At 59.3% G+C, this 57,671-nt stretch carries 46 protein-coding genes and 1 tRNA gene; 32 read left to right on the top strand and 15 right to left on the bottom strand.

All coding sequences use genetic code 11. The features are described from left to right. The coding region (locus tag BGC09_RS14330) for a BadF/BadG/BcrA/BcrD ATPase family protein (RefSeq protein ID WP_069804674.1) at positions 1-982 on the top strand (982 nt) is incomplete at its 5' end. Between the two features lie 18 nt (positions 983-1,000). Next, complete coding sequence (nagZ, locus tag BGC09_RS14335; protein ID WP_084658887.1) at positions 1,001-2,677, top strand: beta-N-acetylhexosaminidase; 1,677 nt, start codon at positions 1,001-1,003, stop codon at positions 2,675-2,677. Positions 2,678-2,881: 204 nt separating this feature from the next. Here nagZ and BGC09_RS14340 read toward each other — a convergent pair whose 3' ends face one another. From BGC09_RS14340 to BGC09_RS14350, 3 genes are all read right to left on the bottom strand, one after another. After that, entirely contained in the window at positions 2,882-3,787 is a 906-nt protein-coding gene (locus tag BGC09_RS14340; RefSeq protein WP_141727797.1) for a carbohydrate ABC transporter permease, read from the bottom strand. 65 nt (positions 3,788-3,852) lie between these two features. Further along, a complete protein-coding gene (locus BGC09_RS14345; protein WP_084658893.1) occupies positions 3,853-4,773 on the bottom strand; it encodes a carbohydrate ABC transporter permease in 921 nt (306 codons plus the stop codon). 503 nt (positions 4,774-5,276) lie between these two features. Further along, positions 5,277-6,671: an ABC transporter substrate-binding protein gene (locus tag BGC09_RS14350; RefSeq protein ID WP_084658895.1), complete on the bottom strand. Its 1,395-nt coding sequence runs from the start codon at positions 6,669-6,671 to the stop codon at positions 5,277-5,279. Between the two features lie 157 nt (positions 6,672-6,828). On the opposite strand from BGC09_RS14350, the gene BGC09_RS14355 reads away from it, so the two are divergent. The 8 genes from BGC09_RS14355 (at position 6,829) to BGC09_RS14390 (ending at position 15,264) form a co-directional block, all read left to right on the top strand. Then, positions 6,829-7,053 (top strand): hypothetical protein, encoded by a 225-nt coding sequence (locus BGC09_RS14355; RefSeq protein WP_069804675.1) that lies wholly within the window; start codon positions 6,829-6,831, stop codon positions 7,051-7,053. 99 nt (positions 7,054-7,152) lie between these two features. Further along, a complete protein-coding gene (locus BGC09_RS14360) occupies positions 7,153-8,733 on the top strand; it encodes a helix-turn-helix domain-containing protein (protein WP_141727794.1) in 1,581 nt (526 codons plus the stop codon). A gap of 148 nt (positions 8,734-8,881) precedes the next feature. Next, positions 8,882-9,505: an RNA polymerase sigma factor gene (locus tag BGC09_RS14365; protein ID WP_069804677.1), complete on the top strand. Its 624-nt coding sequence runs from the start codon at positions 8,882-8,884 to the stop codon at positions 9,503-9,505. Beyond that, on the top strand, positions 9,502-10,836 hold the full coding sequence (locus BGC09_RS14370) for a WD40 domain-containing protein (protein ID WP_069804678.1): 1,335 nt from the start codon (positions 9,502-9,504) through the stop codon (positions 10,834-10,836). The genes BGC09_RS14365 and BGC09_RS14370 overlap by 4 nt, the downstream gene beginning before the upstream one ends. A gap of 368 nt (positions 10,837-11,204) precedes the next feature. After that, positions 11,205-12,635 (top strand): ABC transporter substrate-binding protein, encoded by a 1,431-nt coding sequence (locus tag BGC09_RS14375; protein WP_084658898.1) that lies wholly within the window; start codon positions 11,205-11,207, stop codon positions 12,633-12,635. Positions 12,636-13,007: 372 nt separating this feature from the next. After that, positions 13,008-13,544 carry a hypothetical protein gene (locus BGC09_RS14380; RefSeq protein WP_069804679.1) on the top strand — a complete coding sequence of 179 codons (537 nt, stop codon included), beginning with the start codon at positions 13,008-13,010 and terminating at the stop codon, positions 13,542-13,544. Positions 13,545-13,673: 129 nt separating this feature from the next. Next, positions 13,674-14,096: a PleD family two-component system response regulator gene (locus tag BGC09_RS14385; RefSeq protein ID WP_069804680.1), complete on the top strand. Its 423-nt coding sequence runs from the start codon at positions 13,674-13,676 to the stop codon at positions 14,094-14,096. A gap of 535 nt (positions 14,097-14,631) precedes the next feature. Next, positions 14,632-15,264 (top strand): helix-hairpin-helix domain-containing protein, encoded by a 633-nt coding sequence (locus BGC09_RS14390; protein ID WP_176728931.1) that lies wholly within the window; start codon positions 14,632-14,634, stop codon positions 15,262-15,264. A 51-nt stretch (positions 15,265-15,315) separates the two neighbouring features. On the opposite strand, the gene BGC09_RS14395 is transcribed toward BGC09_RS14390, so the two are convergent. Both BGC09_RS14395 and BGC09_RS14400 read right to left on the bottom strand, forming a co-directional pair. After that, on the bottom strand, positions 15,316-16,158 hold the full coding sequence (locus BGC09_RS14395; protein WP_069804681.1) for an aminotransferase class IV: 843 nt from the start codon (positions 16,156-16,158) through the stop codon (positions 15,316-15,318). A 5-nt stretch (positions 16,159-16,163) separates the two neighbouring features. Beyond that, complete coding sequence (locus BGC09_RS14400) at positions 16,164-16,589, bottom strand: EVE domain-containing protein (RefSeq protein ID WP_069804682.1); 426 nt, start codon at positions 16,587-16,589, stop codon at positions 16,164-16,166. Positions 16,590-17,220: 631 nt separating this feature from the next. On the opposite strand from BGC09_RS14400, the gene BGC09_RS14405 reads away from it, so the two are divergent. The 5 genes from BGC09_RS14405 to BGC09_RS14425 all read left to right on the top strand — a co-directional run bounded on the left by BGC09_RS14405 (position 17,221) and on the right by BGC09_RS14425 (position 24,528). Further along, positions 17,221-18,711 (top strand): APC family permease, encoded by a 1,491-nt coding sequence (locus BGC09_RS14405; protein WP_069804683.1) that lies wholly within the window; start codon positions 17,221-17,223, stop codon positions 18,709-18,711. A 115-nt stretch (positions 18,712-18,826) separates the two neighbouring features. After that, positions 18,827-19,738: an alpha/beta hydrolase gene (locus BGC09_RS14410; protein WP_069804684.1), complete on the top strand. Its 912-nt coding sequence runs from the start codon at positions 18,827-18,829 to the stop codon at positions 19,736-19,738. Positions 19,739-20,057: 319 nt separating this feature from the next. Then, on the top strand, positions 20,058-21,536 hold the full coding sequence (locus BGC09_RS14415) for an APC family permease (protein WP_069804685.1): 1,479 nt from the start codon (positions 20,058-20,060) through the stop codon (positions 21,534-21,536). Positions 21,537-21,728: 192 nt separating this feature from the next. Continuing rightward, positions 21,729-22,577, top strand: a complete 849-nt coding sequence (locus tag BGC09_RS14420; RefSeq protein ID WP_069804686.1) for a RibD family protein — start codon at positions 21,729-21,731, stop codon at positions 22,575-22,577. Between the two features lie 367 nt (positions 22,578-22,944). Then, positions 22,945-24,528 carry a chitinase gene (locus BGC09_RS14425; protein ID WP_069804687.1) on the top strand — a complete coding sequence of 528 codons (1,584 nt, stop codon included), beginning with the start codon at positions 22,945-22,947 and terminating at the stop codon, positions 24,526-24,528. 623 nt (positions 24,529-25,151) lie between these two features. Here the strand turns inward: BGC09_RS14425 and BGC09_RS14430 are convergent. The 3 genes from BGC09_RS14430 to lexA form a co-directional block, all read right to left on the bottom strand. Then, complete coding sequence (locus tag BGC09_RS14430; protein WP_069804688.1) at positions 25,152-26,114, bottom strand: DedA family protein; 963 nt, start codon at positions 26,112-26,114, stop codon at positions 25,152-25,154. Between the two features lie 191 nt (positions 26,115-26,305). Beyond that, a complete protein-coding gene (locus BGC09_RS14435; protein ID WP_069804689.1) occupies positions 26,306-27,595 on the bottom strand; it encodes a hypothetical protein in 1,290 nt (429 codons plus the stop codon). 533 nt (positions 27,596-28,128) lie between these two features. Then, positions 28,129-28,767 carry a transcriptional repressor LexA gene (lexA, locus tag BGC09_RS14440; RefSeq protein WP_069804690.1) on the bottom strand — a complete coding sequence of 213 codons (639 nt, stop codon included), beginning with the start codon at positions 28,765-28,767 and terminating at the stop codon, positions 28,129-28,131. Positions 28,768-29,161: 394 nt separating this feature from the next. On the opposite strand from lexA, the gene BGC09_RS14445 reads away from it, so the two are divergent. The 12 genes from BGC09_RS14445 to BGC09_RS14500 all read left to right on the top strand — a co-directional run bounded on the left by BGC09_RS14445 (position 29,162) and on the right by BGC09_RS14500 (position 42,416). After that, the gene (locus BGC09_RS14445; protein WP_052888665.1) at positions 29,162-29,683 is read left to right on the top strand and encodes a bifunctional nuclease family protein; all 522 of its coding nucleotides are present in this window, start codon (positions 29,162-29,164) and stop codon (positions 29,681-29,683) included. 804 nt (positions 29,684-30,487) lie between these two features. Then, the gene (gltX, locus tag BGC09_RS14450; RefSeq protein WP_069804725.1) at positions 30,488-31,993 is read left to right on the top strand and encodes a glutamate--tRNA ligase; all 1,506 of its coding nucleotides are present in this window, start codon (positions 30,488-30,490) and stop codon (positions 31,991-31,993) included. Positions 31,994-32,145: 152 nt separating this feature from the next. Then, complete coding sequence (locus tag BGC09_RS14455) at positions 32,146-32,832, top strand: DUF6483 family protein (protein ID WP_069804691.1); 687 nt, start codon at positions 32,146-32,148, stop codon at positions 32,830-32,832. An 83-nt stretch (positions 32,833-32,915) separates the two neighbouring features. Further along, positions 32,916-33,590, top strand: coding sequence for a CPBP family intramembrane glutamic endopeptidase (locus tag BGC09_RS14460; RefSeq protein WP_069804692.1), 675 nt, complete (start codon positions 32,916-32,918; stop codon positions 33,588-33,590). A 369-nt stretch (positions 33,591-33,959) separates the two neighbouring features. Then, complete coding sequence (locus BGC09_RS14465; RefSeq protein ID WP_069804693.1) at positions 33,960-34,910, top strand: UDP-glucuronic acid decarboxylase family protein; 951 nt, start codon at positions 33,960-33,962, stop codon at positions 34,908-34,910. Between the two features lie 71 nt (positions 34,911-34,981). Further along, a complete protein-coding gene (locus tag BGC09_RS14470; RefSeq protein WP_176728933.1) occupies positions 34,982-36,610 on the top strand; it encodes an O-antigen ligase family protein in 1,629 nt (542 codons plus the stop codon). 470 nt (positions 36,611-37,080) lie between these two features. Beyond that, positions 37,081-38,244 carry a lysylphosphatidylglycerol synthase transmembrane domain-containing protein gene (locus BGC09_RS14480; RefSeq protein ID WP_069804696.1) on the top strand — a complete coding sequence of 388 codons (1,164 nt, stop codon included), beginning with the start codon at positions 37,081-37,083 and terminating at the stop codon, positions 38,242-38,244. A gap of 224 nt (positions 38,245-38,468) precedes the next feature. Then, the gene (gene rpsU / locus BGC09_RS22255) at positions 38,469-38,654 is read left to right on the top strand and encodes a 30S ribosomal protein S21 (protein ID WP_081839175.1); all 186 of its coding nucleotides are present in this window, start codon (positions 38,469-38,471) and stop codon (positions 38,652-38,654) included. A 382-nt stretch (positions 38,655-39,036) separates the two neighbouring features. After that, the gene (gene ybeY / locus BGC09_RS14485; protein WP_069804697.1) at positions 39,037-39,627 is read left to right on the top strand and encodes an rRNA maturation RNase YbeY; all 591 of its coding nucleotides are present in this window, start codon (positions 39,037-39,039) and stop codon (positions 39,625-39,627) included. After that, the gene (locus BGC09_RS14490) at positions 39,624-40,037 is read left to right on the top strand and encodes a diacylglycerol kinase family protein (RefSeq protein WP_084658905.1); all 414 of its coding nucleotides are present in this window, start codon (positions 39,624-39,626) and stop codon (positions 40,035-40,037) included. Before ybeY ends, BGC09_RS14490 begins: the two co-directional genes overlap by 4 nt. A gap of 235 nt (positions 40,038-40,272) precedes the next feature. After that, a tRNA-Arg gene (locus tag BGC09_RS14495) sits at positions 40,273-40,346 on the top strand. Between the two features lie 510 nt (positions 40,347-40,856). Beyond that, positions 40,857-42,416, top strand: a complete 1,560-nt coding sequence (locus BGC09_RS14500) for a peptide ABC transporter substrate-binding protein (RefSeq protein WP_069804698.1) — start codon at positions 40,857-40,859, stop codon at positions 42,414-42,416. 208 nt (positions 42,417-42,624) lie between these two features. Here the strand turns inward: BGC09_RS14500 and thiO are convergent, their stop codons facing one another. Continuing rightward, entirely contained in the window at positions 42,625-43,764 is a 1,140-nt protein-coding gene (thiO, locus tag BGC09_RS14505; RefSeq protein WP_069804699.1) for a glycine oxidase ThiO, read from the bottom strand. A gap of 302 nt (positions 43,765-44,066) precedes the next feature. Between thiO and BGC09_RS14510 the strand changes: the two genes are divergently transcribed. Next, complete coding sequence (locus BGC09_RS14510) at positions 44,067-44,954, top strand: manganese catalase family protein (protein WP_069804700.1); 888 nt, start codon at positions 44,067-44,069, stop codon at positions 44,952-44,954. Between the two features lie 223 nt (positions 44,955-45,177). On the opposite strand, the gene BGC09_RS14515 is transcribed toward BGC09_RS14510, so the two are convergent. From BGC09_RS14515 to BGC09_RS14535, 5 genes are all read right to left on the bottom strand, one after another. Further along, complete coding sequence (locus BGC09_RS14515; RefSeq protein WP_069804701.1) at positions 45,178-46,110, bottom strand: DnaJ C-terminal domain-containing protein; 933 nt, start codon at positions 46,108-46,110, stop codon at positions 45,178-45,180. 625 nt (positions 46,111-46,735) lie between these two features. Beyond that, positions 46,736-48,637: a molecular chaperone DnaK gene (gene dnaK, locus BGC09_RS14520; RefSeq protein WP_069804702.1), complete on the bottom strand. Its 1,902-nt coding sequence runs from the start codon at positions 48,635-48,637 to the stop codon at positions 46,736-46,738. Positions 48,638-48,886: 249 nt separating this feature from the next. Beyond that, a complete protein-coding gene (locus tag BGC09_RS14525; protein WP_069804703.1) occupies positions 48,887-49,456 on the bottom strand; it encodes a nucleotide exchange factor GrpE in 570 nt (189 codons plus the stop codon). 379 nt (positions 49,457-49,835) lie between these two features. Beyond that, complete coding sequence (locus BGC09_RS14530) at positions 49,836-50,456, bottom strand: MerR family transcriptional regulator (RefSeq protein WP_084658909.1); 621 nt, start codon at positions 50,454-50,456, stop codon at positions 49,836-49,838. Between the two features lie 256 nt (positions 50,457-50,712). Continuing rightward, on the bottom strand, positions 50,713-51,513 hold the full coding sequence (locus tag BGC09_RS14535) for a hypothetical protein (protein WP_069804705.1): 801 nt from the start codon (positions 51,511-51,513) through the stop codon (positions 50,713-50,715). 339 nt (positions 51,514-51,852) lie between these two features. Here BGC09_RS14535 and BGC09_RS14545 point away from each other — a divergent pair, with 339 nt between their 5' ends. The 4 genes from BGC09_RS14545 (at position 51,853) to BGC09_RS14560 (ending at position 56,283) form a co-directional block, all read left to right on the top strand. Beyond that, the gene (locus BGC09_RS14545) at positions 51,853-52,356 is read left to right on the top strand and encodes a MerR family transcriptional regulator (protein WP_176728934.1); all 504 of its coding nucleotides are present in this window, start codon (positions 51,853-51,855) and stop codon (positions 52,354-52,356) included. A gap of 487 nt (positions 52,357-52,843) precedes the next feature. Then, the gene (locus tag BGC09_RS14550) at positions 52,844-54,211 is read left to right on the top strand and encodes an MFS transporter (RefSeq protein WP_084658913.1); all 1,368 of its coding nucleotides are present in this window, start codon (positions 52,844-52,846) and stop codon (positions 54,209-54,211) included. 363 nt (positions 54,212-54,574) lie between these two features. Further along, positions 54,575-55,366 (top strand): lipoyl protein ligase domain-containing protein, encoded by a 792-nt coding sequence (locus BGC09_RS14555; protein WP_069804707.1) that lies wholly within the window; start codon positions 54,575-54,577, stop codon positions 55,364-55,366. A gap of 65 nt (positions 55,367-55,431) precedes the next feature. Then, positions 55,432-56,283 (top strand): PIG-L deacetylase family protein, encoded by an 852-nt coding sequence (locus tag BGC09_RS14560; protein WP_084658915.1) that lies wholly within the window; start codon positions 55,432-55,434, stop codon positions 56,281-56,283. Between the two features lie 96 nt (positions 56,284-56,379). Here BGC09_RS14560 and BGC09_RS14565 read toward each other — a convergent pair whose 3' ends face one another. Then, positions 56,380-57,321, bottom strand: a complete 942-nt coding sequence (locus BGC09_RS14565; RefSeq protein ID WP_069804709.1) for a C39 family peptidase — start codon at positions 57,319-57,321, stop codon at positions 56,380-56,382. Positions 57,322-57,671 lie beyond the last annotated feature (350 nt).

The following is a 57,671-nucleotide window of genomic DNA, read 5'->3' on the forward strand; positions in this document are numbered from 1 at the left end:
ACAGCAGCACGCAGCCATGCGTGATGAGGAGTTCTATCTTGGGATCGATGGCGGGGGAAGCAAGACACTAGCCATTGTTGTCGACCGCCACGGACGTGAGCGGGGACGCGCTCTAGCAGGAAGCGCAAACTATGCTTCCGTGGGGCAGGAAGAGGCTGTCCGTCAAGTATGGCTGGCTGCCGAGCGCGCTTTGCAAGCCGCCGGCGCCCAGTGTCGGCCTCGGGCTGCCTGGATTGGTCTGGCTGGTCTGGACCGTCCAGCCGATCACGCCGTTCTTTACCCTCCCCTGGCAACCCTGGCCGACCAGGTCCATGTGACCAATGACGCCGAGCTTCCTCTGGCAGCGCTGGAGCAGGCCGTTGGCGTCGTGCTTATCGCCGGCACCGGCTCCATTGCCCTGGGACGAGATGCCTGCGGCTGCCTGCGTCGCGCCGGCGGCTGGGGCTATTTGCTGGGTGACGAGGGAAGCGGTTATGACATCGGGCGCCAGGCCCTTCAGGCCGCCACCCGCGCCGCCGATGGACGTGGCCCCCACACCAGTCTTCTCCCTCGCATTCTGGCTAATTGGGGGTTAGAGCGCGCAGAGGACCTGATTGGCGCCGTCTACCACGGCCTGGAGACTGCCGCTGTCGCTCGTCTGGCAACATGCGTCTTCGCGGCGGCTCGCGAGGGCGACCTGGTAGCGCGCCGTATCGTCGGCAACGCGGCCACCGAGCTGGCGCTGGCCGCTCTGGTAGTCAGCAACCAGCTGGAGTTTCCTGATAACGTGGTGCCACTGGCTCTGGCAGGCAGCCTGCTGGTACGAGAGGCGCCTTTCCGCGCTCAGATTCTGCGGCGGCTGCGTGCGCGACGGCGCCTCGGCCAGGTGGTCATCGTCGAAGAGCCGGCGCTGAGCGCCGCCAAAGCAGCGATCCACCTGGAGTCGGTGCGCCCTCCACAGAAGGCCAGCAGCTCTTCGGTCCAGGCCCTATCGGAGCGCTGAAAGAAGGGAGAGACAGAGATGCCCTCTCATCATCATCCATCGCCTGATGGCTCAGTCGGGGGAGCCGCGCCGAGCGCTGCAGATCTCCGTGGCCAGCTTGGTCAGCTCCTGATGGCCGGCTTCGATGGGAGCGAACCCTCGCCCGCCATTCTCGACCTCATCGAGAATCACCAGCTGGGCGGGGTCATTCTCTTTTCGCGCAACATCGAGAGCGCAGAACAGGTCTATCACCTGACCAGCGCCTTGCAGGCCAAAGCCCGTGCAGCTGGCCACCGCTCGCCACTGCTGATCGCCATCGATCAAGAGAACGGCATGGTCCAGCGGCTAGGTGAGCACGTCACCCTCTTTCCAGGCAACATGGCCCTGGGGGCCAGCGATTCACCAGAGCTGGTGACCGCTGTCGCCCGCGCCACTGGGCGCGAGCTGCAAGCACTGGGCATCAACATGAACCTGGCACCAGTCCTGGATATCAACAACAATCCGGCCAATCCCGTCATCGGCGTCCGCTCCTTTGGCGAAGATCCCGAACAGGTCGCCCGCCTGGCCCTGGCAGCAGTACGGGGCTACCGCCAGGCTGGCATCATTAGCTGCCTGAAGCACTTTCCGGGACACGGCGACACGGCTACCGATTCTCATCTCGCCTTGCCGCTGATTCCCCACGATCTGGCCCGTCTGGAACGGCTGGAGCTGGTTCCTTTCTCCCGCGTGCTACAGGAAGAAGGGGCTGACTGCATCATGACAGCCCATATCGCTTTTCCAGCCCTGACCGCTGACCCACAACTGCCTGCCACGGTAGCCTCGCCGATCATCTCTGGCCTGCTCCGGCAGCGCCTGGGCTTCGATGGTGTGGCCATGAGCGATTGCCTGGAGATGGAGGCCACCGCCGCCACCTTGGGCATCGAGCAGGCCACGGTGCGAGCCATAGAGGCCGGTCTCGACCTGATCTTGATCTCGCATCGTTACGACCGCCAGCTGGCTGGACTGGCAGCTATGCGCTCCGCGCTCGACGAGGGGCGCCTCTCCCCGGCCCGCCTGCACCAGGCTCTGACACGCCTGCGACGTCTCAAAGCACGCTATCTCTCCTGGGAGCGACTGCCCCGGCCCGAAGGGCTGCGCTTGCTCAAACAAGCCGAGCACCTGGCTCTACAGCGACAGAGCTACGCTCAGGCCATCACTTTGCTACGCAACGACGCCGGGCTCCTGCCTTTACGGCTGACACCCGAGCAGCAGCTCCTGATCGTCCTTCCCCAGAAGGAAGGAGCCAGCCGCGTCGAAGATCAACGCTATCCAGTCGAAGCACTCGTCGCTGCAGTACGGAGCCATCACCCCAAGACAGTGGCGCAGCTTCTCTCGCTTCCTCTTTCCGAGTCCACACGCCAATCGCTGCGCCAGGCAGTAGCCCAGGCCCAGCTGGTGCTCCTGGTGACGGTCAATGCCTACCTGGACCACGCCCAGAGCGACTATATCAACTGGCTGGTGGCGGAAGCCCCCTGCCCTGTCGTCGCGCTTGCTGTCTATAATCCCTACGACCTTCTGGCCTGTCCCCAGCTCACCACCTACTTGCTCACCTATGAGTACACCCGACCTGCTATCGAAGCCGCCGTCGCCGTCCTCTTCGGAGACGCTCACCCCCAGGGCCGCCTGCCAGTGAGCCTGCCATCCCTGCATGCCCGCGGCGAGGGACTCAGCTGCTAGTCAGCGACGAAGGCGATCCCGCTCCCTCCCTCACACTGCCGAGAGACCGGGCGGGATCGCCCTTTTGCTGGGCTGGGCTGGGCTGGGCTGGCCTGGCCTGGTGACGGTAGGATCAGCCCGCGTTTCGACCTGCATTCGTGCATCCACCGCGCCGGATAAACAGGCAAGAGCCAGCCAGAGAGGCAGAAAGGCAGATAGACAAGATCAGCCTTTGACCGAGCCAGCCAGGATACCGCGCACAAAGTAGCGCTGCAAGGTAAAGAAGATCACCAAGGGCAAGGCCATCGAGATAAAGGCCGCCGCGGTCAGCACCTCCCAGTTTGAGCCATAGGAATTGACCAGATTGGCAATCGTCACCGTCATGGGAGCCCGATCGGGGTTCCCGCCCATAAAGACCAGGGCCACCAGCAGATCGTTCCAGACCCACATGAATTGGAAGATCACCAGCGAAGCCAGGGAGGGCACAGAGAGCGGTAGCAGGATACGGAAGAAGATGTTGATGTTGGAAGCGCCATCGATGCGGGCAGACTCAAAGAGATCGCTGGGCAGCCCAGCAAAGAAATTGCGCAGCAGGTAAACAGCGAAAGGGAGGCCGAGGGCGGTATGCATCAGCCAAATGCCGACGTAGTTACCGGTCAGCTGCAAGCCCGTCGCCTGAGCCAACATCGTATAGAGTCCCAGCACGGGAATCAAAGTCATCTGGACCGGAATGACCATCAGCGCCACAATGGTCAGAAAGATCCAATCGCGCCCGGGGAACTCCATCCAGGCAAAGGCATAGGCAGCAAAAGCCGCCACCAGGGTTGGAATAACCGTCCCCGGAATAGCGATAATCAGGCTATTGAGAAAAGCCTGGCCCAGACCCTGAGCATGGAGAACGTACTCATAGTTCTGGATGGTAAAGCTCCAGGGAGGAACAAGAGCCGTCCACCAGCCAGTAGAGTGGATCAGAGCCGGGAGACGCAAGGAGCTAATGAAGAGGCCCAGAGTAGGTACCGACCAAACGAGCGCCACCAGAATGACAATGACCGAGACCAGGCTATGGTTGACCAGGCTCAGGAGCCGCTGGCGCAGGGGCTGGCGCCCCACTCTGGCAGCAGCCCCCGCCATTGGGAAAGCTGGCGCCGCTTTCTGCGGAGCGACCAGGCTTGATTGAGCCTCTGGATTCATGGTACTCATCGTTGCGCCTCCTGCACGCGGAAACGACGAATATTGAAGTACATGATGGGAATGATCGCCAGCAAGAGCAAGACAGCCAGAGCACTGGCCACCCCAAAGTTGTTAAAGTTGAAGAGCTGCTGGTAGTACTCAACAGCAACGACATTTGTGCCGTAGTTGCCCCCTGTCATGACATAGACGATATCGAAGATCTTCAGGATGTTGATGATCATCGTTGTCGTCACTACGGCAATTGTCGGGCTGATCATCGGCACAATAATGCGGAAGAAGATGGTCACCTCGCCTGCTCCGTCACAGCGGGCAGCCTCCAGAATCTCGCTCGGAATCCCTTTAATGGCCGCCGAGAGGATCACCATGCAGAAGCCTGTCCACATCCAGACGTAGACCGCGATCAAGGCGAAGTTATTAAAGCGGCTATCGGTGATCCAGGCCTGCGGCTGACCACCGAGGGCGGTCAGCAGAGCATTCAACAGTCCGATCTGCGTCTGGCCGGGCGGCGCATATTCATAGACAAAGCGCCAGATGACGCCCGCAGCAACGAAGGAGAGGGCCATCGGCACAAAGATCGCCGCTTTCGCCGCGCTTTCAAAGCGCACGCGATCAACCAGCACGGCGATCAGCAGGCCCAGCGCCACCGTCGCCACTGTTGCCAGCACGAGCCAGAGCAGGTTATTGCGTAACACCTCCAGCAGTGCAGGATTCGTGAATATCAGGATATAGTTGCGCAGTCCAACAAACTGAGTGGAAGTGGCATTCAGGAAGCTGAGCCAGATCGTGAAGAACATCGGGTAGAGCAGAAAGATGATCACAAAGAGGACCGCCAGCCCGATCCAGAGCCAGGGGGTTAGGCTGAAGCGCTTTCTGCGCGCCGTTGTCTTCGTCGGAAGGCTCCGCTGCTCTTCGATGGCTTTGATCATAAGCACACATCCCCTGGGAACAATCGTGTTCATGACACAGTACGTAGCTGCAGGCTGTGTCTACAGCCTGTGCCTCTCGACCTGTGCCGACACACCTGACACCAGTACCACGTACAAGGGAGCGCAGAAGCTCCATCTATCCAGCCGGACCTGTTTGCCCTTGTGGGGGGTCAGAGTCGGGCCGGCACACCAAAGGAGTTCCACAAAGACCTATCAGGAGGGACGCCCATACCCTCTACCGCGGGTCATCCAGAGAATCGAGCTGGTCACGCAGGGTGCGCTCAGCTCGAAGGCGAGGCGGGGCTGGCCTTCTCTCCCCGCCTCTGGGACCTCAGCCCGCCAGCCTGTCCCTCAACCTCAGCAGTCCTGATCTTCCAGCGCCTACGTGGCGTCGATACGTGGCTCAGCCATCAGGCTCTGGTCAGGAAGAGGAAAGCCAGCGGGCCTACTGCCAGACAAACCAGCAAGAGATCTCAGACGAACGAGAGGCGCGCCACTTCCTATCAGGAAGCGTATGCCTGCTGAGCCGTTGACTCCAGCGAGCTCAGAATACTATCGAGCTTAGTCGGGTCCTTAATGAAATCCAGCATGGCCTTCCAGTAAGCTGTCTCCATCGCCGGTGGCATCAGGTCATCGGCCCCAAAGCGGAAGATCGTTGCACTGGTCAGCATCTGGGCCGAGGAGCGGGCCACGTCGTTGGGATAGGCCGACAAGGAGACCGCCTTGCTGGGTGAGGTAAAGCCACCGCGCTTGACCCAGATCTCTTGCGCCTGGGCTGTCTCCAGATACTTCACCAGCTCGCGCACACCATTGTTATCCTTCAGAGCCACAATCACATCAGCGCCCCCCGTCACCGCCCCCTGATATTGAGCAGTAATCGTCGGGAAGGGGAAGAAATTGAAGTCCTTGCCAGGCTGAGCGCTCTTGAACTGCGCCGTAATGAAGCCAGCCGTGAAATCGCCAAGGTAGTAGAGGTAAGCCTCGGGCGGATTCTTGAAGGGGGCGTAGCTGGCGTCCTGGAAATTGGTCGCCAGAATCGACTGCGGCGCTCCATTGATGTAGTGCTTGCCAGTGATGATCTGAGCGAAGGTCTGGAACGCCTGCTTGACGCTGCTGTGGGTCCAGGGGATCTTGTGATTGACCCACTGATCGTAGAGATCAGGCCCTGACTGCAGCAAGAAGATTTCATCAACCCAGTCGGCAGCTGGCCAGCCGCTGGCCGAGCCGCTCTCGACACCCATCGACCAGGGATACTTTCCCTTGCCAGCAATCATATCAGAGAGCTTGATCAGGTCATCCCAGGTCTTGGGGGTCGTACCGCCAATGGCCTGCAGTTGGGTAGGATTGTACCAGATTGTCCCTTTGTTGGCCGCCTTGTAGAAGAGCGCGTAGAGGTGACCGTTGTAGGAACCCAGATCGACCCAGGTCGAAGCGTAATCGCTCTTGACCTTGTTCATATCCAGGAAGGAATCAAGGGGAATCAGCTTGCCCTGGCTGGCCAGCTGCTGCATCTTGCCCGGGTTGGGCAGCACAGCAATATCTGGGGGATTACCGCCACGCAAGCGTGAGGTGAGCACGGCATCCAGATCGCGTGTCGCCTCGATCTTGACGGTGATCTTCGATTGACTCTCGAAGGGGGTCACCACTGCGTCAAACGATTGCTGCTCCTCGCCGCTCCAGACATTGAGCACATCGATCGAGCTGACCGTCGCTGGCGTGCCGGTGCCCCCGGTGGTGCTGGGCGTGCCACAGGCCGCCAGCACTGAGGCGGCAGCGCTCGCTGTCAACCCGAGCGCCATCGCGCGCTGTAGAAAGACTCGTCTTCCGATCCGGTGCTCGCTCAGATCCTCTACGAGCCGATCTAGCGCCTCGCGCTGTTGCCGATCATAAATAAACATAAGCTCCTCCTTTGGGCTGATGATGCTCGGCGCATTACAGTTGCCCACAATTTGCAACTGTCACAGACAAACAGGGAATGGAGCAGTAAGCTGTCTGTGCAGACAGAGAGAGTGTAGCCAGGCGCCCCCGTACTGGCAACGTCCTCATAGGGACAGCATGGCGGCTCATAGACGGCTTGATCTAGCCAGTGCTCCCTCCTTCCTTCTTTTCTACTTTACTTACTTGCTGCAGGCCATGAGCTGGCTGGCTGCTGCGACGCAGCAATCAGCTACAGCGAGCGAACAGATTGTCGAGAAGAGGGGCCTGGCCAGCCTCTGGCCAATCAAATCAAGCAGGCTGATTACGCGGGACCAGAGCAGCGACCTTCCTCTCATTTTCTGAAGGTGGAGTCAATCTTGAGCATTTTCCTGTCAGATTTTTCCTGGCTCTCCTGTCTTACAGTATAGGCAGAGGGACAACAAGCGCAGAAAGGATACAGCCGTGAGCAAGGCCAGGAAAATGCCTGCCAATGACCGACTCCGCAGCGAGCGACTCCGTCGGGGCTGGTCGCGCGAGTATGTGGCAGCCCAGATTGGCGTGGCTGATCCGAAAACCATTGGTCGCTGGGAACGCGGGGATGCTATCCCCAGCGCCTACTTCCGCCAGAAGCTCTGCAGCTTCTTCGGTCTGTCGGCCCAGGAGCTGGGCCTCTATCAGGAGCCCGCTCACGCCGGCTCTTCGGCCAGCGAGTCGTCCACCGGCGGACCGACTCGAGCGCATGAGGAAAGCAGCCACGAGTCGCCTGAGCAGCCGGGCAGTGACAAGAATATCTTTGATCCAGCCATGCCGCTGGCGACCCCGGAGAGCCTCTCGCCAATTGGGCGTGATCGGATCTTATCTCAGCTCAAATCGCAACTGATGCAAGAACGGAGCAGCAACACAGTGGCTCTCTACGGCCTGCCTGGGGTTGGCAAGACAACCCTGGCCCTGGCCCTGGCCTATGATCCAGAGGTACAGGCCCACTTCAATGGAGGAATCCTCTGGGGTCGGCTCGGCAGCCAACCTGATCTTCCTGCCCTCCTGCGTCACTGGGCAGCGCTACTGGAGATCCCTCCTCACATTCAGCTCCGTCTGGAAAGCCTGGAAAGCTGGGTGCAGGCCCTGCGTGCCGCCATTCAGCGTCGGCGCATGCTGCTAGTCATTGACGACGCCTGGTCATACGCTGAGGCTCTGCTGCTGATGGTTGGAGGACCGCGCTGCGCCTACCTGCTGACGACACGCTTGCCGGTAGTGGCTTTGCATTTTGCCAATGAGCGGGCCTTCCACGTTCCTGAGCTGGAAGAGGAGCAGGCGCTGGCGCTTTTGGAGCGTTTTGCCCCCCTGGCCACCCGTTTGGAACCGGAGGCCAGTCGCGCTCTGGTGCAGGCCGTCGGCGGCCTGCCGTTGGCTCTGACGCTGATCGGGCGCTATCTGCAGGCCCAGACCCACTGCGGCCAGATTCGCCGCTTACGCGCGGCGCTGGAACGCCTCCAGAATCCACAGCTGCGCCTCTCGCTGGAGGGCTGTGACGCCACTGTGGAACCCCACCACTATCATGCTCAGGCCGCGCCACCATCACTGGCAACTGTGCTTGCCATCAGCTATCGCCGTTTGAGCCGTGAGGCCCGCCAGGCTTTGACCCGCCTGGCCACCTTACCTCCGAAGCCGCAGGCTTTTCATGAAACAGCTCTAGGCAATCAGGTCTCGGCTCAAACGCTTGACGAGCTGTTGGATGCTGGCCTGCTAGAAAGTGCCGGCCCTGGCTGCTATACGTTGCACCCGGTGATCGCCGAGTACGCTCGCAGCTCCTCTCACCTCCAGGACCTTCCTCAACCTGGGGCCAGACCTGGTAGCGTCTCTATCAGCGGGACAGAGCGCCCGCGCATCGGGAATTTCAGCACGCCTGAACGTCCCGCACGCTGCACGGATCTGGCGCCGATGGTGTATCATGGAGGGGAGAGATCTCAGCCGTCGCTGCCTGCACTCCATTACCAGGACCACCAGCAGCCGGCTCATGCTAATCCCCTGGCGCTCTCTCCCTGAGCTGCCTCTTGAGAGGTCCAGGCTGCCACCTGGCGCTCTCTCTGGCTCGCTGGTCTGAGAGAGAGCGCGCAATCACAAGGCGGCAGGCCCAGAGAAGACGCCGGGGTCTCTCTGCAGTTGTCTTCGGCAGCTCGCTAAGGAACCTCCTATGGCCTACAGGATAGAGGACACGTCTTCATCGGAGACAAATGGCTCGCTTGATGAGCTCGCTCTCGTGCAACGAGCGCAACGTGGCGACGAGGCTGCCTTCAATATACTATTCGAGCGCTACGCACATCAGATCGCTCGCTACCTGAAACATATGGTTGGCAACGATGGGGTGAGCTGCGATCTGACCCAGGATACGTTTTTCCGCGCCTGGCGAGGATTGGCGGGCCTGCGCAAGCCGCAAAGTTTCGCCAGCTGGCTATACCAGATCGCTACCAACCTCGCTCGTAACTATCAGGAGCAGGCCAGGCGCATGCAATACGTGCCCTGGGAAGACTGCCCTGAGGACAGCCGCGAGCTGAGCACGCTGGGAATGGAACGACATATCGAAGAGCGCGAGCTGACCCAGATCGCGCTTGCTCATGTCTCGCCAACTTATCGCGCCTGTCTCATTCTGTACGTCATTGAAGGGCTACCACAGCGCAAGGTAGCCGAACTGCTGGGCATGAAAGAATCGTGCGTGAGTAAATATCTCAGCCGAGGCAAAGAGGAGATGCGCCAGATCTACCAGCGCCTGGAGAACGAAGGGCTTCCCTTCAGGCAGAGAGGAGGCAAGCGGAAATGAAGCAGCCGCCGCGTCCCCCCTGCCCATCCTGGGCTGAGAAGCTCGCTCTGCGTCTGGAGGACCTCCCACCTGCCGACCGAGAAGCGCTGCAGGCTCATTTGCAGCGTTGTCCAGTCTGCGCAGCAGCCCGGGCCGACTACGAGCTGATTGATGCGCGCCTACAAGCCCTGCCCGACCCGGTGCTCAAGCCTGTGCCCCGGCTGGCCGCTCTCATGAGCAAGTTCGCCAATGAAGAAGAGGAACACTCGTCGCAAGCGCTCGGAGGCCAGACCCGCTCGGGGAGCAGCCCCTCCCCCTACCATCGTCCCGGCCCGGTTCGTCGGTCACGACAGCGCGTCTGGGCCGCCGTAGCTGCCTTGATCGCGGCTTGCCTGATGCTGGTACTGGGCCTGCCATTGCTATACCAGCTTACGGAGAGCGGCGGAGCCACCAGCCCTGGTACATTGCTGGTGACCTATTACGGACATACCAGCACGATCACCTCCCTGACCTGGTCACCCGATGGCAGCTCGTTGGCCTCCAGCGATCTCAAAGGCAGCATCGAAGTCTGGAACCCCCTGACCAACACGCAGCGCTATCGCTACGAGCCGCGTGCCGGTGCTGGTATTGCCTACACTGTGGCCTGGTCCCCTAATGGGCACTACCTGGCCGCGGCCTTTCAGAATCACACCGTTGAGGTCTGGAACACCGAAACGGGCCAACGGATCTATAGCTTCACACGCCATACAGATATCGTCTATGCGCTGGCCTGGTCGCCAGATAGCCGGCGGCTGGCTTCTGGTGGAGGAGACAATAGCGTCTGGGTCTGGGATGCCACCACCGGAGCAGATGCCGTTGTCTATAACGGTATCTTCTCCGTGAAAACGCTGGCCTGGTCACCTGATGGCAACTATCTTGCCGCAGGAGACGACGGCGACATTGTCCGTATCTGGAATGTGCACACCAGCAACCCAGAGACACCGCTCCTCTCCTATACGGCCCATAGCGGCTCCATTACCGCTTTGAGCTGGTCGCCCGACGGTCGCTATCTCGCCTCAGCCAGCATGGACGGCACGGTGCGCGTCTGGGATGCTCACAATGGCACGACCTTGCGGGTTTACACCGGCCATCGCGGTAGAGTCGACGCCGTCGCCTGGTCGCACGACGAACGCTTTATTGCCTCCGCGGGAGCCGATGCTACTGTCCAGGTCTGGAACCCGTTCAACGGCGAGGTGGCCTTGATCTACCGAAAGCATAGCGAAGAAGTCAACGCCGTCGCCTGGTCTCCTAACGACCACTATCTGGCCTCCGCGGGCTGGGACCACACGGTACAGGTCTGGCGCGCTCCCTGACTACCTTGGGAGCCGCTGGTGAGCGCCAGCGGCCCTCCTCCACGAGCGAGCGGTAACCCTCTACCGATCGATCCCAGTTCCACCTCAAGCTCCTTCCTCCCCCTGGTCTCGACACGACCGGAAGTCCCTGGTATAGTCAGCCGGGACCAGGGGAGCTATCTTCTCCCCTTCCCCATCTGCCGCAATTATCCTTATGACGGCCAAAGAATCAGAAGCAGCCCAGGTTCTTCTAACATTATCAGTGAGCACTGCGACCTTCGGACCGCCACCATATTGCACAGGCAGCCTGAAAGAACTATACTGTGAGGTGGTTAACTTACGCCCCCGATCGCTGGAAGCTCAGTGCCCTGTGAGCCTGGGAGGAACGCATGCCCGCACGCATGCCCGTACGCATGCCCGTACGCATGCCCGTACGCATGCCCGCGCCATACCATCAGCACCAACGGCGCGATGCACAGCCGGACTGGCAGGCTCAGGATCAGCGGAAGCAGCGCAAGCAGGAGCGCCTCCGTCGCCGCGCCTTCTTGCAGCGTGCTGTGACCTTGGGCCTGGCGGCACACTCCGCACTTGCCTTGCTAGCCGCTTGCGACAGTCAGTCTGCCTCGGTCGATGTTTTGACCGTCTGGAGCAGCGAGGAACAGGACTCTTTTCGGGCAGTGGTTGCTCCCTTCGAAAAGCAGACCCAGATCAAGGTCCAGGTTGTCTCTACACGTGATCAGGATACGCTCCTGACCACGCTGTTACGGGCGAATACCCCCCCAGGAGTGGCTATTTTACCCAATCCGGGCGGAATGCAGCAATTGGCCGCACAGGGGAAGCTTCTCCCTCTGGACAGCTTCCTGGATATGGAGATGGTCAGGCGCGACTATAGCCGTACCTGGATCAATCTCGGGAGCTACAAGGGAGCACTCTATGCGCTCTTCTACAAGGCAGCCAATAAGGGGATCATCTGGTACAATCCTCAGCAACTCCAGGCCCTTGGCCTCCACATCCCTCACACCTGGGATGAGCTGATCGCGGTCTCCAACGCCATCGCTGCCCGGGGACGCTATCCCTGGGCCATCGGCGTTGAGAGTGCGGCTTCCAGCGGCTGGCCCGCCGCCGATTGGATCGCCGAGCTGTATCTGAAAGAGTGGGGACCGGAGATGTACCAGCACTGGGTCAATCACAGGATTGCCTGGACCGATCCGACCATCAAGCAGACCTTTCGCCGCTTCGGCTCTATTCTCACCGGCAAGCACTATATCCCACATGCTCCAACCTCGGTCTTGTTGACGAACTTCCAGGACGCCAGCTACGCGCCTTTCGAACAGCCACCGCGTGCTTACTTTTACTATTCGGGCGACTTCGTGCTTGGCTTCGTCACTAGCCGCTTTCCCAGTATTGTCCCCGGAAAAGAGATCAATTTCTTTCCATTCCCTGAGATCAACCCACGCTACGCTGGGGCCGTCACTGGGGGAGCCGATGCTGTGGTTGCTCTGCAGGACACAGCAGAGGTACGGGCCCTGGTGCAATACCTCGCCAGTTCTCAAGCGCAAGAGATCTGGGTTCGGCGCGGCGGCTTCACTTCGGTCAATCAGTCGATCCCTATGAGCGCCTACCCCAACCCTGTTGCGCGGGCTTCGGCTCAGATGCTCAGTCAGGCCCCCTCTTTCTGCTTTGGGGCCGGTGACCTGATGCCGCCAGTGGTCCAGCACGCCTTCTGGAAAGGTATGCTGGCCTTTATCCAGGAGCCAGACCAGCTTGACACCATTCTGCAGTCCATTGAAGCGGTCGCCCAACGCAGCTATCCTCCCTAATCTGTCAGGCCCTAAACAGAAGGCATGGGATGAGACGCGGCTCCCCTGCTCATTACCCAGGCTGGCACTTTTGTTGAGTCCGGCGAGATTGGCTTGCCAGCGGTGCCTTCTGTGTCGTTAAGCCGAGGCCGTTTTCTACCAGGTCCCCCTTGTGAAAAGAGACCAGAGCGTTGTAAGCTATGACAGAGAGTGAGCCAACAAACAACCACAACAAGAGCATTGGCCGAAAAGTCAGACAAGAGGTAAGGGGCTGATCAATGCGGCGGCGTGAGCCACCAACCCCCTGCGCGCCTGGAGCCAAGCAGGGCCAGGTCAGCTAGCCTACACAGGAACGCCGCTTTCTCCCGGAAGCGATTGTAGCGAAGGAGCACAATGGTGCCTGAACAGAACAATCCTAACAACCAGCGCAGTCTCCGTGCTTCCAATGGGAAGCCGCTCATTCTGGGCCAGTCCCGCGGCCTCTCCGATTATGAGGCGGCGATGATTCAGCGCATGATTCGTGAGGAACAGCATTCTTCACGAGCGCTGGAGATCCCCAAGGAAGATCTCGCCCAGGAGGCGACTACCCGCATGCGACCAGAGGTGGCCGAGGTGGTGGCTGCCAGTCGGGTACGCGAGATTCTGCAGATGTTTAATCGCGACTACCTCTACGGTCAAGGCCGTTTCGACGAGTACGAGGGCGGCTTGCTGCTGAAGTGGGGCGACGGCTACTCGCGCAAGCATATCTGGGTGAGCGTGGAAAATGGGAACCTGCTCTTTGAGACAAGCCATATGCGCAAGTGCAGCAAGCCCTACTGCACTGGCACTCACCATGTGCTCAGCCGCGAGCAGTATACGAATATCGATCTGATCAATCAGGAGCTGGCCGAGCTGTTCCGCCGTCCCGTTCAGGAGCCAACCGACGACTAAGAGGAGGCGGAGCAAGACGCCCAGAAAGGCCGGCGCGGCGCTTCAGGGCCGGGGCAGGATGAACAGGCCCTGGTCCTGGACTCCTGGCGCCGTCGGTCAACCCAACCCAATCAGCAGGAGTGCTAGCCTGTGTCACAATCAGTGCTTGCTCTGGAGCGGGACCTCTTCTTCGCGGTGAAGATACGCGATACGCTGCGTCATCTGGGGCTGGAGACAATCGTCGTGCGCGATCTGGCCGCGTTCTTGCGAGCGCTGGCCGACGACGCTTCCCCCTCTGGCCAGCCACGCAAGCAGCTGGCCCTGGCGATTGTCAATATCTCCACACCAGGTGTGGCCTGGGATGAAGCGATCCGCCAGGCCCGCCAGCATGGGCTGCCAGTGCTGGCCTTTGGCCCCCATGTCGACGTGGAAGCCCGCACTAAGGCACTGGATGCCGGCGCCCAGCGCGCAGTCTCGAATGCAAGGCTGAACAGCTCGCTGACAAGCCTGGTGCAAGATCTGCTGACCTCGCCGGAGAGAGTCGATCTCACGACTGAGGACGACGAACGCTAATCCACCCCTCAGCCCTCTCTAGAGCGCGGCTGAGCTTGACAGCGTCCCCCGATAGCATGCTATAATAATCGTGTCCCGCAGAGGGATATCCTGAAGCCTATCTCAGGCGACAGCCTTCCGATAGGTGAAGCCCAGAAAGGAGGCGATACCTATGCTGAAGTTGCCTGTTCGCTTACTAGGGATGGTGTTTCAGGTGGACAGAGTTGGCCCGTAAGGGCCGTTTTCCAGAGGATCAGTAAATGGAGGCCGAATCAGGAGTGATTCGGCCTTCTTTTTTTGCTCTCCCGCCTTCCCCTTGCAACTTTCTTTCTCCCGTGCTATACTGTATTGAACAAATTTTCTAGCTTCTCTAGCGCAGCTAAGAGAAGGAAGTACGAGCAGAGAGGGGAGCAGTACATTCACCCCTGGCTGTCTGCTCCATTGCCGATCGGAAGGTAGCCAGAGAGAAAGAAAGAGAGAGAGGAAGGAAACGCAGGCCCTTTCATTAACGATGACCAGACGAGTCGAGGAGAACAGAATCGACAGGGGCATACCTATGCATCATATTCTGAAACTTACCCAGACCATTCAAGTGCTGCCGAGCCGAACAGGCTACGAGCGACGGGCGGTCCAGCAGCCGATGCTCCCCGGGCTGGAGCCAGAGCCTCTGGAGGAGCGCCGGCCTGTCCGCAGCAATCGTCAGCTTGCCGAGGTCCTGGCCAGTGTAGCCGAGCTGCTTGAGTTGCAGCACGGCAACCCTTACCGCATTCAGGCCTACCGTAACGTGGCGCGGGCGATCCTCGCTCTCCAAGAGCCGGTTGTGGAGATCATCGCGCGGGGTGAGCCCCTGCCCATTGAGGGGCTGGGTCGCCGCATGCGGGCCCATATCGCTGAGTTGCTGCAGCGGGGGACCCTGACCTTCTCTCACGACCTCCTTCCCCAGGGTCTGCCAGCAGGAGCGCGTCGTCTCCTGGCGATCGAGCATATCGGACCACGTACAGCCCTGCGGCTCTACGAGGAATTGGGCATCGATTCCGCCGAAAAGCTGTGGCAGGCCGCTAACGAGCAACGCCTGCGTCGGCTGCCGGGCTTCGGTCCTCGCAGTGAGGAGCGCCTGAAGCAAGCAGCCACGCGCGCCCTTCAGGGGCAGGAGCCGGAGCCACCGGCTAGCCTGGGAGGCGCAGCCTGAGCAACCTCTTGCGTAGCGTAGCTCGTCGCCAAATCCAGCCAGCCCGCCCTGCTAGAAACGACCTTGCTCAACCAGAGTAATAAAGCGCTGCTCCAGCTCCCAGGTACGTGGCCCTGGCCGGCCTGAGCCAATCACCAGGTCGTCGATCTGCACTACTGGCATGATCTCCTTCGACGAGGCAGTCAGAAAGGCTTCATCAACAGTAGGCAGCTCGGAGAGAGCAAGAGGTCGCTCCTCTATCGGAAAGCGCCCTCGGGCTAGCTCCAGAACCACCGCGCGCGTTACTCCCGGAAGAATGCCCTCCCGCGGTGTCACCAGCGTCTCGCCCCGGAAGACAAAGAAATTGCTGCGCGTCCCCTCCAGGACCTCCCCTCGCTCGTTGACAAAGAGCGCATCGGCTGCTCCTCGCCGCACCGCCTCTTTGAAAGCCCGCACCGCAGCAATGTAGCTGGTCGTTTTGGCCTCCGGGGCCTCCCGCTGCAGGCGACAGGTAATCAGGCGCAACCCGCGCTTGAACGCCTCCAGATCGCGCTCAGGTAAGGGCGTAATTAAGACCGCCAGCAGCGGCTCCCCGGATGGAAGAATACCATCCTCGCTCACACCTCCTGTCACCAGAATACGCAGAGAGGCATGGCGAAAAGGATTGCGCCGAATGGTCTCCTCCAGCACCGCCCGCATCTCCGCGCGCGTATAGGGAATAGCCAGATCAATGAGCTCCGCAGAGCGATAGAGACGGTCGAGATGATCTTCGAGACGAAACGGACGACGATCGTAGGTACGCAGGGATTCGAAGACGCTGTAGCCTCGCAGAACGGCCACATCGGTGAGAGGAATGCAGGCCTCATGCGGATGGACCCACCGTCCACCAACGTACCAGATAGCTTGCTGCTCCATAGTCGCTACCCTCGTTCCTCTTCCTCTGGGTCAAGCAACCCTTGCCCGCGCAACCAGTGCAGAAAGCGCTCTGGTACGGCCATGACCGAGAGACGCGGCTGCCGCACCAGACTCCAATCGGCAAAGAGCTTGCTGGCTTTGATCTCGCGCAGGGTGACCGGGCGCGCCAGTCGACGCTCAAACTCGACCTCGACTACTTGACTGCGGGGATCAGTGGGATCAGGACGCGGCCAGGAAACAACACGCGCCAGACCAACCAGCGCCGCCTGGGCCCCGCTATGATAGAGCAGTAGCCGATCCCCAGGACGCATCTGCGCGATGAAGCGCACTGCCTGGGGATTGCGCACTCCATCCCAAACAGTGCACCGCTCGCGTTCGAGATCGTCTAGCCCATAGTCCGCAGGCTCGGTCTTCACCAGAAAATAGGCCATAGGCTTTTGCTCTGCTCTCCTTTTCTCAACTGCAGGCTGGCCGCTCCGCTTCGGCAGCCCCTCCTTCAGAGAGGCAGCACCCAGCTCTCTGCAGCACTCCCAGGCCAGCCAGAGAGAGCATAACATGCCCGACTCCGTCTGTAAACACCGTTCAGTCACATCGCTGTTCGCTTATAGCCTTTTCAGACAGTTGAGGCCCGAACTATCCTGGTAGAATGAGGCACAGAATTGCAAGGCATGCTTGATCATCCGAATATGACCATGTTATAATGCTGAGGCTTAGTTGGACTTTCAGCGTCAGGTCTTATACAAGACGCTCTCTGGGACCAAGTTGCAGGTCTCGTACTGAATCATGAAAGGAGTTTATAAGGGCAAGTCTTATTCAAGAGGATAAATAGCAAATGCTGTGAAGGCAGCCCTGCCATCTTTGAGCAGGAGCAAGCCAGGTAAAGGAGAAGGCAGAGCCAGTCTTCTGTCTTGCCCCCGGTCTCGCTAGCACTCTTGTAAGGGGTGATGGCAAGAGTTGGCTCGCATCAGGCTCCCATCATAGCAATGGGAGTCAGAGTAGTCAGCTGCGCCAGCCTTGATCACCACAGCTCGCAACAGGCAGAGATGAAAGGAGGAGCGCCCTGTGACCACCGTTCCGCAGTTACGGCCTCGCAAACCACTGACAGCATTTGCTATCGCCGGTTCCACTATGGCTCAGATTGCCCCGGCTTTCTCGTTTTATTTAGGTATGGCAGTCATCACCCAAGGTGTGGGGCTTGGAGCGCCTTTCACTATTTTGCTGGCAGCGATCGCCATGTTCATTGTGGGTCTGAGCGTCGCCGCCTTTGCTCAGCGCCATCCCTCAAACGGCTCCCTGGTGACCTTTCTTGGGATCACCTTTGGGGGCGTTCTGGGCACGACCACCGCAGTCCTTTTTAGCGCTGCCTATATCCTGCTTCTGGCCTCTGTCATGCTGGCAATCGGCGGCTGGGTCAGCTTCTCGCTGCAAACCTTCTACAATCTAAGCGTCCCCTGGGTGCCGCTGACGATTGTGCTGGCGTTCTTATGCTGGCTCTTGACCTTGAGCGGCGTCAACCGATCGACAGCAGTGGCCACAGCCTCGATGTTGATCGAGGTAGCCGTCTTGCTGGTGGTCTCGCTGCTCTCTTTGCTCCGTCCACCAGCTCCCCCTTCTCTGACCCCTCTTCTTCCCTCGGCCTTAGAGAATGGCCTCAGCGGCCTGGGCCAGGCTTTTCCGCTAGCTATTTTCCTGTTCATCGGCTTTGAAAATTCGGTGGCCTTGGCTGAAGAGAGCGAGCATCCCCAGAGGAATATTCCGCGAGCAGTCATGCTCAGTCTGGCCCTCATGGCAGTTCTCTACCTCTTCGTGAGCTATGCGACGGTGACCGGTTTCGGCAACAGCGCCAGCCACCTGGCTCAGAGCACCATTCCTTTCATAGATCTAGCTCAGCGCTATCTCGGCCCTCTGGCGATCCTCGCAGCACTAGCCGGCTTCACCAGCATCGCCGGAACCATGCTCGCCGGTACGAATAACCTATCGCGTGTGATTTTCAACTCAGCTCGCGAACGACTTTTCCCTTACGCGCTGGCACAGGTCTCCGAGCGTTTCGGCACGCCCACCCTGGCCCTGACGCTGCCTTTCGCTCTGGCCCTGGTACTAGCCCTGGTGGTCGGCTTAGCCAGCAGCGACTGGCTCACAGCCTTCGGCTACCTTTCAACCCTGGGAACCATTCCACTGATTTTCATCTATGGCGCCGTCAACGTCGCCCTGATTTTCAACCCTGGCCTGGCCCTCTCACCTCTACGACGCTATCTGCTTCCGTTGCTTGGGATAGCGAGCATTGTCGTGCCTCTCTGGGCCTTGCTGCAACCCGGCCAGCAGCCACCTTACAACTTCTTCCCCTGGATCACACTGGCGCTGCTGATCGTCGCCCTGCTCTACTCATGGTGGCGCGTACGCTCCGATCCTGCCTTGCCGGAGCGTATCGGGGCCTTCGGACCGGAGCACCTGACAGCAGCAGATGCCACCCAGCCCGGTCGCTCAGCAGAGAGCACCGTCCCAGAAGGAAAGTTTGATGCCGCAGCCATCGATAGTCCAGAGTCTCAGGTCTAAGGCCAGGTGCCATAGCCGGGATTCAGCAAAAGGTAGCTCGCTCAGTTCTTGCCGTGAATAATTCAAAACAACGTATTCCCTTCATTTATGCAACTCGCTCAAGGGAGACAGAGTCATGCAGCTTGAGAAATCTCGAATCGGGAAAGAACTCCGGGAGGAGGATACCTATACTCTCCGCGAAACTCTGCTGCGGATCGAGCCAACCGTTGACCTGTATATTCGCGAAAAATGGATCCCGGGACACGACACAAAGTTACCAGTAGTACTGCTACATGGAGCCGGCATGGACGGCAGTGGTTACGACGTTCCCGTGGCTCACGCCTCGCTGGTCAACGCGCTGGCACAGCATGGCTCGCGCACTTTCGCCTTTGACTTTCGCGGTCATGGCCGTTCCAGCCGAGTCGTCGATGGTAAAAGCGTCACAGTCGAGAGTTCAGTAGCCGATACGGCGGCAGTGCTTGACTTTGTGCGCCACATCACTGGTCAGGAACAAGCTATCCTGATCGGCGAGAGCTATGGAACAATGGTGGCCCCAGTAGTGGCGGAGCGCTATCCCGAGCGCGTCGCTGGCCTGGCCTTACTCGGCCTCATCTACGCAGCACTGGCTACGCCAATCGACGAGATGCTGGCAGAGCTGGAACAAGCCCCCTGCGGCTACGCTTTCACCACAGAAGAAGAGTGGGAGATGTTTGCCCCATCAGCAGCACCTGCCGTGCTGCAGTGGCACCAGGCCCACTTTGGAACAGCTTATGCTTACCCGGTTGGCCCCTATCTCGAAGCGGGCCGGCTTCCTCATGCCCAAAACCTCAGTCGCATTAGCAGCCCTATCCTGGTAGTGACCGGCGATCAAGATCCCTTTGCTTCCCTGGAAGACACCCAGCGCTTCCTCGCCTCCGTCTCCAGCTCCCATAAGGTGCACCTCCATCAGCCGGGCGTTGGTCATATGCCCTATGTTGAGCAAAGGGCTGAGGAAGCCAGGCAGGCTATCTGCGAACTGATTAATCGCTGCAGCAGGAACGCTCAATAGAGCAACGACCCGGCCTCCCACCAGACGAGAGACTCTTACCCGACCGTCTCTGACAACCTGCCAGAGGCATAGCACATAGCAAGAACGGAGACCAGAGCAGCAGGCCACTTCTCAGGCAAGTGGCCTGCTGCGGCGGGTCAATTGGTACTTTACCAGATCGAAGGAGAGCAGGGCGCCTCCAGCCCTCCTCTCATGTGGAGGGCTGTCTTCTGCCCTCGACAGAAAAGACTATTCTGGACAGTAAGAACTATCTATCTTGAGCATATCAGTTGTTCTCTGACTATAGAGTCATTGTTTAGCGAAATTGGAGGGAGATTATATGGCAAAGGAACCTCACGAAAAGAACAAGTTGACCTCGGAATCCTACGTCCCGCAGACGATGCCCGTGCAGCTCAATACGTTCGATATGACAGCTAACTACATGCTTTTGCTCTTCAACATCACTATCTCAACTCTGCTTGTCGGCAGCGGAGCTGGTGGGATTAGCTATCTGCTGCTCGGTGGCCTGGTTTTCTTCTTGCCATGCGCCATTGTTACTGCCCAGCTAGCATTGCTCTTTCCTCATGAGGGCGCTCTCTATAACTGGAGCTACAAAGCCTTGGGGCAATACTGGAGCTTCTTCTCAGGCTTCTGCGCCTGGCTCTCCGGAGCCCTCCTTATCATTGGCGGGCCCGAGCTGCTCGTTACCTACCTGCAAAACTTGCACAGTGGCTGGCTGAGTGAACCCTGGCAGCAGGGACTCGTGATCATCGGGTTGCTCATTTTCTCCTGTGTGCTCGCTCAACAGCGCCTTCGCCTTGTTCAGAATATCATTAATATATTGACAATACTTTACTTTCTAGCAGTTCCTCTGATGGGATGCGCTGTACTGATCTGGCTGCTGGAAGGGCATCCTCTGGCCACGAGCATTGTCCACGCTTCCGACTGGGCCATCGGCCCAGGGAATTTTATTACCTTTGGCTACGCCACCTTTGCCTACCTGAGCACCGAGGTCCCCCTGATTCTGGCAGGGGAGATGTACCCCAAGCGCAAGGTGATCACGCGGCATCTTCTCTGGGGCACCCCTATCGTCTTCGCCAGCTACCTGATCACAGCCCTGGCGATGCTTATCGTTCAGGGCCAACAAGCTGCCTACAATGGCTTCGCCCCGGTGCTCCTCCTGGATATCGTCTTCGGCAAGTGGGCGGGGAACCTAATCCTTGTTTGCATCCTGAGCTACTTTCTCATCGTTCCTGTCTTCTTCAATTCCACCTTCGCCCGCCTGCTCATGGTGGGAGCGATCGACAAACACTTGCCACGACAGATCGGCCTGCTCAATCGGAATCGCGTACCGGGGAACGCCATCATCTTTCAGACCTGCATCAGCCTGACCTTTGCCGCCGTTGTTTTTCTGGTCATCCCCTATCTCTTCGCTCCAACAGCCGCGAGTGACTTTGCAACCGAAGCCTACAACGTGCTGATCGCCGCAGCCACCCTTGTCTGGGCCCTCTCCGTCATGTTCCTGTTCATCGACGCCATGATCTGCATATTTCGTTATCCGCAGCTGCTCAATAGTCGTCTGTTATTCCCCAAGCCCTTGATGAAACCTGTGCTCTGGCTGTGCTGCCTGCCAGGACTCCTCTCTTGTCTGACGGCCATGATTACCACGGTGATCTATCCCTGGATTCCCCAGATCAGCGCTAGCTCCTGGTGGTATATCGTCGGCGGCCTGGCCCTGATCTGTCTGGGAGCTGCCGCGATCGGCGGTATGATTGCCAACAGCGGCGCCCGTTGGCAAGACCTAACCAGAACAGAGTGAGATCAAGTGGAGTTTCTCTGCTTGCTCCAGTAGCGTGATAGAAAGAGGAGCTGGAACGTTCGTGTGGCCTCTTCTGCCAGCTTCATTGGCACGAGAGGCCAGCTCTTATCAGGAGCAGGCTCGACCAGAGATGATATAAATAAGAAAGCCAGGATAGATTGCGGGAAGCAGAAAGAGGACGATTCACCTACCATGCAGACCTTATCACCATTGGAGACCGCCTTTGAGCAGAGAGAAGCTACAGGTCAGGCGCTGCCGCTGCCCCTCCCTCCAGAGTTAGCCTCCCTCTATGGAAGGCTGGCCTTCCCACCCGCACCAGTGGAGCGCCCCTACATCGTCAGTAACTTCGTCGAGACGCTCGACGGCGTAGCCGTTGCCCATGCCAACGGGAAAAGTCTGGATATCAGCGGCGGCAACGAACATGATCATATGGTCATGGGGCTGCTACGCGCCTGCGTCGATGCGGTCATCGTAGGAGCCGGCACCCTGCGCGATGCGTCCGAGCATCGCTGGACACCAGACTACATCTACCCGCCGTTGGCCGCCGCCTATCGTCAACTACGCCAGCAGCTGGGCCAGGCCCCCCAACCGCTGAATGTGATCGTCAGTAGCAGCGGCTATGTCGACCTCAGCCTGCCGCTCTTCCACGAACCCGCCATTCGTTCTGTGCTGATTACCACAGCGCAAGGACAGGCCCACCTGCAAGAGCAGGTCTTGCCCCCCAGCTTGCACTTGCTCGTGGTCGGAGAACAGGGACCTCTCCAGGCTCGGTCTATCGTGGAGACATTGCACCGCTGGCAGCCGTGCCAGCGTCTTCTCATCGAAGGTGGCCCTCAGCTGATGGGCCGCTTCATGGCCGAGCGACTGGTCGACGAGCTGTTCCTGACACTGGCCCCACAGCTAGCTGGACGCGCCGCCAGTGAACTACGCCCCGGCTTCGTCTCTCAGCAGCTCTTCCTGCCCGCTGATCCTCGCTGGGGAGAATTGCTTAGCCTGAAACGGGCTGGCAGCTATCTCTTCCTGCGCTATCGTTTCACCTGATCGACAACGGCGCTCAGGCCAGCCACGCACTCACTCATACAGGCCCGGGCGAGGCCTGGCTGCTTCAATTGCTTGCGCCGCCAGCCAGTCTGATCTGGACATCGCTTCAGCACGCTCCCCCCTTCCTCCTGCTTAGCAGGAGCCAGACAAGCTGGCTGACAATCAGCGGGACCTGATCGTTCCGTCGAAGCTAGCCAAAGTGGTCTAGACATCTTGACGATATGATTACGCCTCACTATCATTGATCATGAAGGATCTGCCGGCAGGGCACGGCCTGCCTCTACTGAGTGGCAGGCTGCGGGCATGAAGCCAGCCTGCCCTGCTGCGGCTGTTTGAGCATTCCAAGGCAAGGAGGAAAGCCATTACTATGTCCAGCAGTCTGCCCAAGGTGAGGTTACGACCTCCTCTGCAGCCTCGCCCCCTGCTCATCCTGCTCTCAGTACTCCTCATTGTCAGTGGTCTTGCAGCGGCTCTTTTTCTGCGCTGGACAAGCGGAGCCTTTGCAGCAGGCAGCAACCTTGTCACCAACCCAGGATTCGAGAGTGGCAATCTGAGCGGCTGGAACTGCGATCCCGGTGATACCATTGTGAAGGCGCCAGTACACAGTGGCAGCTATGCCTTACAAATGAATCCTACTGCCTCCACGACTGGACAATGTACCCAGACTATCAGTGTGCAACCCAACAGCAGCTATACGCTCAGTGCCTACGTTGACGGCCCCTATGCCTATCTTGGCATCAACGGCGGAGCCAGCAACTGGACCAGTAGTAGCAGCTACACTCTATTGAGCGTTTCCTTCACCACTGGCGCCTCGACCACCAGTGTCACCATTTATGTGCACGGCTGGTATGTGCAGGGAAGCGTCTACGTCGACGACGTCAACCTGAGCGGGCCTGCGGGCAGCGCAACTGCAACGCCATCACCCACAGCGACCAGCAGTCCAACCCCGACCCCCAGCCCGACGCCAGCCCCGACCAGCACACCTACGCCCAAACCCACCAGTACAGCTGCGCCGACCCCGACCCCAACACCCTGCACCAGCTGCGGCGGCAGCCTTTCGCGCCATGTCTTAACCGGCTACTGGCAAGACTTCACCAACGGAGCCACTCCGCTCAGACTGAGCGCCATCAACTCCTACTACAACCTGATCGCTGTCGCCTTTGCCAACGCTGACCCATCGCGCCCAGGCGCTGTCACCTTTAGCATCGACTCCGGACTTTCCTCGGCGCTAGGGGGCTACACCACCAGCCAGTTCATCAGTGACATTGCTACTTTGCACTCGCAAGGGAAAAAGGTCATCATCTCTGTTGGCGGTCAGAATGGCACCATCACAGTGAACGACGCAACCAGCGCTACCAACTTCGCCAATAGCGTCTACCAGCTCATGACCACCTACGGCTTCGACGGCGTCGACATTGATCTTGAAAACGGGATCAACCCGACCTATCTGGCCAGTGCACTACGTCAGCTCTCGGCGCTCGCCGGGCCGAACCTCATCATTACACTGGCTCCTCAGACCATCGATATGCAGTCGACGGGGGGCGCCTACTTCCAGCTCGCCCTCAACATCAAAGACATTCTGACCCTCGTCAATACCCAGTATTACAACTCAGGGACGATGAACGGCTGCGATGGCAAGGTCTATGCTCAGGGCAGCGAGGACTTCATCACCGCACTGACCTGTATCCAGTTGCAAGGAGGACTACGCCCCGACCAGGTCGGTCTTGGACTCCCTGCCTCTCCTTCGGCGGCTGGTGGTGGTTATGTCGCCCCATCCGTGGTCAATGCAGCCCTTGACTGTCTCAGCCGCGGCACCAACTGCGCAAGCTTCAAACCCTCGACGACTTACCCTGGTTTGCGCGGAGCCATGACCTGGTCGATTAACTGGGATGCCTCGAATGGCTACGCCTTCGCTAATACCGTAGGGCCTCACCTCAGCAGCTTGCCCTAGGTCATCCTGAGCTGAGCAGACACACTGGTCCTTTCCCTCTCCACTCGGACGGAGTGCCCCCACTCACAGACAGTGAGAGCGGCGCACTCCGTCGCTGTCCTGGCGGCCCCCGCTCTACCTTCTCACGGACTTCTCCTTCTTCCCCAAAAGCTCCCACACTACAGGCTGGTATCGACTAGAAAGCACCACCCCCACCCAGGTCAAAAACCGGCAAGGAGAGAGGGAAACCCCTGTCACGTCCCAAATTTTACAGAATCTTTGTAATTGGCTTAGGATTTTTTGATTTCTTCCCTCTATTATAGGGAGCAGACAGACCCCTATGGTTCCTGCTGTCAAGATCAACGCCTGGGAGGATCTCCCCCACCCCCGTTCCTCCGACCAGCACTCCCAGGCGTTGATCTCCCCCAGCCTCCAGCTGATGCAGCGTAAGCGAAACTACCTGCACTACCCTCAGCCCTCAGCCCCACCGCCTCTAGCCCTCTGCCTATGGCCGAGAGAAGCCTTCATCCTGTTACAGGGCTACCTCTCAGCCGTGCCAGCCTCACCAACACCAACACTAGCCCATAGACAGAGAAAGCCGGTCAGGGCCAAAGCCCTGCCGGCGAGACTGCTCTACTGCGCTCTTATTGACGAGGGTAAGGACCCGCTGGCCCCCTCTGCCCCTCTACAGGCCAGTGTGGACGATAATCCTGCCCCCCCACGGGCGGCCCCTGTAGAGGTGACCCTTGCCAGGGCTGAGAGAAAGGAGGAGACTGGGGAGATGGCGCAGGCGGAGGAGTCGGAGCATTCGACCAGGGCGGCCCAAATGGGGGCTGCGTCACGGGCTGTCCCCACGAAGCCGCCTGGGAAGCAGTTGAGGGCAGGCGCTGCTCACCAGGGCCAGCAGTTACTGGTCCCCGACCAGCCTCCTGCCGCTGAGCAGCCGCAGCAGCATGAGCGGCGCGGGCCCGCCGATCGTTGCGAATATGTCGCCAGACATAAAGCACGACCAGCACCAGCAAAGCTAGCACGATCACGCCATCGAGACTGTGAAAGAGAGGGGCCAGCGTATCTAGATGATTGCCCAGGACTGTGCCAGCGTAAGCCAAGAGCAGGCACCAGGGCAGCGAACCCAGGAAAGTATAAAGGCAAAAGCGCCCAAACGGCATCTTTGTAATGCCAGCAGGCAGCGAAATGTACGTGCGCACAACGGGCAGCAGACGAGAAAAGAACGCTGTTGCGCTTCCCCACCGTCTAAAGAACTCATCTGCCTTATCAGCATCATGCTGCGAGATAAGAATGTAGCGCCCATATTTGAGCATCAGCGGACGCCCACCAGAGGCTCCAATCGCATAGGCCAGCATCGAACCAAGCAAGCAGCCAAGAGAGCCAGAGAGAGCCACCAGCAGCAGAGCCAACCAGGAGTTCAGCCCAGGAAGCAAGCGGCCCTGAGCGAGCATCACCCCGGCCAGAGGCATAACAATCTCGCTGGGCAATGGAATGCAGCAGCTCTCGATTGCCATCGCCACCACGATCCCCAACAGACCCGTCGAGACATAGAGATTGGTGATCAAGCTGGTCAAAGCCTCGATCAAGTGATTCAGCAAAACACGGCCTCCTTCGTAAGGCAAGCTCCTGCACTTTTGCCCAATCCTAGCACACTCTGCCGACGGACGCCAGGGAGGGAGTACCAACACCTCTTTTGGAGCAGGTCCCTTCCCTGGCCGAGCCGGCCAACCAGCCGGGAGAAGCAGCGCACTCCCCTCCCACCTCTTTTGCCAGGTCCAGTGTGGACTACTTAGTCCTCATCAGGGGTCGGAAAGCGTCGAAGGCGCGAAGAACGGCGGGTGATTGGCTCCTCGGCGAACTGACTCAACTCCGCGCGCAGAGGATCATCTTCATAGAGGTAGGGAGGGCGACGCACGAGAGGATTTCTCAAGCTTCCCGATGGGGAACTACGCAAGAGGCGCTGCTGGCCTGTAGCGCGCGCCCGACCTGAGCTGCCATCGATCTCTACAGCAGATGGGCGAGTCACAGCGCCCTTTCCTGTGTCCCGCAAAGGAGCTAGAGAATCATCATAGACGTCATCAGCCTCAGCGGCCAGCGGTAAATGGCGCCCAGCCCTCTGGGATGGCGCAGTTGTGGCAGAGACAGAGGCGGCGGAGCGCTCCGACTGTGCCAGCGGCTGCGAGCGCTGAGGCTGATGCTGCTGGGTCGAAGCAGGCCTCTGGCCAGCCAAGCTAGAAGAACGGCGCGCCGCCAGCCTTGGCGGTGGCGGCGGAAGCATTGGTGAGACCTCAACGTTCTCCTCGCTGAGAGCCTCCTCTTGCTGGCGCAACGCCTCTAGACGAGCCGTGCGCAGCGCCTCTGCAAAGTATTGACTCTGACGGCGCTGGTTACCAGCTTGAGGGCGGGCCATACCAGGATAGGCTGGTCCCGCGGCTGCAGGGGGAAGGCGATACCCTCCCGGCCCCAGCGGAGGCTGGGCGCGGAGACCCTCGATGCGCGTCTGTGGCTGAAGCGCGGAGGAGTTGCGTCCAGTCGAGCGCGTCTGTAAAGGAACAGAAGAGGGGGAACGAGCCGGAAGCTCTCGTGATAATGAGCGAGATAGACGTGATGAGAACGGGGCGGAAGCAGGCCCCCGACCACGCACCATCTCCTCTTCTGGTTCCTCATCATCAAAGGTCACATATCCACTGTTGGAATCACTCTCCTCCTCTCCCTCAGCAAAGACCCACTCTTTTCCCTCATCCAGCAACTCTTCGTCAGCAGCAACCTGTGTATAGCGGGTTTGACCTCGCCAGGCCTCCCCAGCAAGCAGGGCCGGATGAGCAGTATGAGGGGAGGCAGGAGGAGGCGACTGACGTGTTGTTTCGAGAGCCATGCGAGTCTGTAACTCAGCCCGAAGATACTCATCATGGCGACGAGAGAGAAAAGAGAAGAGAGAGAGGGAGATGGGGATACTAAGCAGCAAGGCTGCCAATCCGCCTATCAGGCCACCAAGCACCCAGGAATTCAGCGTATTCCCGAACCACAGGACCACGGCAGCTGCAGCAACCAGCACGAAAGCCACGGCGGCGGCTCTCATAGGAAGTATATCCTTTCAAACAGAAGTTCTCCTCAGTACGAGCAAGAGCATGATGAAAAAAGAGCATGGCCTGCCCAGGAAGAGCCATGCCTCCCTTCTCAAAAACCCGGCCTGGGTATGAGCTTATCATCTTTAGTGACAGTATAACAGCGACAGGATTTCTTGGCAAGAAGCGCTCTAGCAGCCGCGCATAGGAGAGGGAGGGAAGAGAGCCAGGCCCAGCTGAGCAGGCCCAGCTGACCAGCCGAAAGGACGGGAAAGGGATGACGGTGGCCAACCAATCAGTCAGGCCGCGCCAAAGCAGCATCGTCCTATACCAGGCGGAGAAAGAGGACGCCGCACGGCAGGATATGCGCGTCCTCAAGCCACACTCTACTCAACTCAGGAGGAGGCCTCAGCTACTCTGCGGAGGAGAAAGCCTTTGAAGCCTTTCAGGTTAACAGGGAACAGAGAGGAGGGCCAGGAGCCAGGAGTTAGAGCGCGGTCTACGCACAGACAAGACCAGGCCCAAGGCGGGCGAGAGCAAAAGCAGCTCAAGCGGCACGTCCGGGGCCACCATAGTGGCGAACGATGGCAATCACCTTGCCCTGAATCTCCCACTCACGATCCCACTCATCGCGCGGGATATAGATCGGCTCCAGTTCAGCATTGGCCGGCTGCAGACGGACCTGCTCCTTCTCTAAGAAGAAGCGCTTGAGCGTCGCTTTACCGGGTGTTCCCTCCACCAGGTGGACCGCCACCACGATATCGCCGTTCTCGCAAGTGCGCTGGCGCTTAATGACCACATAGTCGCCGTCGCAAATATGGTCCTCAATCATCGACTGGCCGCGGACAACCAGAGCAAAGCTGCTTTCGGGATCGACGCCATGCCCCACTTCGATCGTCTGGTCTGGCTCAGAGAAAATCTCGATCGGCTCGCCAGCGGCGATCGTTCCTTCGACAGGAATGCCCCAGGGGTGCCTGGTCAGCTTAATGCCACGACTCTTCTTAGCTTCACGGACGATGTAGCCGCGCTTCTCCAACATGCTCAGGTGATAGTCGACGTGGCCAGTGCTGGCGATCTTCATGGCCTTGCCGATCTCTCGATTCGTCGGCGGCATCCCCTCCCGACGAATGTAATTCACGATGAATTCCAGCATGCGCCGCTGGAACTCGCCTAGTGGCTCAGGCATAATCGAGGTTCCTGCCTTTCTTCAAAAACCCGTTCAGCGAACTTCGTCGCTCTCAAGAGTAGAACGGCTATTCGAGTCAATGATATCAGACAGGGCAAGACAAGTCAAGCTTTTTCTCGAACGTATTTTCGGAACAGTTTTTCAGGGGCGATCACGAGCGAGCGGAGGTGCATCCAGGGAGAGGAGGACCCTTGGAATAGGCGCCAGTCTTTGCTATACTATCGGACGAGGGGAGATGATGGCGGGTCGTAGCCAGGTAGCGCCTGCTCCTTTCCTGTCCTGACCGTAGCCAGCGAGAGAAGGGCAAGCGATTTGCGCCAGACCCGTAGGTAGATGTACAATAAAGGCGTCGAACACTCGCGGAACCGGCCATGAAAGAGGGAGTCAGAGACACATGGTTGAAATGACAGTCGAGAGTGTACGCATAAATCTAGCGACACAGCAACGAGTAGTCATTTTAAAGGCGCTAAGGCAGGAGCGTTATCTCTTCATCTGGATAGCGCATGCGGAAGCCTACGCGATTGCGATCGAACTCCAGGGAGCCAGCTCCCCACGGCCTTTGACCCACGACCTGCTCAAGAATGTGATCACTGAGCTGGGCGCAAAGATTATGAGCGTCGTGATCTCCGACCTGATCGACGATATCTTCTACGCCCGCATTATCCTGGACGCCGATGGCAGACACGTGGAGATCGATGCCCGCCCAAGCGACGCGATCGCGCTGGCTATTCGCGCCAAGGCTCCGATTTACGTCGAGGAGAGCGTGCTGGAGCGCGCTGGTGTCACGCCTGAGACGAGTGAGGAGCAGAGCCTGCCTAAGACCCCTCCGAAGAAGGAGCCGGAGCCGGATAACCTGGAGGCTTATCGCGACTTTATCAATAGCCTCGATGTGCTGGACGAGTTCGGTAAGGACTGATCCCGCCTGCCGCCCCGCCACAGCTTCCGCCGGCTCGCTGTGCTGCATTGGGTCCCGCTCTCCGCTTGCTTAAAGCCACCACTGTGGCCAGGCAATGCTGCGAGGAGAGCAACCCGGCGCTTTGCCTTCCTCAGCCGACAGCCAAGCACCAGACACGCTGCTCCGGCAAGGAAGTTATGACTCTCTTTCCGTGAACTTGCCTTCTCTTGGCAGCGCAACGGCTGAGCGCGCTTCTTTATAAATATCGTGACAATCGATCGCTCTCGGAGCGATCTTGCTCAATTGTATATTTAATAACATAGCATAAAAGGGGCAAAAAAGGTGTGAATCCTGATCGGCGTCGCGAGAGGATGCCTCTGGCCCTCCCGTGACGCTCGCGGGGCTGATGCCTTTGGTTTCCTCTTGCTCCACAATGGCCTCTACGGTCTGCTGAGCAGCTTCAGAACGAGCAGGATCGGCAGAGGGTCCGACTGTGGTCACGTCTCTATCCTGCCAGCCTTGATGGCCAGGTCCTCCACTTTGCTCCGGCTGGTGCTCATGTTCTCTGCTGGAGTGCTCTCAGTGCAGTTTCCCTGCAGCTTTCCTGTGCCGTAGTAGACTGATCTTGCTCCTTCGCTCGAAACAAAGGCCTCTTTTTGGCAACAACGGACCGGCCAGCGAGCGTTTCTCCGCCAGCACTGTTGTCCTGCTCTCGTCGAGTTCACCAGGCTCTTACGCTCTATTGCCAGGTATGGTACAATGGGGCCGTTCTTAGCCGAGAAAGAGGAGAGCCTATCGTCGCCTATGACACAGTCCGACGTGCCAATGCAGGAGGAGCAGCCACAAACGCAAACTGCCGCTGCTCCACGGTTACGCTTTGCCCCAAGCCCAACGGGCTTTCAGCATATCGGCGGTTATCGGACCGCCCTCTTCAGCTGGTTATTTGCCCGCCACTGTGGCGGCACTTTTATCCTGCGCATCGAGGATACCGATCTGAGCCGCACGGTTGAGGGGGCCGTAAGCTATCTGATCGAGGGCCTCAAGTGGCTCGGGCTGGATTACGACGAGGGTCCAGTCGTCGGCGGCCCGTATGGTCCTTATTATCAGACACAGCGCAAGGCCCTCTATCAGCAGTATGCTCATCAGCTGATCGCCAGCGGCCATGCGTACCGCTGCTATTGCACGCCCGAACGTCTGGAGCAGATGCGCAAGGGGCAAGAGGCTCAAAAGCTTCCTCCCCGCTATGATCGCCGCTGCCGCTTTCTGAGCGCTGAGGAGCGCGCTGCCTTCGAGGCCGCTGGCCATAGCTGGACGGTGCGCTTTGCAATGCCCTTAGACGGCGAGACCGTGGTCCATGATGAGCTGCACGGCAATATTGTTTTCAAAAATGCTGACCTCGACGATGCCGTCATCCTGAAATCGGATGGTTATCCAACCTACCATCTGGCGAATGTCATCGACGACCATCTGATGGGGATTACGCATGTCTTACGCGGCGAAGAGTGGATCGCCAGTGCCCCGCGCCACGTGCAGATTTATCAGGCGCTGGGCTGGGAGCCACCCCTCTTCTATCATCTCCCCAATGTTCTGGGAAAAGACAAGAAGAAGCTGAGCAAGCGCCACAATGCCCCCTCCTGGGATACGTTGCAGAAACAGGGGTACCTCCCCGAGGCGGTTTTCAATTTCCTGGCGCTCCTCGGCTGGGCCTACGACGATAAGACGGAGATTTTCAGCCGCGAGGAGCTGATCCGCGTCTTTACGCTGGATCGCATCGGTGTCTCGGGGGGAATCCTCGATCCCGATAAGCTAACCTGGATGAATGGCGTCTATATCCGTCAGCTACCTTTGGAGGAATTGACAAGACGCACCTTGCCTTATCTTGAGCGCCCAGCTGCCGCAGGTGGCCTGCCCGATAGTGTGCCCCGCCCTCTGGACTTCGCTTATACGCAGCGTGTGCTTCAGCTGGAGCAGGAGCGGATGAAGACCCTGGGGGAAGCGGCCCAGATGGTCGACTTCTTCTACGTCGATGCGTTGCACTACGATACGACTCTGCTGGTACAGAAGCAGATGGACGCCGCCGGTACCCGCGCGGCGCTTGAACGCACACGCGAGATCCTGGCCTCTCTCGATCGCTGGGAGCACAGCTCTCTCGAGGAGCCGTTGCGCGCCCTGGCTGCGACGCTTGGACTGAAAACTGGCCAGCTCTTCGGGGCCATTCGTGTGGCTATCAGTGGGCGCACGGTCTCACCTCCGCTCTTCCAGACTATGGAAGTGCTGGGCCGCCAGCGCACATTGCAACGTCTTGATCAGGCCATCGCCCGCCTATCTTGACCTGCCCTGCAGCCAGGTCTGGAGATACCCGGTCTCTGGAGCAGGTCGACGTTTCGCTAGCTGTCCTTGCCTCGGGGATATGTTTCTATGTCCGCCAGCAGGCCAGCCGACGACCCTTTTTGCGAGCCAGGCCAGGGAGGCAGGTTAGTCCCGTGATTAATCGCGATTATATTCTGAGATTGATCGAGCAGTTCAGCCGCGTTCTCGCACGTGTGCTCTTCTTACGTCGGGCTAACCAGCATCAGGAAGCGCTCATCCTCATTGATGAGCTTTTCCGGCAGACGTTAGGCTTGAACTCCGACTTCTTGCTGACGATCCCCGAGGAGATGCTCCTGGCCCTGGTGAAGCGGATCGACCTGCTCGATGTCGGGAAGTGCCTCTGGATAGCGCTTCTGTTCAAGCTGGAAGGCGATACCTATCAGGATCTGCAGCGCTACGAGGAGAGTTTTCCTCGCTATCAGCGCTCACTACGCCTCTTTCTGGAGGCAGTTCTGCTGGAGCAGAATCCGCGCCATTCTGACTTCTTTGCCGAGATTGAGGAGCTGCTGACGCTGCTGAGTCGCTATGAGCTGCCCGCCTCGCTGCTGACACGGATCATGCTCTACTATGAGAAAACTGGGCGCTATGGCCAGGCCGAGGACGCCCTCTTCGAGGCTCTGGAGGCCCCCGATAGCAGCGACGAGATTTTTGAGCAGGGGCTGGCCTTCTACGCTCGCTTACAGGGGAAGAGCGATGTCGAGCTGCGAGCAGGCAATTTCTCGTCCGAGGAGATCAAAGAAGGACTGGCAGAGCTGCACCGCTGGCAGACAGCCCGCCGTTTTCCCCCTTTGGGAGAGTGATGAAACAGGCAGGGCCGTTGACCGCCGACTCGCTCCGTTTCTTGCGTCGGCTGGTTCCCCAGTGCTGTTCGTGAGGTGAGAAAATGTCGCTAGTAGAGACGCCTAAGCAGTCGCTGACCTCCGCCACCTATCCACGTTCGACAGTGGCCACTACCTGGCGCTGGCTCTGGCCTGATGTGCTGATCCGCATTGTTCCTCTGAGCGGGGTCCCCCTGCTCTGGCTGGTTTTCTCTCATCTGCCACCCGCGGAGCTGGGTCTGAGTTTGCCAGTGGCACTTGGGGCAGAGCTGGCCCTCGGGCTGGGTCTGGGCAGCCTGATGGCCCTGCTGGCCATGCTCTACCGTAGCTTGATCGTGGGACCGCGCTTTCAGCGTCCAACCCCTGGCGACCATCTTCTCCAGGCCTGTTACTACCTCTTCATTAATGCTCCAGCGGAAGAAGTCTTCTTCCGCGGCTTTCTGCTACGCCTGGTCTGGCAATGGACAGGCTGGCTCGGCTGGGGCTGGCTGATCAGTACGCTAGTATACACGCTGTACCACCGCCTGGGGGGCTGGAACTGGCGCAGCATTGCAGGGGTAGGCCTGGCGGGCATGGTCTTTAGCACCCTCTACGTACTCCAGCCCACCCCGCCATCGCTCCTGAGCGTGGTCATCGTACACGGTCTCACCACCTGCGGCTTTCTGAGCTGGGGCGATGAGTTCCTCTATCAGCGCTGGCGTCGCCGCCACAGCCAGAATCTGCCTCCAGCTAATGACTGAGGGAGAGCAAAGACCCGACTCACACCCGACCGACCCCAAGAAGCTTTCTGGATCTGTCCAACGCTTGACCAGCGCCTCCCCTTTCGATCGCTGCGAGGTCGTTCAGATCTGTTAACCTCAGCCTGTCTGACAGCCTTCGCCCTCTCTCACATGGAGAACAAGGAAGCAGGCCAAGCAGGCCACGAGCGCACAGTCAGCCCGCTTTTGAAGCGGACCAATCGCTGCAGGCCCGTTCGTTCGAAGGTATAGTGCTTTCTCCCCCGATTGGGCCGCTTCTAGATCGGTGGCTTCCCTTGCAGGGAGAAAGTATGATATCCTTGACTCGCCAATCAAGCTAGTCTCTACCTTATCGGTTTGGAGGTTCATTCGTTGAGAGTCGTTGTCACTGGTGGAGCGGGTTTTATCGGCTCCCATCTGTGTAGACGCCTGCTAGAGGTCGGCCATCATGTACTCTGCGTGGATAACCTGATCACTGGATCAGAGAGAAATATAGCCGAATTGCGCCATTATCCCCGTTTCGCTTTCCTCTATCATGATGTTACTCAGCCCTTTGCTTTTGAGGCTGACGCAATTTTTCATTTGGCCAGCCCGGCTAGTCCCGTGGGCTATATGGAGCATCCGATCGAGACCATCCTGGTCAATAGCCACGGCACGTACTTGCTGCTGGAGGAGGCCAGGCGCCAGCAGGCCCGCTTCCTGCTCGCCTCTACCTCGGAGGTCTATGGTGATCCGCTAGAGCACCCGCAGCGTGAAGACTACTGGGGCCACGTCAACCCGATCGGACCACGCGCCTGCTACGATGAAAGCAAACGGCTGGGCGAAACACTGACAATGGAATTTTATCGCCAATACCAGACGGATGTCCGCATCGTGCGCATCTTTAACACCTATGGCCCCAACAGTCAGCCAGACGATGGACGCATGATTCCGAACTTCATTACTCAGGCGCTCAAAAATGAGCCGCTGGCTATTTATGGCGACGGCAGCAAGACACGCAGCATTTGCTATGTCAGCGACCTGGTCGAGGGGTTGATGCTGGCCATGTTCCAGCCACAGACAACTGGAGAGGTTTTCAACCTGGGCAATCCTGAAGAGCACACAGTCCTGGAATTTGCCCAGACCATTATCCGACTCTGTCATTCCTCATCCCCCATTGTCTTCGAACCAGCCCGCGTCGATGACCCCGAACGACGCCGCCCCGATATCTCTAAGGCCTGCCGCTTGCTGGGCTGGCGCATTACTGTCCCAATGGAGGAGGGATTGCGACGAACAATAGAATGGTTTAGTAAGGAACAAAGTTCCCTCTCGGCGATCCCCTGACAAGCGCTCGCCTTGAGAGGAGCAGCTGCAACCATGACAGCATTTGGCACATCATGAGAAGCTTTAGCATCTTGACAAGAGAAGCCGGGGCTACCGTTTCTTCCCCTGCGCGTGTGGGAGCAGCTTTGCGCTCCCCCCTGACAGCGGCTAACGCCATTGGTCTGCTAGGGGCAGCTTTAGCTCTCGGCTGTTTGTTCATGCTGCCCGCACCGTGGAACATCCGTCTTCCGCTCTATCTGATCCTCAGCATTTGGGTTCTGCTCCGCCCCCAGGTCGCGCTCTACCTGCTCCCGCTCAGCGTCCCCTGGGGAGCGCTTGACTACATTGGCCTGGGCCCGCTTCGCCTCAATAGTACCGATATCCTCGTCATTCTCCTGGCTGCCGCCTGGCTAGCAGGCCATGTCTTGCGCAGCGGTCACCAAAGCGGCGGACCAGGTCGCTACGAGCGGCAGGCTATCCCGCCACTGCTGCTGGTGGGATTGGTAACGCTGCTGATGAGCATGCTTGTTTCGCTGACTGTGGCCATAAGTGTGAAGTCAAGCCTGAAAGAGATCTTTAAATGGATCGAGGTCCTGATCATTGTTGTAGCAGGCAGTGGTTATATTCGGACGCGGCGTCAGGCCTGGACAATCGTGGTCTTCAGCCTGCTGGCAGCGCTCTCGCAGGCAGCCCTTGGCTACTATCAGGAACTGTTCAACATTGGCCCTAGCAGCTTCGTGCGCGGTGAGAGCCTGCGCGTCTATGGCACCTTTAATCAGCCCAATCCCTATGCTGGCTACATCAATCTCTCGTTGACTATCGCTCTAGCTCTGGCCATTACCAGCAGGAAGAAAGAAACTCGCTGGTTGGCCGCCGGCGCGAGCGCTCTGCTGGCATTGGCCGAGTTCTTTAGCCAGTCACGCGGAGGTTGGCTGGCCCTTCTCACCGCCAGCCTCTTCATCTTACTCGTGGGCCTGCCCAGCCTGCGCCCGTTTTGGCGCGTGCTCATTGTCGGTTTCTGGGCACTGGTCGAGAGCATTTTAATTGGTATTATACCGCAGCATCTCTTTAATCCGTTATTAAATTTTATTGGAGTCAATGATATCTCCTTCACCCATCCGACCGCTCAGCAGTATGCGACAGCGGAGCGACTGGCCCACTGGCTGGCAGGGATTCACATGTTTCTTGACCACCCGTGGCTGGGAGTAGGCATCGGGAACTATGGAGATGCCTATCCGCACTACACGGTTGGCATTTTCGTCATCCCTCTCGGTCATGCCCACAACTATTTCATCAATGTCGCCGCCGAGATGGGCCTGCTGGGTCTGATGGCCTACACTTTCTTTGTCCTTGTCATTGCCGGGCTAAGCGCTCGTGTCTACCATCGCCTGCGCCGCGCCTCCCGCGAGCTGGCAGCCAGTCTGGCAGCTAACCGGAGATTGAGCGTCTCCGCGCTTCGCTGGCATCAACGGCTTGAGCGCATCGGCGATGACCAGGCCCTGGCCTTGGGGATTGTGGCCGCGCTCCTGACGGTCCTCGTGCACAACATGGTCGATAATCTCTACGTGCAAGGAATGGCCAATCTCATGGCGCTTCTGTTGATTGTTCTGCTTCGTTTGGAGCGCCTGGCGCTGGCGGAGAACCAGCAGCCAGGGCCGAAGGAAAGTAGCCCTACACGGGCAGACATCCAGAGCGCGCCAGCATTGACCGCGCGTACGTGACCTGGCGAGCGGTCTCTGCGTTTAGCAGAAAAGGAAGCGCCTGGTCAGGGAAGGCAGAAGAGAGACCCGCCGTCTCGAAGATGGAGCAAAGACAGAATCTCGAGTAAATAGGCTTACTGGCAGTAAGCAGAGCCGGCCCCCAGACCGGGTGGCGAGAGAGAGGAGGCCCCAACCAGGCAGGTCGTCCATTGGGAGAAGCGCGCTTCTGCCTTGAGAGAGCACGGCGGGAAGCTCTTCCTTCCGCAGATAAGGGCGGTTTTTGCCAGGCTCCAGCGCCCGAAGTCCGAGGACGCTCTGCGCTTCAGCATCTGCCTGCTCCTTTCCCGAGAGGCCCGCTACACATGAGGTGCATTTGCCCACCAGGGAAGGAGCAGAGCAGGTGAGCCAGCAATGAGCGGGCAGCCGGGTAGGGCATTGGTGGCCAACCATAAGTACATAGAGGAGAAGGATCTCCGAAGGAGTCTGCACTGATGAGTCAGTGGTTTCAGCATGGCAAGGATGAGGCCGAGAAAGAGGGCCCAGGCCGCGCTCTAGAACAGACGGCGCTCTTTCAGGAAGGGGCGGTCAGCGAGGCCCCTCTGACGATTGGTGGACAAGACGAGCAGCCCATTACAACAGAGCAGCTCTCGCTTGGTAAGCGTTTGCTGAATTGGCGTACCATTGTGCCCCTGGTCGTTGTGCTGCTGGCCCTGCTGATCTTCTTAAGACAAGAGAAGATCAGCCTCCAGCAGACCTGGCTGGCTATTCAGGCGGCGAATCCTCTCTTTTTTGCCCTGGCCTTCGTGATCTACTATCTCTCTTTCCCCCTGCGAGCCTGGCGCTGGCGCGTTCTGCTGCAGAATGCCAGCCAGGGAGCAAAGATTGATATGCGCCTGCCGCCTTTCTGGAAGCTGGTTGAGATTGTCTATATCTCCTGGTTTGCCAATGCCCTGGTGCCAGCCAAGCTTGGCGACCTCTATCGGGCTTATCTGCTGCGCCAAGAGAGCGGCTTCTCAGCCACGCGCACCTTCGGCACAGTGCTGGCAGAGCGCCTGCTCGATCTCGTCGTGCTGCTCTGTCTGTGCATCCCGGCAGTGATGATTAGCCTCCATGAGCGTATGCCCTGGCAGGTGCGTTTCGGGCTGATCGTGACCTTGGTGGCTGTGCTGGTGGGCATCGCTGCCCTGGGACTACTGCGATGGCTACATGAGCCGATTGGGAAGCGCATCCCGAGACATCTGCGCGGCTACTATGAGCACCTCCAGGGAGGCATCCTCGGCTCCTTCCGCCATTTGCCAACCCTGGGCCTGTTGACCCTGGCCATCTGGAGCTGTGAGGCGCTACGCTTCTTCTTCGTGGTCCTGGCATTGCAACTGCTGCAAGGTCCTTTGCTGCACCTGTTGGCAGCGGCGATCTTGATCGCCCTGGTCGAGGCCCTGCTGACAGTGATTCCCTTCACAGGGGGCGGCGTGGGCCTGGTCGAAGGGGGAATGATCGCCATGATCGCGCTCTTCCGCCCCCATGCTACTAGCCTGGCTCTGGCAGCCATCGTGCTCGACCGCACTATCAGCCTGCTCAGCATTCTGGTGCTCGGCTTTCTCATCTTCTTCATCGCCTTCGGGAGACAAACAGCAAAGCAGTCCCTAGATGCTTGACAGAGCCATCTCGCCAGTCTTATAATCTCCCCGTAGGCCCGCGGGATGGCTTAAACGGACATCAAGACTGCAAGGGCTCCGCTCTGACCGTCTTCAGCCAAATAGCTAGGCAGAGGAGCCCTCACCCCCACAATCCGTTTGGGGCTGCGTCCAGGCAAACACGCCAACGCAGACACAATGGCTAACACCATCTCGAAACCAGGCCGAGAGGGGGGGGAGTCCTGCTGTCGGAAGTCAAGGTTAGCGAAAATGAACCGTTCGAGGCTGCGCTGAAACGCTTCAATCGTAAGATCCAGCAAGACGGCATTCTCGCCGAGGCGAGACGCCGAGAGCATTACGAGAAGCCAAGCGTGAGGCGCAAGAAGAAGGAAGCAGCAAAGCGTCGCAAGACAGCTCGTAAAAATAAGTAGTCCGTAACCCCTGTCGGATTACACTTGAGCACTTGATACCCTGCAGAGCAACTATAGAGTTGCACGCACCGGAACAACCTACAGGGATTAATAAGACAGAAAGACCAAGCAGAAAATACATGCGAAAGACAGGTGTTTTTCCGACAGGGGTTTCTTTTTGGCGCGCCACTGGCTCCATTGGTAGCCTGCTCTCTGCACCGGCGCAGGCCCGTTCTGCTTTACTCAGGCCATCTGCTTTCGCCTCTGCAAGACAACTCGTTCGTTGTGGCTGGCTCAAGCAGGTGAGCCAGCAAGCAAGCCGGAAGAAAGCACACTCCAACGAGAGCGCCAGGCAAGCTGCTACCTGGATTACTGCAAAGTTCCTGCCATAATGAGGGGCCTTATGGACGAACAGCTGTCGCAAGTTGTTGACCTGTATGTCACGCTGGAAGATCTGGCACTGAAGCGCTCGTTCGATGAGGCACTGGCCTCGGTCGATCTGGATGCTTTCGCCCGCCGCGCCCTGCTGGAGGCCGGGGTACACCAGCCAGTGATGTTTACGCTGATGGTCACCGACGACGCCACGATCCAGGAGATGAATAATCAGTACCGCCAGCAGGATAAGCCAACTGATGTGCTCTCTTTCCCGCTCCTTGATCAGCCGCTGGTCGAGGCCCCCGCTGAGTTGCTCTGGCAGCCGCCCGAGCAGGCTGCCGACCTGGCGTCCGAGGCTGCCGCCCCCACTCCTCCACCATTCGTCACCCCCCCAGGCCAGCCGACCAACCTGGGCGATATCGCTATTTCCTGGCCCACCGTGCTCCGTCAGGCCGCCGCCGCCGGTCATAGCCCCCGACAGGAGTTCCTCTATTTGTTAGCTCATGGCATCCTCCATCTGGTCGGCTACGATGATCAGACGCAAGCCGGCTATGAGACAATGGTGCGTAAGCAGGAGGCAATCCTGACGGCCACAGGGGAACGTGTTGGCGGCTTATGAGCGAGTTGAGCGATCCCAGACGCCTGGCTCGCAGCGCCTGGGGCCGTTTCCTGGCCGGCTTCACCTACGCCTTCAGGGGCCTCTGGTACGCCTTACGCACCCAGCGCAACTTTCGCGTTCATACCGGCGTTGCCTTGGTGGTTATTGCTGCCGCTTTGCTTTTGCACCTCTCGCCCATCGAACTTGCACTGGTAGCAGTGGCCATCGGCAGCGTCTTCACGAGTGAGCTGCTGAATACTAGCCTCGAGCTGTGCCTTGACCTGCTGCATCCCGAATACCATCCCCTGGTGAGGGCCGCCAAGGACGTGGCCGCCGGGGCCGTCCTACTGAGCGCCTTACTCGCTGTGGCAATTGGGATCTGCGTCTTCGGGCCGCATCTCTGGACCTGGTGGCTGAGCCTGCAACACTAAGTCAGGGGATGGTCGCCTCTCTTTCTCGCTCGCGCTCTTTCTGCTCCCCTTTTTCCAGCCTGGCAGAGGCGTTCACCTTCTTCGTTCCCCAGCCTCTTCTCTAGGCCCCGACACGACAGGCCCAGCAGATCAGGCTTGTCAGATACTTGACAGATCGCAAGGGAGATTGCTATCATCAAAGATGAAGGTGCGGACCACCCTCTTACCTCCGTAGTCGGTGGTCTGCGTCGATCCTGCGCCCGTAGTTCAGTTGGATAGAACAGCGACCTTCTAAGTCGCCTGTCGCAGGTTCGAGTCCTGCCGGGCGCGCTTTATTTGCCGCATAAAGGAGAGGGAACAGATCTCGACTGGCTTAGAGGCCAGCCGGTCTTCTCCTCTCCTTTTTTCCTTACCGGCGGAGCTGATCCCTGAGCAAAGGAGGCAGTCAGGGAAATTTTTTACAGTTTCCTGACAGTTTCTTGAGCATCAGCCCCTATAGTTAGCGAAGGGGAAAGAGTGTGTGCACCTCCGCCGACCTGAGAGAGACCTTTGCGACCCGGCGCCCGGTTGACGATACGCTGAGGCGAGCGCCTGGAACAGAGGACGGAGAGGTCCGGCTAGCAGCGCAGCATCCCAATCTCGTGCTGATGCTGCTGCTACTCTCTGTGGCTCTGGTCTGGCCAGCTAACCCATTCCCGCGAAGGGAGATAATCTGTGCATTGTGATCCATGCTCCAGATGCCCCGCGTCCGGATGGTTGCGCTTTGGTCTGCTCGTCGAGCTGATAGCCGCTATCATCTTCGTAGTCACTGGCTGCAGCACAGGCAACCCATCAACGGCGATGAGTAATTCACCAGCGCCAACACCCCGGCAGGTACTTCTCCTGCCCAACGTGGGGACCCAGGACCTCAATTATCTTGATCCCGCCCAGGAGCCAGATGCCAACGATCCAGCCCAAGGACCCGATCTAAACTCGGCACTTGCGCTGAGCATGCTCTACAGCGGTCTGGTGCGGACTGACAAGGACTTGAATGTGATCCCCGATCAGGCCACCTGGGAAATCTCCCCCGATGGACGCATCTATACCTTTCACCTGAAATCGAACATTGCTTTTTCGGACGGCACCCCAGTCACAGCAGCTACCTATGCCTATGCTCTGACACGCGCGCTGCTGCCCGAGGTGAAATCTCCTCTGGCCGCGGTCCTGGAGAAACCAATCCTGGGAGCAAGCGCTGTCAGCAGCGGCAAGAGTCGGGTCCTGAGCGGCGTCCAGGCGGTCGACCGCTATACGCTGCGCATTACTCTGACACAACCAACTCCCTATTTCCTGGCTTCGCTCACGAATGAACTCTTTTTCCCTGTCAATCAACAGTTGATCGAGCGCTATGGCCAGAGTGGCTGGACCGAGCACGCCGCCGGCAACGGCATCGGCTGCGGGCCATTTATGGTGAAAGCTTGGGAGCATAATGTCAAAATGATCCTGGTCCCGAATCCGCACTACTATGGGGCCCGCCCGCGCCTGAGTGAGATCGATATGATTTTTGTCAACGACCCGGCCACCGCTTATCAGCAGTACCGTGCCGGGCAGTTCAGTCTGATCTGGAACATCCCTCAGAGCGATCTTGCAGCAGCTCGTGGCCTGGCCGGCTTTGTTTCTAGCCCGCAGCAGGAAACAGACATGCTCTTCTTCAACACACGTATGCCCCCCTTTGATAACGCTACGGTGCGCCAGGCTTTCGCCTATGCGCTGGATAGAACCACGCTGGTGCAGACGCTCCTCAAGGACGCCGCGATCTCAGCCCCGACGCTGATTCCACCCGGTCTGCCCGACTATCAAACGGACTACCAGGGACTGCCGTTCGACCCCGAGAAGGCGCGTGAATTGTTGCACTCGGTCTATCCCGATACGGCTCTGATGCCACCCATTGTGCTGACCTATCCGACCGCGCTGCTCTCGCGCAGCGAGGCCAACGCCCTCTGCAATATGTGGTCAAGCGTTTTCAACATTGTTGTTAAACCCCTACCAGTCGAGCTGAATGCCTACACCGATGAGCTAAGCCAGCACCAGATCCAGCTCGGCTTCATTCAATGGTACGCGCTCTACCCCGATCCCCATAACTGGCTGGCCCCTAACTTGCTTTCGGGCGCTCTCCATAATGAGTCGCGCTGGCAAAACTCAGCCTTCGATCAACTGATCGCACAGGCCGATCAAACGAGCGGAGAGGATCGTTTTGCTCTCTATCAGCAGGCAGAGCAGCTGGCCCTCGAAGAGGCCGCCGTGCTGCCCCTGGACCATGAGACCATCAACGCCGTTATCCCCCCTTGGGTACACGGGATAAGCCTCAACGCTCGTGGTCTCTACGTGGAGGATTGGTCACAGGTCTATCTCTCCCCTCACTGAGAATAGCCTGCCAGCAGGCGGTCGGCAGGAACCGGCGCAAGAGCCATAGGACGAAGATAGCCCAGAAAGGTTTGTGATGGCTGCCTCGACTGGGATCGAGGCAGCCATCAGACTCTCATCACGCTCTCACTCTCAGACAGCCCTCAGTATGATCCTAGCCGTCTTCCCTCTCCCTGGCTTCTGCTACCCACCACCGCCCAAGGCACAGCTATGTCCCAGGAGCGGGGGAGGCGAAGCGCTCGGGACCACAGGCCAATAGCAGGGGAGAGCGCCGTCCCGAGCAAAGCAAGTCGCTGACTAGCTGACCGGTGAGGGCGCTTAGCATCACCCCGACGCTGCCGTGCCCCGTGGCCAGAATGACATTCTGCCAGCCGGGGAGAAGGCCCACGATCGGCAAGCCATCAGGCGTGGCCGGTCGCAGTCCAGCCCAACTGCCTTCAACCGTGGCTTCGGCCAGGGCCGGCACCAGGCGCCGCGCCTGTGCGAGCAGCCAGGCCACTCCCTCGGCAGTCACGCAGACCTCGAAACCGGCCTCTTCGCGCGTCGCCCCAACCGTCAGCGAGCCATCCCGCCGCGGAATAAGGTAGATGGCCCGGCCAAAAAGAAGATGATGGAGCGCTGGCAGCCCCTCCGGCGGTCGCAAACTCAGAAGCTGCCCCCGCACTGGCCTCACCGGCACCCTGCAGCCCAGCCAGGCGCAGCACTGGGCACTCCAGGCACCCGCTGCAATCACTAGAGAGCCACAGCCAATCTCTTCACCAGTCTTCGTCTGGACCGCTAGCACTCGCCCGGCGCGCTGGCGCAGACCACACACTTCGCAGCCTTCGTAGCAACGAGCCCCGGCTCGACGAGTAACCCAGGCCAGCCCCTTGAGCAGCTCGCTAGCCCTCAGCTGCCCCTCTTGGGGAGCATACACAGCCCCCTCAACCTCAGCACTGAGCAGCGGCTCCTGCCGTCGCGCCTCTTCCCCATTGAGCCAGCTCAGTTGTAAACCCAGCGGCTGCCAGCGATCTAGCCGCCGCTGCAGACGCGCTACTGCTCGCCCCTCACAGGCCAGGCGCAAGGCCCCAGGTCGCTCAAGCTCGATCTGAAGGCCGCTGCTTTCCTCCAACTCGGCCACCAGCTTTGGCAGGGCCGACCAGCCCGCGAGCAATAACGAGGCCAATGGACCTGGCCCATTGAGCGGGCCGAGCGGAGCAAGTAGGCCAGCTGCTACAGCGGAGGCCCCAGCTCCTACTCTGGCCCGCTCCAGAAGACAGACGTCAACCCCAGCCTGACGTAGATAGTAGGCAATCGACCAACCAATGACGCCAGCCCCAATAATGACGACCTCTGCCTGATCAGACATAGGCTTTTCTTCCTTTCCAGACCACTCGTCTGTGCCGCCCAGGTTAGGAAGAAGTATTATAGCCTCTTTCTCCAGCCAGCGCATAGTCCCGGCGTTTCGGCAAGCAGATCAATTCTCTATTGTAGAGGTATATAATGTTAAATAATCTCTACAGTTTATAACAACTTGATATACTGTTAGCTTGCATTAGTGTTTTAAAATAAGTAAGGGATGGGAAACCAGAGACCACCGAATGAAAGTTCAGCGGTGTATTCAAACAGGTTTCCCTCTTAAAAAGGTCAGCAGTAAGGAGGAAGGACGACATGTTCTTTCACGTACAGAAGCTCATCAACGAGATTGTGCCAGACGAACCTGATCCGGCAGCAGCCAATGCACTGCAGGAGGGGTTAGGTGGGCAATTTGGTGAAATGCGCACAATGATGCAATATTTGTTCCAGAGCTTCAACTTCCGCGGCAAGGCCAAGCCCTATCTCGACCTGATCCAGGGCATTGGAGTTGAAGAGATCAGCCACGTCGAGCTGATTGCCACCACCATCAACCATCTCCTGGACGGTTCGCCGCGCTACCGGGGAGAGATCCCAGCCAATGGAGCTACCCCGCTCAACATCGCTCTCAAGGAGGGCAACATTCACCACTTTCTGGTTGGAGCCCAGGGAGCGCTGCCCATCGATGCCGCCGGCAACCCCTGGTCAGGCTCCTACGTCTACAGCAGCGGCAACCTGGTACTCGACCTGCTCAACAACCTGGTGCTTGAAGCCACCGGGCGGCTTCAGAAATGTCGTCTCTACGAGATGACGAACAACAAGACCGCGCGTTCCACGATCGCCTATCTGATCGTGCGTGACGAGGTGCACGAGAAAGCCTATGCCAAAGCGCTTGAGACGCTTGGAGTCCAATGGGGCAAGATCCTGCCCATTCCCAAGTTTGACGCCAGCAAGTTGCCTGAAGTCAAGCGTCTGATGGACATGGGCCTTCATAACCAGCTCCACCACTGGCGCCTCGATGGCTCGGAGATGGGCAAGATTTTCCACGGCCCCTCGCCAGCACAGGATGGCACCTTGACCACCACCCAGAAGCCACCCGAGGGGGCCCCCATCAAGCTGAGCGAGGCACGTCCCGAGGAATTCGCCCCGGGCCTGACGCCGGAGCTGGAGAAGCTGATTCAGCAAATCGAGGCCGTCAAGGTCTGAGAGCAGCTGTAAGGTGTGTTCCTGGCCAACCAGGCAGGAGCACGAATGAAACGAGTCCCAAAAACCGGGCGCGCTCTCTCCGACTCGCCAGCAAGAGCGCGCCCGGTTTTTGTCTACATCCTGCTCATTTCATTGACGAAAAATGCGATAAGCAACCAGCTCCCGCATTGGCCCAGTCGAGTTAGCAAGCGAGCCGCAGGGCAAGCCGCTCAGTCGCCGATCATCAGTGCAGCGAGCGAGCAAAAACCTCGAAGAGGCGACGCTGTTCCTCGGTCAGATGAGTTGGCAGGACCACATTTACCTCAGCATAGAGATCGCCACGCTGATCGGGCTGACCCAGAACCGGCATGCCCTGGCCACGCAGGCGGAAAGACTTGCCATTGGGGGTCTCCGGCGGGATCTTCAGCAACAGGCGCCGGCCTGACGGTGTTGGCACCTCCACCTCGCCACCCAGCATAGCCGTTACCAGAGGAACATCAACCCGCGTGCGCAACGTTGTGCCCTCGCGAGTAAAGCGCGGATCAGGCCGGACATGGATACGCAGATAGAGATCACCTCTCCCAGCAGCGCCCGGGAGTCCCTGACCTGGGATACGGATACGTGCGCCATCCTCGACGCCGGCGGGGATCTTCACCTCCAGGCGGCGGCGGCTGCCATCGATATCCTCCAACTCGATCATACGAGTGGCACCGTCGTAAGCCTCCGCCAGCGAGATCTCCAGCACTGACTCCACATCGCGCCCAAGTGGAGCCTGGCGCCCGGCAGCACGCTCTGTCCGCGTCCGCCCTCCGAAAGGAGTGCCGAAGAACATCTCGAAGAAATCGGAGAAGGGAGAAGCGCCACCGAGAAGATCCTCCAGATCCTCCTCAGTGATCGTCTGATAACGATATCCGCCAGAGCCAGAGGCACCCGGCCAGCGTCCATAGCGCTGATAATAGCTACTCAGCTCATCATACTTCTTGCGCTTTTCAGGGTCAGAAAGGACCTCATAAGCCTCGTTAATCTCTTTGAAGCGTTCTTCCGCCGTCTTATCTCCTGGATTCACATCGGGGTGATACTGACGCGCCAGCTTGCGGTAAGCCTGCCGGATAGTCTTATCGTCGGCGTTACGATCCACACCCAGGATCTTATAATAATCTTTATAATCGACAGCCATAGGTGCCTCCCCCCAGGAAGATGTGAACTACAGGCCCTTCAAGCAAGAAAGCAAGCAACTAAGACCTACCCACCTACCTACCTACCTACCGCACCCCCATTCAGCCTTCCACGGGCCAGCAGACAGGTTCCATACCTTGAACAGGAACGACCGCCTGTAGAAGAACAATGGGATCAACCACTTCCGACACAAACATGCCCTTCTCCCTTGCCTTACGGGAAGGCAGGGGAGCAGCACGCGCAGGGAAGGAGCCTTCACGAGCCAACAAGCTGGCAAGCAAACTTATCAGCATCTCACTTAACGAACCAGGCTCCGGCAACAGTCACACGAGGTAGCAGCGGAAGGAGGACGATGGCAACAGCACCAGCCCGCCGCTGAGAGGGAACAGCCTGGCCTGGTAGGCAGTTCAGTAGTACCGGCCAGCCAGCCAGCTCACCAGAAGACCAGCGAGCAGAGCGCACGACATCTTTTCGTTTCGGGCAGCCCAGGTCACTGGTGAGTTGACCGGCACTACAGAACAGCTCGACAGGCGGCCTCGCTCAGCCGAAGGAGGCGGGACGAGGCCGCCTGCTGCAGAGCAAGAGCCAGCCAGATGCCAGGCAGCGGGGCACCGCCGGGGAACGGCTCAGATCTCGCGATACTCACCCTCGATGGGGCCAGAATCGCCGCCTTCCGAGGGGTTCGAGCCGGAAGGAGAGCCGCCGCCTGGAGCAGCACCGGCCCCGGCCTGGCTGTAGATCTCCTGACCGATGCGCGACAGCGAGCGCTCCAATTCATCCAGTGTGCTACGCACACGAGCGACATCGCTGCCTTTGAGGGCCTCACGTACCTCAGCAATCTTGCCCTCCACCTCGCTACGCAGGCTGGCTGACACCTTTTCACCCAAATCGCGAAGCGTCCGCTCAGCCTGATAGGCCACACTATCGGCGCGGTTGCGGACCTCGATCTCTTCGCGGCGGCGCCGATCCTCTTCCGCATACTGCTCGGCTTCGCGCACCATGCGCGCCACCTCCTCCTTGCTGAGGCCGCTGGAGGCCGTGATCGTAATCTTCTGCTCGCGCCCAGTAGCCTTATCGCGCGCCGAGACATTCAGGATACCATTGGCGTCGATATCGAAGGTCACCTCAATCTGCGGCACACCACGCGGAGCGGGCGGGATACCCTCCAGGCGGAAGCGGCCCAGGCTCTTGTTATCGCGAGCCAGCTCGCGCTCACCTTGCAGCACATGGATCTCAACCGCCGTCTGATTATCCTCAGCGGTGCTGAACAGCTCCGTCTTGCGCGTCGGGATGGTCGTATTGCGCTCGATAAGCTTCGTCATCACGCCCCCCAGCGTCTCAACACCCAGGGAGAGCGGCGTCACATCGAGCAGCAGGACATCGCGCACCTCGCCCTTGAGCACACCGGCCTGGATCGCCGCACCGATCGCCACCACCTCATCCGGGTTGACCCCCTTATGTGGCTCCTTGCCGAAGAGGCGGCGCACCATCTCGATGACCGCCGGCATGCGCGTCTGGCCGCCGACCAGCACCACCTCATTGACATCGCTGGGACGAATACCGGCATCAGCCAGGGCCTGCATCACCGGTCCGCGCGTGCGCTCAATCAAATCGCTCACCAGCTGTTCCAGCTTGGCGCGGGTCAAGGTCATCATCAGATGCTTGGGGCCATTGGCATCAGCGCTAATGAAGGGCAAATTGATCTCCGTCTGCAGCGAGCTGGACAGCTCAATCTTCGCGCGCTCAGCAGCCTCCTTCAGACGCTGCAAGGCCATACGATCCTGGCGCAGATCGATGCCGTGCTCCTTGCGGAACTCATCGGCCATCCAGTCGATAATACGCTGGTCGAAGTCATCGCCACCCAGATGTGTATCACCGTTAGTGGCCTTCACTTCGAAGACGCCATCACCGAGCTGCAAGATCGAGATATCGAAGGTACCGCCACCCAGATCGTAGACGGCGATGATCTCATCCTTCTTCTTGTCCAGCCCGTAGGCCAGTGAAGCCGCCGTCGGCTCATTGATAATGCGCAGAACTTCCAGGCCGGCGATCTTACCGGCATCCTTGGTGGCCTGGCGCTGCGAGTCGTTAAAGTAGGCCGGCACCGTAATCACGGCCTGCGTAATCTTCTCGCCCAGCTTTGCCTCAGCATCTAGCTTCAGCTTCTGCAGGATCATGGCCGAGATCTCCGGCGGGCTATACTCACGCCCCCCCATCACGACCCGTGCATCACCGTTGGGCGCCCGAGTGATCTTGTAGGGCACCAGCTTCATCGTGCGCTGAACCTCGGGGTCGTCATAGCGGCGCCCCATCAAACGCTTGACCGAATAGACCGTATTCTCCGGGTTAGTGATCGCCTGGCGCTTGGCCAGCTGGCCCACCAGTCGCTCACCCGTTTTGGTCACCGCTACCACCGATGGGGTCAGGCGCGAGCCTTCACTATTCTCCAGAACTACCGGCTCGCCCGCCTCCATTACCGCCACCACCGAGTTAGTTGTCCCAAGGTCAATGCCGATCACTTTAGCCATCGCTACAATCCCTCCTTCGTGGAGGAGAAGGCCCTCTCCTGATGAGGCTCTCTCCTCACACTACTCATGCTTTCACTCACTTCGTTCCTTCAAGCTCTTTCGTCGTCTCGTCCTGTCTCGGCACACCAACGCTGTCATACCCACGTCGCCAGCCAGAGCAGGGCAGGCAGGTCTCTGTCAGTACTTGTATCACATATCACAAAAACTGTCAAGTCAATTTACCCAAACCGTCAGATACGGACCAGATCGTCATGGAGTAGACGACGAGGAAGGAGTAGGCGGCGAGCCGGCCACAACAACCTGAGCCGGGCGGACAATGCGCTCGCCGAGCATATAGCCGGGGCGAACGATCTGCAGGACGGTGCCTTCGGGAGCACTGGCCTGAGTATCGAGGGCCACGGCCTCGTGCAAGCGCGGGTCGAACTGCTCGCCCTGGCGCCCGATCTGACGGATGCCCAACTCGGCCAGGGTGCTGGCAAGACGCCGGGCCACCAGATGGAGCCCCTGAACCCAAGGCTGGTGGGCCAGTTCAGGGGGAGTAGCGCTGAGCGCGCGCCCCAGATCATCGAGTACGGGCAGCAGACGCCGCAGGAGAGCAATCTGGGCACTAAGGCTGGCCTCCTCCTGCTCCTGCCCGACGCGGCGCCGGTAGTTGATAAAATCGGCCTGTGAGCGACGCAGCATATCCAGGTACTCTTCCGAGCGCCGCTGCTCCGCGGCCAGCTCGCGCTCCAGGCGACTGACCAGTTGCGCTTTATCATCCTCCACGGCCTGCTGTGGCCTGGCTTCCTGCTGTCGCTCCTGCCCTTGATGCCACATTTCCTGCCTCCTCTAGCGCGAAGACGAGGCCGGCAGTGCCCCGGCACCCTCCCTCCGGCTGCCCCCGACCAGCCGCCTCGCGCAATGTCTGACCTGTAACTTTCAACTCTATCATAGTTTGTCAAACGTTCGCAGAACTGACGGGCATTTCTTTAGCAGAGGCTCGGGGAAAGACGAGTCTTTTCTGCTCTCATCCCGCCACCTCTCTCCAACCTTCCGACATGGTGAACAGCCCTATTGAGGCAGCCAGCTGCTTGCACCCCTCAGACTTCTCCACTGGGGGCGAGCGCCAGCGGAGCCGGGCCGACACAGCGTGCGCACAGACGGGCAACCTGTCCTCTCTCCTCCCCCACCCACCCGCCTCTCTCTTCCATTCCGCTCACTCTCGCGCCGACTCAGAGCCTACCGCTTGCCCGGTGGAATCGGTCTCAGCGGCCTGCTGGCCTGCCTGCGATAGCCTGATGCGAGCAAGGGGCTGCGATGGCTGCCCTTCTGTGTCCACTTGCCCAGCCACCATCTCCTGCGAGCTGCGCTGCTCGCTGATGCCAGCCTGCTCGCTTAAGGCCCGACGCACCTCGATACGCACTCCGGAACCCTCTCCAACCTCGCCCAACCCCAGCACTTCGAAAAGCCGGCGCATCTCACGCAGGGCATTCTCAGCACGCATTTGTGCCTCTCGCGCCTCCTGAATCTCTTGCTGGAGGACACGGACATGTCTGCGAATCTGCATGATATAGCGGATGCCGACCGCGTTGACTCCCTGCTCATACAATTCGGCCACCTCTTCGAGGATGGCCAGATCACTATCGGAATAGAGGCGATTCTTGCCACTTTGGCGCGCCGGCTCCAGGAGGCCCGCTTTTTCTAGCTCTCCTCCATAGCGTCGCAACATGTGCGGAGGCAGCCCCAGTAGCTCAGAGACAACCCCTATGGTGTACTTGTGAATCGTGTCTCTCGGCTCACCTGGGACTCTCGCAGATGGCCTGGATCGTCGCTTCATGCCAAGCCTCCTTCCTCAACGACCTCTGACCTGACCCGCTGTGCCACGCTGTGCTGTCAGCACCACGCCCCCCTCCTTCTCCTTCATTCACTACCCACCCCCCAACCAACACCACAGGGGGCGCGCTCACCTGCTCCCCGCTCCCGGGACCTATCCATAGGATATACTTTTTAACAATTTTTGTCAAGTGATTTATCCAAAAAATCAAAGGAGCCACAGCCAGGCCGGAGTGAGACTCAGAGAGCTCGCTGGACACTCAGGGCTGGAGCAAACGCGCCAGGGCCTCCGTCTGCTCGCTGAACCTGGCCAGGCGCTTTTTCTTGAGGTTCTCGCGCAGGACCCAGGCGATGTCTTTGTCGTTCCAGCTGGCACAGGTCTGCATCAGGGCAAAGCCCTCCTCCGGAGCGGCAGCAGTGACGACGCTGAGGCTGTAGCCAAGAGTCTGACGCAGGGAGCGAAAAGCCGCCTGATGGCGCTCCGCTGGCGCCAGCTGATGGAGCCGCTCCAGCACCTGGCGATGAATGCTGAGAGCCGCCGCGCTCAACTGAGGCTCCTGAAGTAGTGCTGGCTCTGCCAGCGCTGCTATCGCAGCTCGCTGGTGAAGGAGGCTGCCTTCGACGGCGAGACGACTGAGCTGCTCCAGAGTCTCTGTGCTGGATACAGGAAGGAGCTGCTGGTAGGCCATGACTACCCCTTCGCGAATGCGCCAGCAAGGAGAAAGTGCCCGCTCTTCTAAGAGTGTCCAGGCCCATGCTCTCCAATCCGGCCAGGCCGCAGCGCAGGCCCCCAGGGCAACGAGACCACACAGGACGGTGAATTCGGCAGGGGTGTTGCTCTGGACGTCTTCACGCTCTGTGCTGAGTAGATAGGTCAGAAGCACTTCGGCGGCTGGCGGGTCGTTGGGGACGCGCAAAGCAAGCAGATGCGCCAGATCATAGGCCAGGGCGAGGTTGGCGCGCGGCCCCGGCAGATGGCTCTGCTCCCGCAGATAGTACTCCAGGAGCCGCGGCCTCCCACACAGGGCTTTGTCAATGAGCGGTTCTAGTGTATCTTGCATGCTGTTTCAGTTCCTTTGTCTACGCTGTCAGAGTTGCTGCCCTGATTGTAGCACAGAGTCATCGCTGTCTCCAGCAGCTCTTTGCCAGTTCCCCCGGTCTTTCGCTCCTATCCCGCCAGATGAGCTATTGCTGCCTGCGCCTCTCCCTCAATCCCCGCTGGCAGCCAGATCTGTAGCTCCATTAACCTTGACGTAAACGGTAAGCTTATGCTATAATAATGGTGACAATTGGCCCAGGAGCTGTCAACACAGATGTGTCCACCTGCAACAGTCGACAGCCCTGGCCAGGCAGTCGCTCGTCTCTTTGCTGTATTCGCTCTCCGGGAGGTCGCGTCAGCGATGGCTATGGCAGATGTGGCTTGCTCCGACCCAACTGGCAGCGGCAAACGACGCTTCTCTCCGCTCCTGACAATTGAGCAGGTGGCCTCTCGTACCGGCCTGACGAAGCGAACGCTGCGCTACTATGAGGAGCTGGGCTTGCTGCGACCAACTGGACGCAGCGATGGGAATTATCGCCTCTACAGCGAGGACGATGTGGAGCGCGTGGAGCGCATTAAGGAGCTGCGCGACTTGCTGGGCTTCTCGCTGGCCGAGATCCGCGCTTTCTTGGAGGCCGACGATGAGCGCGAGCAGCTCCGCGAGGCCTTCCGCCAGGAAAGCGACGTCAAGGCCCGCCTCGCTCAGCTTGAGCGCTGCGACGCCTTGATCCAGCGCCAGCTGCAGTTGATCGAGCAGAAAATCGCCGGCCTGGAGCAGTTACGCGCCAGTCTGCAGGCAAGACTGGCCCGCCATGCCCAACGCCGCGCTGAGTTGCTCCAGCAACTGCCCTCCCTTGATACGTGAGCTACACGCTCCTTTTACAATTTTTGTTCCATATATAGGAATATTTCTAGCTATAAACAATTGGTGACGCATGGCTCAGGGAAGCAGACTAATCCCTGAGCGTAGGCAGGTCAGGGGCACAACCACCTGACAGATGCTTGCAGGTGCAGGGGCACATGAGGTCCCCGGCATAGTGTTTCCTTCCCGAAGGAGATGTGGACCGGAGACAGCGATAAGGCCATGCCGCCCGGTGTGGCCCGCGCGCCTTCTACTGGCGCTCCGGTCCACATCTTCTCCTTTCGTAGCTGAGATGGCCCTGGCTCACTGGGCCTCACTGGGCCTTTGCTGAGCGACCCTCTGTCCCCAGCACTCAAGCACCGGCCACATCGTTCCTCTGACAGGCCTCTCTGGATTCTCTACTATTGCCTTTTCTACTCTTTATACTTTAAAGGCAATTATTACTTGTAAGTCAAGCTGATTTTCTTGCGAGAAGGGATGTGTTAGCAAGATGCGCGTTTCTTCAGAAGAAGAGGTGACCTTATCTCCGCTCGCCGCGGCAAGGGAAGCTTCCGCGGCTACTACGACGACCGCTGCTCTCCAGCCCGCGCCGGCGCAAAGCGGGATTTTTCGAGCCTTTCGGGCTTTGCGCCATCGTAATTTTCGTCTTTTCTGGTTCGGTCAGCTTATTTCGTTGATCGGGACCTGGATGCAGACCACAGCTCAAGCCTGGCTGGTACTGGAGCTGGCTCATGACGCCTGGTTACTCGGCGTCGTCGGGGCCCTGCAGTTCTTGCCCGTGCTCTTCTTTGCTCTCTTCGGGGGCATTATTGCTGACCGCCTGCCGAAGAAGCGGATTTTGGTGCTGACGCAATCGTCAGCCGCGGTACAAGCTTTCTTGCTGTGGGCCCTGGTAGCCAGCGGCACTGTTCAAATCTGGCATGTGCTGGTTCTGGCACTGCTGCTGGGGATTACGAACGCGCTCGATATGCCAACCCGCCAGGCCTTTGTGGTGGAGATGGTAGGACGCGAGGACCTGCCGAACGCGGTGGCTCTGAATTCGTCGCTGTTCAATATGGCTCGCGTGCTTGGTCCTGCGATTGGTGGCTTGTTGATCGCCCGTCTCGGAGTAGCGCCGCTCTTTCTGCTCAATGCGCTGAGCTTCGTGCCGGTAATTGTGGGCATCACGATGATCGATCCTCAGCGTCTCTACGCTCAGGCTCGTTTGTCTGTGGGCAAGCAGGGACAGCCCGGTCCTCTGCAGAGCCTGCGCGAGGGCCTGGCCTATGTGGCGCATACGCCATCTGTTCTGCTGGTGATCGTGGTGGTGGGCCTGGTCTCGCTCTTCGGCATTAATTTCAATGTGTCGCTGCCGCTCTTTGCTACGGATGTGCTCCACGCCGGCCCGGAAGGCTTTGGTTTCATCTCTTCTGCCTTTGGAATCGGTTCGCTGCTCTCCGCTCTCTGGCTGGCCTGGGCCAATAAACGGCCTACTATTCGTAGCCTCCTTGTGAGCGGTATCGCTTTCAGTGCGCTGGAAGCCGGGTTCGCCATCTCGCCCTGGTATCCGCTGTCACTGGTCTTGATCGCTTTGACGGGCTTTACTCAAATCGCTTTCTCGGCTCTGGCCAATACCACCTTGCAGGCCGTGACGCCAGATCATCTGCGCGGACGGGTGATGAGCGTCTATATGATGGTCTTCGCCGGTAGCTCGCCAATCGGCAACCTGTATACGGGCGCCCTGGCCGATCTGTTCGGGGCCCCGCTGGCGGTGCTGGCCGGCGCGATCCCAAGCCTGATCGCTGCTCTGGCCGGCTGGTTTCTGCGAGAACCAGCCGAGAAAGATTTGTTGGAGTCTCGATCATTCTTCGGTTCATAGCCTTGCCCGGCGGCGCAGGTCAAACTGCGCCACCGCTTCTCTCGTAGCCACGGGTCCGGTCGAGCAGTGAGCCTGCTGCTGCTGATAGGTCCCCCTGGATGGCCCACCCCCTCGCCGCGCTCTTGCCAGCGGCAGCGCTGGCAGTATACTGGAAGGAAGCGGGGTTCGCGCTCTCGCTCTGGCTCTGGTACCTGCCGTCACTGGCCTTGTTTTGATCGTCTGGATCACTACCATCCTGCAGGCCGTGAGCCAGATGAGCTGCTGGCGAAGGCCACTATCAGCCTGGGCGCACCCTCGGCGGCCCGTTCGGCTGGCTACAGCGCGGACCAGCGGTGAAAGATTTGTCAGAGTTGCGAGACGTTTATGATTGATACCCACGGCCCTGCCTGGCACATCCTGCCGCTGACAATCGCTGATCAGCAGGTGCATCTGGACTATGGTCAGAGGCTGCTCACGGCTCCTGTGCCCTCTCCGCCGATCCTTTATTGGTCGCAAGCCAATAGAAAGGGGCTGGTGCTGGGCTTCTCCCAGAAGGTCACGCATGTGAATGTCGAGGCGCTGCAACAGCTGGCCTTACCGCTCTATCAGCGCCAGGCCGGCGGTACGGCTGTCCTGGTTGGCCCCGATTTACTGGCTCTGGATGTCTTTCTGCCCCCAGGGCACCCTCTGATTCTGACGGACGTGGTAGAGTCCTACCGCTGGCTGGGAGAGACCTGGGCGGCAGCCCTGGACCGCCTGGGAGTGGCAGCCCGCCTTGTCTTACCGGCAGAGGCCCGCGCTCAGCAGGCGCTGCTGAAGCAGCCGGCTACGGCCCCGCGCGAGGCCGTGCTGCGCCGCGCTTGTTATGGCTCACTCTCCCCTTATGAGGTGGTAGGGCCCGATCAGCGTAAGGTGGTGGGATTGACCATGATTCGCCGTCGAGCAGGCAGTCTGCTGCAGTCCGGGCTGCTGCTGCGCTGGGAGGTGGAACCGCTGGCCCTGGTGCTGGGCCTGACGGCAGAGGAGCAGGCCCTGCTGCGCAGCGAGCTGCCGCACCGGGCAGTGGGATTGGAGACACTGGCCGGTCGAGCAATCACTGCCGCTGAGGTGATCGCCGCTTTCGAACAGGCGCTGCTGGCGCGCTCCTCCTCTCCTCGGCTTCCAGCGGAGACTTGACGAGATGTTGCTCTCGTGCCTATACTAGGCAAACTCCATGAGTATAGTAGCAGAGGTTCTCTACTATGGCAGACAGGAATGCACCAGGAGCAATTGAGGTTACTAAGGTTCCCGATTATGAGGCTATGGTCATTGGGGCCCACCCCGATGACGCCGATTTTGCTGCCGCGGGCACCAGCGCCCTCTGGGCCCGCCAGGGGAAGAAGATTGTCTGGGTCATTATGACCGATGGTACCGAGGGTACCGAAGTGCCCGGCATGGTGAATAGCGAGCTGATGGTGACCCGCGAGCAGGAGCAGCGGCTGGCTTGTGAGGTTCTTGGGGTTCAGGCAGTGGAGTTTCTGCGCTTCCGAGACGGCCACCTGGTAAATAACGACGAGACACGCCTGGCCGTGGTACGCCTGATTCGCAAATACCGTCCGCGGATCGTGATCACGCATGATCCGACCCAGCACATTTTCGCGCCCGATCCCGATGAGGAGCCAGATGAGACGGCCTATCTGAATCACCCCGATCATCGCGCCACCGGTAACATTGTGCTCGATGCGATCTTCCCAGCAGCAGTCAACCCCCATGCTTACCGCGAGCTGCTGGTCGAAGGGTTCCTTCCCTATCAGGTTCATGAGCTGTATCTTTTCAACAGCGAGCATGATAATACCTATATTGACATTAGCGAGACGATCGAGCTGAAGGCCCGGGGATTGCAGTGCCATGTCAGTCAGTTTGGTCCCAAGGCGAATCTGCTCGACGGCGTGAAGCGTTGGGCAGCTGAGACGGCACGAGAGGCTCAGCAGAAGAAGGGTCTGCAGATGCAGTATGCCGAGGGCTTCCGGCGTATCAAGCTCTATATCCCCGGCAAGGAGAAAGGAGACCAGGAAGGCCCCTCGGAAGCCCAACAGGAGCAGGCTACTCACTAGGCAAGCAAGTGCCGCCTCTGGGGAGAGCAGTCCGCAACGGAGGCAAGCAGGTAGTTCAGCGAGGAACGGGCGGAAGAGCGCTGGCGCTGGAGATCGTCAGGAGGCTTGCGGCGTCAGCACGGCGTAGAAGCCGCCCCAGAGTTGCAGAAAGCGCGAGCGCGCCATTGAGGTGTAGTTGAGGCGAGAGGAGTCGACCAGGTAGACCGTGCTCCCATTGCCGCCACGCACTACCAGCAAGTGACCGCCAGGAAAACGATCTGGCGGGAAGCTGACAATCACCGGGCGCCCGCTGTTAGCAATGGCCAGCATCTGGTCGAGCGAGAGGTTATGTCCCCACTGCGTGTTGAAGCGGAAGCGGGCAGCGGTGCGAGCGATGCCTACTTCCTCGAGCAGGCCCTGGTCAGGAGTGATTTCGTGGATGGCGGACTCGACCTTTAAGATGTCGGCGATGCGGTAGTTATGGCCATAGGCGTTGATGACCACCGTCATGGCGGCGGCGGAGCAAGCCGAATAAGCCCAGGTCTGATACTGGGCCTGCGAGTCATATTGGGCGGGGTCGAGCTGATTGATACGCATCAGGTGACTTGTGGCATCGTAGTGAGCTGTGGAAGCAGGAGCGTTCGAGGTCATCGTTGCCGCCGGCTCAGCGGTCCACAGGTAGGGAAGGACAAAGCCCACGCCTCGGGAGAGAAAGAGCTGCGAGCCGAGGAAGATGACGATCAAGAGCGAGGCCAGGCCGATCAGAAGGATCTTCCAGGGGATCTCACGCCAGGGAAAGGAGCCGGGACCATAAACCCGCTCAGGAGCAACTGAGAGGGAGAGCGCGCTGGCGCTGCGTCTTCGCGGCTGCGCCACGGTTGCGATCTGGCTCTGACGCGCGCGTAAGCGAGGTGTGCCCGGAGAAGGGGAACGCAGCAGGTGCCCTGCGGCAGCAGGACGGCGTTTCTTCCCTGTCAGGGAGGGGCGCGCGGACAGGTAGAGGCCGAAGAGTGAGACGGTCAAGGCGACCGCAAAGAGCATGAGTACGAGCACAGGCATCGATACAGGCTCCTCAGCATCGCCAGGCTGCCACGCCTCTGGCCGGCTGTCGCGCAGCGGAGCGCGCCTTTTTCCTGGCAGTGAGTATGATGTAGCCAACAGTCTGGCTAGAAGGAAGTATAGCATAGCCCACGCCGGTCGGGCAAGGCGTATCCTGAGCAGGAGACAGGTTGTCATCTCTTTTCTAGACTGGTGCCTTTGTGGATAGGGACAGTAACCAGAGCCTGGCCTCTGAGAGAGGTCAGGCTCCTTCTACTAGCCAGATCTTCCCCCCCTTTCCCTCCCCTGCTCCCGCCAGCAGGCGCCCTATGCTATGATGAGCCAGAGGTAAGCGCAGGTGCGCGCAACGA

The organism is Thermogemmatispora onikobensis (genome assembly GCF_001748285.1).
Lineage (GTDB): Bacteria > Chloroflexota > Ktedonobacteria > Ktedonobacterales > Ktedonobacteraceae > Thermogemmatispora > Thermogemmatispora onikobensis.

What these genes read in the sequence shown, in the direction of transcription:
- nagZ (WP_084658887.1), top strand. Translation starts at nt 1,001, where the DNA reads ATGCCCTCTCATCATCATCCATCGCCTGATGGCTCAGTCGGGGGAGCC.
- BGC09_RS14340 (WP_141727797.1), bottom strand. Translation starts at nt 3,787, where the DNA reads ATGGCGGGGGCTGCTGCCAGAGTGGGGCGCCAGCCCCTGCGCCAGCGG.
- BGC09_RS14345 (WP_084658893.1), bottom strand. Translation starts at nt 4,773, where the DNA reads ATGATCAAAGCCATCGAAGAGCAGCGGAGCCTTCCGACGAAGACAACG.
- BGC09_RS14350 (WP_084658895.1), bottom strand. Translation starts at nt 6,671, where the DNA reads ATGTTTATTTATGATCGGCAACAGCGCGAGGCGCTAGATCGGCTCGTA.
- BGC09_RS14355 (WP_069804675.1), top strand. Translation starts at nt 6,829, where the DNA reads ATGGCGGCTCATAGACGGCTTGATCTAGCCAGTGCTCCCTCCTTCCTT.
- BGC09_RS14365 (WP_069804677.1), top strand. Translation starts at nt 8,882, where the DNA reads ATGGCCTACAGGATAGAGGACACGTCTTCATCGGAGACAAATGGCTCG.
- BGC09_RS14370 (WP_069804678.1), top strand. Translation starts at nt 9,502, where the DNA reads ATGAAGCAGCCGCCGCGTCCCCCCTGCCCATCCTGGGCTGAGAAGCTC.
- BGC09_RS14375 (WP_084658898.1), top strand. Translation starts at nt 11,205, where the DNA reads ATGCCCGCACGCATGCCCGTACGCATGCCCGTACGCATGCCCGTACGC.
- BGC09_RS14380 (WP_069804679.1), top strand. Translation starts at nt 13,008, where the DNA reads ATGGTGCCTGAACAGAACAATCCTAACAACCAGCGCAGTCTCCGTGCT.
- BGC09_RS14390 (WP_176728931.1), top strand. Translation starts at nt 14,632, where the DNA reads ATGCATCATATTCTGAAACTTACCCAGACCATTCAAGTGCTGCCGAGC.
- BGC09_RS14395 (WP_069804681.1), bottom strand. Translation starts at nt 16,158, where the DNA reads ATGGAGCAGCAAGCTATCTGGTACGTTGGTGGACGGTGGGTCCATCCG.
- BGC09_RS14400 (WP_069804682.1), bottom strand. Translation starts at nt 16,589, where the DNA reads ATGGCCTATTTTCTGGTGAAGACCGAGCCTGCGGACTATGGGCTAGAC.
- BGC09_RS14410 (WP_069804684.1), top strand. Translation starts at nt 18,827, where the DNA reads ATGCAGCTTGAGAAATCTCGAATCGGGAAAGAACTCCGGGAGGAGGAT.
- BGC09_RS14415 (WP_069804685.1), top strand. Translation starts at nt 20,058, where the DNA reads ATGGCAAAGGAACCTCACGAAAAGAACAAGTTGACCTCGGAATCCTAC.
- BGC09_RS14420 (WP_069804686.1), top strand. Translation starts at nt 21,729, where the DNA reads ATGCAGACCTTATCACCATTGGAGACCGCCTTTGAGCAGAGAGAAGCT.
- BGC09_RS14425 (WP_069804687.1), top strand. Translation starts at nt 22,945, where the DNA reads ATGTCCAGCAGTCTGCCCAAGGTGAGGTTACGACCTCCTCTGCAGCCT.
- BGC09_RS14435 (WP_069804689.1), bottom strand. Translation starts at nt 27,595, where the DNA reads ATGAGAGCCGCCGCCGTGGCTTTCGTGCTGGTTGCTGCAGCTGCCGTG.
- lexA (WP_069804690.1), bottom strand. Translation starts at nt 28,767, where the DNA reads ATGCCTGAGCCACTAGGCGAGTTCCAGCGGCGCATGCTGGAATTCATC.
- BGC09_RS14445 (WP_052888665.1), top strand. Translation starts at nt 29,162, where the DNA reads ATGGTTGAAATGACAGTCGAGAGTGTACGCATAAATCTAGCGACACAG.
- gltX (WP_069804725.1), top strand. Translation starts at nt 30,488, where the DNA reads ATGCAGGAGGAGCAGCCACAAACGCAAACTGCCGCTGCTCCACGGTTA.
- BGC09_RS14460 (WP_069804692.1), top strand. Translation starts at nt 32,916, where the DNA reads ATGTCGCTAGTAGAGACGCCTAAGCAGTCGCTGACCTCCGCCACCTAT.
- BGC09_RS14480 (WP_069804696.1), top strand. Translation starts at nt 37,081, where the DNA reads ATGAGTCAGTGGTTTCAGCATGGCAAGGATGAGGCCGAGAAAGAGGGC.
- ybeY (WP_069804697.1), top strand. Translation starts at nt 39,037, where the DNA reads ATGGACGAACAGCTGTCGCAAGTTGTTGACCTGTATGTCACGCTGGAA.
- BGC09_RS14490 (WP_084658905.1), top strand. Translation starts at nt 39,624, where the DNA reads ATGAGCGAGTTGAGCGATCCCAGACGCCTGGCTCGCAGCGCCTGGGGC.
- BGC09_RS14500 (WP_069804698.1), top strand. Translation starts at nt 40,857, where the DNA reads ATGAGTAATTCACCAGCGCCAACACCCCGGCAGGTACTTCTCCTGCCC.
- thiO (WP_069804699.1), bottom strand. Translation starts at nt 43,764, where the DNA reads ATGTCTGATCAGGCAGAGGTCGTCATTATTGGGGCTGGCGTCATTGGT.
- BGC09_RS14510 (WP_069804700.1), top strand. Translation starts at nt 44,067, where the DNA reads ATGTTCTTTCACGTACAGAAGCTCATCAACGAGATTGTGCCAGACGAA.
- BGC09_RS14515 (WP_069804701.1), bottom strand. Translation starts at nt 46,110, where the DNA reads ATGGCTGTCGATTATAAAGATTATTATAAGATCCTGGGTGTGGATCGT.
- dnaK (WP_069804702.1), bottom strand. Translation starts at nt 48,637, where the DNA reads ATGGCTAAAGTGATCGGCATTGACCTTGGGACAACTAACTCGGTGGTG.
- BGC09_RS14525 (WP_069804703.1), bottom strand. Translation starts at nt 49,456, where the DNA reads ATGTGGCATCAAGGGCAGGAGCGACAGCAGGAAGCCAGGCCACAGCAG.
- BGC09_RS14530 (WP_084658909.1), bottom strand. Translation starts at nt 50,456, where the DNA reads ATGAAGCGACGATCCAGGCCATCTGCGAGAGTCCCAGGTGAGCCGAGA.
- BGC09_RS14535 (WP_069804705.1), bottom strand. Translation starts at nt 51,513, where the DNA reads ATGCAAGATACACTAGAACCGCTCATTGACAAAGCCCTGTGTGGGAGG.
- BGC09_RS14545 (WP_176728934.1), top strand. Translation starts at nt 51,853, where the DNA reads ATGGCTATGGCAGATGTGGCTTGCTCCGACCCAACTGGCAGCGGCAAA.
- BGC09_RS14550 (WP_084658913.1), top strand. Translation starts at nt 52,844, where the DNA reads ATGCGCGTTTCTTCAGAAGAAGAGGTGACCTTATCTCCGCTCGCCGCG.
- BGC09_RS14555 (WP_069804707.1), top strand. Translation starts at nt 54,575, where the DNA reads ATGATTGATACCCACGGCCCTGCCTGGCACATCCTGCCGCTGACAATC.
- BGC09_RS14560 (WP_084658915.1), top strand. Translation starts at nt 55,432, where the DNA reads ATGGCAGACAGGAATGCACCAGGAGCAATTGAGGTTACTAAGGTTCCC.
- BGC09_RS14565 (WP_069804709.1), bottom strand. Translation starts at nt 57,321, where the DNA reads ATGCCTGTGCTCGTACTCATGCTCTTTGCGGTCGCCTTGACCGTCTCA.